The sequence below is a fragment of the Aeromonas sp. 604443 genome (assembly GCF_049170315.1).
In the GTDB taxonomy this organism is placed as follows: domain Bacteria; phylum Pseudomonadota; class Gammaproteobacteria; order Enterobacterales; family Aeromonadaceae; genus Aeromonas; species Aeromonas veronii_A.
Genome location: NZ_JAAKMI010000003.1, coordinates 287,576 through 345,246, shown reverse-complemented (window position 1 = coordinate 345,246; position 57,671 = coordinate 287,576). Strand labels below are relative to the sequence as shown.

Annotated in this window: 49 protein-coding genes (2 of these 49 running past the window's edge); 32 read left to right on the top strand and 17 right to left on the bottom strand. The window is 58.7% G+C overall.

Features of this window, described 5'->3' with window-relative positions:
- The 3 genes from G5380_RS07085 to G5380_RS07075 all read right to left on the bottom strand — a co-directional run.
- Positions 1-622 carry the 5' portion of a YebC/PmpR family DNA-binding transcriptional regulator gene (locus G5380_RS07085; protein WP_005337681.1) on the bottom strand. 119 nt of this gene lie to the left of the window's left edge, so only the first 622 of its 741 coding nucleotides appear in the window; the start codon lies at positions 620-622; its stop codon lies off the left edge, out of view.
- Between the two features lie 102 nt (positions 623-724).
- A complete protein-coding gene (gene aspS / locus G5380_RS07080) occupies positions 725-2,491 on the bottom strand; it encodes an aspartate--tRNA ligase (protein WP_005337684.1) in 1,767 nt (588 codons plus the stop codon).
- A gap of 32 nt (positions 2,492-2,523) precedes the next feature.
- Entirely contained in the window at positions 2,524-2,775 is a 252-nt protein-coding gene (locus G5380_RS07075) for an FmdB family zinc ribbon protein (RefSeq protein ID WP_005337686.1), read from the bottom strand.
- A gap of 162 nt (positions 2,776-2,937) precedes the next feature.
- Between G5380_RS07075 and G5380_RS07070 the strand changes: the two genes are divergently transcribed.
- From G5380_RS07070 to G5380_RS07045, 6 genes are all read left to right on the top strand, one after another.
- Positions 2,938-3,786: a DUF72 domain-containing protein gene (locus tag G5380_RS07070; RefSeq protein ID WP_421205259.1), complete on the top strand. Its 849-nt coding sequence runs from the start codon at positions 2,938-2,940 to the stop codon at positions 3,784-3,786.
- Between the two features lie 275 nt (positions 3,787-4,061).
- The gene (cmoA, locus tag G5380_RS07065; protein ID WP_005353159.1) at positions 4,062-4,808 is read left to right on the top strand and encodes a carboxy-S-adenosyl-L-methionine synthase CmoA; all 747 of its coding nucleotides are present in this window, start codon (positions 4,062-4,064) and stop codon (positions 4,806-4,808) included.
- Positions 4,805-5,782 carry a tRNA 5-methoxyuridine(34)/uridine 5-oxyacetic acid(34) synthase CmoB gene (gene cmoB / locus G5380_RS07060; RefSeq protein ID WP_421205262.1) on the top strand — a complete coding sequence of 326 codons (978 nt, stop codon included), beginning with the start codon at positions 4,805-4,807 and terminating at the stop codon, positions 5,780-5,782. Before cmoA ends, cmoB begins: the two co-directional genes overlap by 4 nt.
- Before the next feature lie 52 nt (positions 5,783-5,834).
- The gene (locus G5380_RS07055; RefSeq protein WP_040067873.1) at positions 5,835-6,623 is read left to right on the top strand and encodes an ATP-dependent zinc protease; all 789 of its coding nucleotides are present in this window, start codon (positions 5,835-5,837) and stop codon (positions 6,621-6,623) included.
- A 3-nt stretch (positions 6,624-6,626) separates the two neighbouring features.
- Positions 6,627-8,165, top strand: a complete 1,539-nt coding sequence (locus G5380_RS07050) for an inactive transglutaminase family protein (protein WP_227342369.1) — start codon at positions 6,627-6,629, stop codon at positions 8,163-8,165.
- Between the two features lie 3 nt (positions 8,166-8,168).
- Complete coding sequence (locus tag G5380_RS07045; RefSeq protein ID WP_216953262.1) at positions 8,169-9,134, top strand: alpha-L-glutamate ligase-like protein; 966 nt, start codon at positions 8,169-8,171, stop codon at positions 9,132-9,134.
- A gap of 181 nt (positions 9,135-9,315) precedes the next feature.
- Here the strand turns inward: G5380_RS07045 and G5380_RS07040 are convergent, their stop codons facing one another.
- Positions 9,316-9,918: a peroxiredoxin C gene (locus G5380_RS07040; RefSeq protein ID WP_216953261.1), complete on the bottom strand. Its 603-nt coding sequence runs from the start codon at positions 9,916-9,918 to the stop codon at positions 9,316-9,318.
- A gap of 146 nt (positions 9,919-10,064) precedes the next feature.
- On the opposite strand from G5380_RS07040, the gene G5380_RS07035 reads away from it, so the two are divergent.
- From G5380_RS07035 to G5380_RS07020, 4 genes are all read left to right on the top strand, one after another.
- The gene (locus tag G5380_RS07035) at positions 10,065-10,973 is read left to right on the top strand and encodes a hydrogen peroxide-inducible genes activator (RefSeq protein ID WP_421231048.1); all 909 of its coding nucleotides are present in this window, start codon (positions 10,065-10,067) and stop codon (positions 10,971-10,973) included.
- Between the two features lie 193 nt (positions 10,974-11,166).
- Positions 11,167-11,616 carry a C40 family peptidase gene (locus G5380_RS07030; RefSeq protein WP_216953259.1) on the top strand — a complete coding sequence of 150 codons (450 nt, stop codon included), beginning with the start codon at positions 11,167-11,169 and terminating at the stop codon, positions 11,614-11,616.
- Positions 11,617-11,895: 279 nt separating this feature from the next.
- Positions 11,896-12,072: a hypothetical protein gene (locus G5380_RS07025; protein ID WP_005347176.1), complete on the top strand. Its 177-nt coding sequence runs from the start codon at positions 11,896-11,898 to the stop codon at positions 12,070-12,072.
- A gap of 496 nt (positions 12,073-12,568) precedes the next feature.
- Positions 12,569-12,745 carry a hypothetical protein gene (locus G5380_RS07020; RefSeq protein ID WP_005337712.1) on the top strand — a complete coding sequence of 59 codons (177 nt, stop codon included), beginning with the start codon at positions 12,569-12,571 and terminating at the stop codon, positions 12,743-12,745.
- 72 nt (positions 12,746-12,817) lie between these two features.
- Here G5380_RS07020 and icd read toward each other — a convergent pair whose 3' ends face one another.
- Both icd and G5380_RS07010 read right to left on the bottom strand, forming a co-directional pair.
- Positions 12,818-14,071: an NADP-dependent isocitrate dehydrogenase gene (gene icd / locus G5380_RS07015; protein WP_421352574.1), complete on the bottom strand. Its 1,254-nt coding sequence runs from the start codon at positions 14,069-14,071 to the stop codon at positions 12,818-12,820.
- Between the two features lie 156 nt (positions 14,072-14,227).
- Positions 14,228-15,103, bottom strand: coding sequence for a helix-turn-helix transcriptional regulator (locus G5380_RS07010; protein WP_421208703.1), 876 nt, complete (start codon positions 15,101-15,103; stop codon positions 14,228-14,230).
- A gap of 116 nt (positions 15,104-15,219) precedes the next feature.
- Here G5380_RS07010 and manA point away from each other — a divergent pair, with 116 nt between their 5' ends.
- The 8 genes from manA (at position 15,220) to G5380_RS06970 (ending at position 32,249) form a co-directional block, all read left to right on the top strand.
- A complete protein-coding gene (gene manA / locus G5380_RS07005) occupies positions 15,220-16,410 on the top strand; it encodes a mannose-6-phosphate isomerase, class I (protein WP_201991827.1) in 1,191 nt (396 codons plus the stop codon).
- 639 nt (positions 16,411-17,049) lie between these two features.
- The gene (locus G5380_RS07000; protein ID WP_421352573.1) at positions 17,050-19,746 is read left to right on the top strand and encodes a GH92 family glycosyl hydrolase; all 2,697 of its coding nucleotides are present in this window, start codon (positions 17,050-17,052) and stop codon (positions 19,744-19,746) included.
- A 55-nt stretch (positions 19,747-19,801) separates the two neighbouring features.
- Positions 19,802-22,204, top strand: a complete 2,403-nt coding sequence (locus tag G5380_RS06995) for a GH92 family glycosyl hydrolase (RefSeq protein WP_216953255.1) — start codon at positions 19,802-19,804, stop codon at positions 22,202-22,204.
- A 62-nt stretch (positions 22,205-22,266) separates the two neighbouring features.
- On the top strand, positions 22,267-24,789 hold the full coding sequence (locus G5380_RS06990) for a GH92 family glycosyl hydrolase (protein ID WP_421352572.1): 2,523 nt from the start codon (positions 22,267-22,269) through the stop codon (positions 24,787-24,789).
- Positions 24,790-25,097: 308 nt separating this feature from the next.
- On the top strand, positions 25,098-27,536 hold the full coding sequence (locus tag G5380_RS06985; protein WP_337072789.1) for a GH92 family glycosyl hydrolase: 2,439 nt from the start codon (positions 25,098-25,100) through the stop codon (positions 27,534-27,536).
- A 442-nt stretch (positions 27,537-27,978) separates the two neighbouring features.
- Positions 27,979-29,871, top strand: a complete 1,893-nt coding sequence (locus tag G5380_RS06980) for a PTS fructose transporter subunit EIIC (RefSeq protein ID WP_421352571.1) — start codon at positions 27,979-27,981, stop codon at positions 29,869-29,871.
- Between the two features lie 233 nt (positions 29,872-30,104).
- Entirely contained in the window at positions 30,105-30,857 is a 753-nt protein-coding gene (locus G5380_RS06975) for a DNA/RNA non-specific endonuclease (RefSeq protein WP_005361643.1), read from the top strand.
- A gap of 288 nt (positions 30,858-31,145) precedes the next feature.
- On the top strand, positions 31,146-32,249 hold the full coding sequence (locus G5380_RS06970) for a YdcF family protein (RefSeq protein ID WP_111899504.1): 1,104 nt from the start codon (positions 31,146-31,148) through the stop codon (positions 32,247-32,249).
- An 82-nt stretch (positions 32,250-32,331) separates the two neighbouring features.
- Here G5380_RS06970 and G5380_RS06965 read toward each other — a convergent pair whose 3' ends face one another.
- The 7 genes from G5380_RS06965 to cyoA form a co-directional block, all read right to left on the bottom strand.
- Complete coding sequence (locus G5380_RS06965; RefSeq protein ID WP_005337730.1) at positions 32,332-32,706, bottom strand: DUF805 domain-containing protein; 375 nt, start codon at positions 32,704-32,706, stop codon at positions 32,332-32,334.
- 60 nt (positions 32,707-32,766) lie between these two features.
- On the bottom strand, positions 32,767-34,137 hold the full coding sequence (locus G5380_RS06960) for an MFS transporter (protein ID WP_266135111.1): 1,371 nt from the start codon (positions 34,135-34,137) through the stop codon (positions 32,767-32,769).
- Positions 34,138-34,297: 160 nt separating this feature from the next.
- Positions 34,298-35,194, bottom strand: a complete 897-nt coding sequence (cyoE, locus tag G5380_RS06955) for a heme o synthase (protein ID WP_421254918.1) — start codon at positions 35,192-35,194, stop codon at positions 34,298-34,300.
- Positions 35,195-35,205: 11 nt separating this feature from the next.
- On the bottom strand, positions 35,206-35,535 hold the full coding sequence (locus G5380_RS06950; RefSeq protein ID WP_216953247.1) for a cytochrome o ubiquinol oxidase subunit IV: 330 nt from the start codon (positions 35,533-35,535) through the stop codon (positions 35,206-35,208).
- Positions 35,536-36,150 (bottom strand): cytochrome o ubiquinol oxidase subunit III, encoded by a 615-nt coding sequence (locus G5380_RS06945; RefSeq protein ID WP_421254919.1) that lies wholly within the window; start codon positions 36,148-36,150, stop codon positions 35,536-35,538.
- 107 nt (positions 36,151-36,257) lie between these two features.
- Positions 36,258-38,234, bottom strand: coding sequence for a cytochrome o ubiquinol oxidase subunit I (cyoB, locus tag G5380_RS06940; RefSeq protein ID WP_421208693.1), 1,977 nt, complete (start codon positions 38,232-38,234; stop codon positions 36,258-36,260).
- A gap of 3 nt (positions 38,235-38,237) precedes the next feature.
- Positions 38,238-39,281 (bottom strand): cytochrome o ubiquinol oxidase subunit II, encoded by a 1,044-nt coding sequence (gene cyoA, locus G5380_RS06935; RefSeq protein WP_421352570.1) that lies wholly within the window; start codon positions 39,279-39,281, stop codon positions 38,238-38,240.
- Between the two features lie 578 nt (positions 39,282-39,859).
- On the opposite strand from cyoA, the gene G5380_RS06930 reads away from it, so the two are divergent.
- The gene (locus G5380_RS06930; protein ID WP_043821315.1) at positions 39,860-41,785 is read left to right on the top strand and encodes an NAD(P)-binding protein; all 1,926 of its coding nucleotides are present in this window, start codon (positions 39,860-39,862) and stop codon (positions 41,783-41,785) included.
- On the top strand, positions 41,782-42,987 hold the full coding sequence (locus tag G5380_RS06925) for a c-type cytochrome (protein WP_421352569.1): 1,206 nt from the start codon (positions 41,782-41,784) through the stop codon (positions 42,985-42,987). The genes G5380_RS06930 and G5380_RS06925 overlap by 4 nt, the downstream gene beginning before the upstream one ends.
- 87 nt (positions 42,988-43,074) lie before the next feature.
- On the opposite strand, the gene G5380_RS06920 is transcribed toward G5380_RS06925, so the two are convergent.
- From G5380_RS06920 to G5380_RS06910, 3 genes are all read right to left on the bottom strand, one after another.
- Positions 43,075-43,410 (bottom strand): DUF3634 family protein, encoded by a 336-nt coding sequence (locus G5380_RS06920; protein ID WP_005353195.1) that lies wholly within the window; start codon positions 43,408-43,410, stop codon positions 43,075-43,077.
- Positions 43,411-43,516: 106 nt separating this feature from the next.
- On the bottom strand, positions 43,517-44,485 hold the full coding sequence (locus G5380_RS06915) for a nucleoside hydrolase (RefSeq protein ID WP_150996563.1): 969 nt from the start codon (positions 44,483-44,485) through the stop codon (positions 43,517-43,519).
- A 223-nt stretch (positions 44,486-44,708) separates the two neighbouring features.
- Positions 44,709-45,002: a hypothetical protein gene (locus G5380_RS06910; protein WP_005353197.1), complete on the bottom strand. Its 294-nt coding sequence runs from the start codon at positions 45,000-45,002 to the stop codon at positions 44,709-44,711.
- 212 nt (positions 45,003-45,214) lie between these two features.
- Between G5380_RS06910 and G5380_RS06905 the strand changes: the two genes are divergently transcribed.
- From G5380_RS06905 to G5380_RS06890, 4 genes are read left to right on the top strand one after another with little or no spacing between them, the layout of a single operon-like run.
- Positions 45,215-46,660 carry a coniferyl aldehyde dehydrogenase gene (locus G5380_RS06905; RefSeq protein WP_421352568.1) on the top strand — a complete coding sequence of 482 codons (1,446 nt, stop codon included), beginning with the start codon at positions 45,215-45,217 and terminating at the stop codon, positions 46,658-46,660.
- A gap of 11 nt (positions 46,661-46,671) precedes the next feature.
- On the top strand, positions 46,672-47,292 hold the full coding sequence (locus G5380_RS06900) for a TetR/AcrR family transcriptional regulator (protein WP_069555480.1): 621 nt from the start codon (positions 46,672-46,674) through the stop codon (positions 47,290-47,292).
- Positions 47,273-47,791, top strand: coding sequence for a hypothetical protein (locus G5380_RS06895; RefSeq protein ID WP_421352567.1), 519 nt, complete (start codon positions 47,273-47,275; stop codon positions 47,789-47,791). The genes G5380_RS06900 and G5380_RS06895 overlap by 20 nt, the downstream gene beginning before the upstream one ends.
- Positions 47,792-47,809: 18 nt before the next feature.
- Positions 47,810-48,994 carry an iron-containing alcohol dehydrogenase gene (locus G5380_RS06890; protein ID WP_421208683.1) on the top strand — a complete coding sequence of 395 codons (1,185 nt, stop codon included), beginning with the start codon at positions 47,810-47,812 and terminating at the stop codon, positions 48,992-48,994.
- Positions 48,995-48,997: 3 nt separating this feature from the next.
- On the opposite strand, the gene G5380_RS06885 is transcribed toward G5380_RS06890, so the two are convergent.
- Entirely contained in the window at positions 48,998-49,303 is a 306-nt protein-coding gene (locus G5380_RS06885) for a hypothetical protein (RefSeq protein ID WP_124928964.1), read from the bottom strand.
- A gap of 194 nt (positions 49,304-49,497) precedes the next feature.
- Between G5380_RS06885 and G5380_RS06880 the strand changes: the two genes are divergently transcribed.
- The 8 genes from G5380_RS06880 to G5380_RS06845 all read left to right on the top strand — a co-directional run.
- Positions 49,498-49,758 carry a GNAT family N-acetyltransferase gene (locus G5380_RS06880; RefSeq protein WP_005337747.1) on the top strand — a complete coding sequence of 87 codons (261 nt, stop codon included), beginning with the start codon at positions 49,498-49,500 and terminating at the stop codon, positions 49,756-49,758.
- Entirely contained in the window at positions 49,745-50,335 is a 591-nt protein-coding gene (locus G5380_RS06875; RefSeq protein WP_421352566.1) for a nucleotidyltransferase family protein, read from the top strand. Before G5380_RS06880 ends, G5380_RS06875 begins: the two co-directional genes overlap by 14 nt.
- A gap of 71 nt (positions 50,336-50,406) precedes the next feature.
- Positions 50,407-52,230, top strand: a complete 1,824-nt coding sequence (locus G5380_RS06870; protein WP_204419266.1) for a SulP family inorganic anion transporter — start codon at positions 50,407-50,409, stop codon at positions 52,228-52,230.
- A 108-nt stretch (positions 52,231-52,338) separates the two neighbouring features.
- Positions 52,339-53,700 carry an MATE family efflux transporter gene (locus G5380_RS06865; protein ID WP_005361670.1) on the top strand — a complete coding sequence of 454 codons (1,362 nt, stop codon included), beginning with the start codon at positions 52,339-52,341 and terminating at the stop codon, positions 53,698-53,700.
- On the top strand, positions 53,697-54,308 hold the full coding sequence (locus tag G5380_RS06860) for a hypothetical protein (protein ID WP_421352565.1): 612 nt from the start codon (positions 53,697-53,699) through the stop codon (positions 54,306-54,308). Before G5380_RS06865 ends, G5380_RS06860 begins: the two co-directional genes overlap by 4 nt.
- A gap of 276 nt (positions 54,309-54,584) precedes the next feature.
- Complete coding sequence (locus tag G5380_RS06855) at positions 54,585-54,800, top strand: YdcH family protein (protein WP_005337763.1); 216 nt, start codon at positions 54,585-54,587, stop codon at positions 54,798-54,800.
- A 162-nt stretch (positions 54,801-54,962) separates the two neighbouring features.
- Positions 54,963-56,156, top strand: coding sequence for a sugar ABC transporter substrate-binding protein (locus G5380_RS06850; protein WP_371178037.1), 1,194 nt, complete (start codon positions 54,963-54,965; stop codon positions 56,154-56,156).
- Positions 56,153-57,671, top strand: the 5' portion of a protein-coding gene (locus tag G5380_RS06845; protein WP_421352564.1) for a diguanylate cyclase domain-containing protein. 620 nt of this gene lie beyond the right edge of the window; the window shows 1,519 of its 2,139 coding nt (coding positions 1-1,519); it begins with the start codon at positions 56,153-56,155; its stop codon lies off the right edge, out of view. Before G5380_RS06850 ends, G5380_RS06845 begins: the two co-directional genes overlap by 4 nt.

Genomic DNA, 57,671 nt, shown 5'->3' with positions numbered 1-57,671 from the left:
GCTCCGCTTCGGTGGAGGGGATCATGGTCACTTCGGCGCTCTGGGCCTTGAAGCCGGCAGCTTCCAGACCATCCAGCACGGTACCGAAGTCGTTCGGGGTGGTGTACACCTCGATGGTGCCATCCTCTTCGGTGACCACGTCATCGGCGCCCGCTTCCAGCGCGGCATCCATCAGGGCATCTTCGTCTACGCCCACGAAAGTCAGCAGACCTTTCTTGCTGAACAGATAGGCAACGGAGCCGTCGGTGCCCAGGTTGCCACCGCACTTGCTGAAGGCGTGACGCACTTCGGCTACGGTACGGTTACGGTTATCGGTCAGGCACTCTACCATCACGGCAGAGCCAGCCGGGCCGTAACCTTCGTATACGATGGTCTCGAGCTGTTCGCCATCGCCACCACCGGCGCCACGCTGAATGGCACGGTTGATGGTGTCGCGGGTCATGTTGTTGGTCAGGGCGGCAGTCACCGCAGCACGCAGACGCGGGTTGTTGGCCGGATCGGCATCACCCAGACGCGCGGAGGTAGTGATTTCGCGGATCAGTTTGGTGAAGATCTTGCCACGCTTGGCGTCCTGAGCGGCCTTGCGGTGTTTGATGTTGGCCCATTTACTGTGACCTGCCATAGAGACTCTCCGTTATTTTTTAAATGTCAGTAACACTGATCATGACTAACCCAAGGGAAACACAGAGGCCGCACGGCGGCGGCCTCCGGTGCCGGTATCGGCTTACTCGTCGCCCTTGACGGTGGTTGCAATCGCCAGCTCACCCAGTTGGGCGGCGTTGGCAAGGCTGGGGGCGTCTGTCATCAGACAGGCGGCCGCGGTCGTTTTCGGGAAGGCGATGACATCCCGAATGTTTTCGGTGCCGGTCAGCAGCATGCTGAGACGGTCCAGACCGAAGGCCAGACCGGCGTGCGGCGGGGTGCCGTACTTCAGCGCATCCAGCAGGAAGCCGAATTTCAGGCGCTGCTCGGCCGGGGTGATACCCAGGATATCGAACACGGTGGATTGCATCTCGCTGTTGTGGATACGGACAGAGCCGCCACCCACTTCGTAGCCGTTGATCACCATGTCGTAGGCGTTGGCGTAAGCACCAACAGGGTTGGCTTTCAGCTCGGCCGGGCTCATGTTGCTCGGCGCGGTGAACGGGTGGTGCATGGCGGCCAGACCACCTTCACCATCTTCCTCGAACATCGGGAAGTCGATGACCCACAGCGGTTTCCAGCTGTTCTCCAGCAGGCCCAGATCGCGACCCACTTTCAGACGCAGGGCACCCATGGCATCGCAGACCACTTTCTTGCTGTCAGCGCCAAAGAAGATGATGTCGCCGTCGGCTGCGCCGGTACGAGCCAGGATCTCGCGCACGATGGCGTCAGAGAGGAACTTGGCAACCGGAGACTGCACGCCTTCGATACCATTGGCGGCTTCGTTGACCTTCATCCAGGCCAGGCCCTTGGCACCGTAGATGCCGACAAACTTGGTGTATTCGTCGATCTGCTTGCGAGAGAGCTCGGCACCGCCCGGGACTTTCAGGGCAGCCACACGGCCTTTCGGATCGTTGGCGGGGCCCGCGAACACGGCGAACTCGACAGCAGTCAGCAGATCAGCCACATCAACCAGCTCCATTGGCAGACGCAGGTCCGGCTTGTCGGAGCCGTAGCGACGCATGGCTTCGTCAAAGGTCATGATCGGGAAGTCGCCCAGATCCACGTTCAGGATGTGCAGCCACAGTTTGCGGATCATCTCTTCCATCACTTCACGCACCTGCGGCGCGGTCATGAAGGAGGTCTCCACGTCGATCTGGGTGAATTCCGGCTGGCGGTCGGCACGCAGGTCTTCGTCACGGAAGCACTTGACGATCTGGTAGTAGCGATCGAAGCCGGACATCATCAGCAACTGCTTGAACAGCTGGGGTGATTGCGGCAGAGCGTAGAACTTGCCCTTGTGCACGCGGCTCGGCACCAGATAGTCACGGGCACCTTCCGGGGTGGCCTTGGTCAGCATCGGGGTCTCGATATCGAGGAAGCCGTGCTCGTCCATGAAGCGGCGTACGAAGGCGCTGGCCTTGGCACGGGTCTTCAGGTACTTGGCCATCTCGGGACGACGCAGATCCAGGTAGCGATACTTGAGGCTGATCTCTTCGCTGTTGACCTGATTGAAGTCCAGCGGCAGCGGCTCGGCACGGTTGATGATGTTGAGCTCGTGGGCGAACACTTCGATGGCGCCAGTGGCCATATCGCTGTTGCGCTGGGACTCGGGACGGGTGCGCACCACGCCGGTCACCTGGATGCAGAACTCGCCGCGCAGCTCGGAGGCCAGGGCGAACGCATCCGGCTTGTCCGGATCGAAGAACACCTGAACGATCCCTTCCCGGTCGCGCATATCGATAAAGATCAGACCGCCGAGATCACGACGACGATGAACCCAACCGCACAATGTAATGGTCTGCCCAGCATGGGCCTCATTGACCTGTCCGCAATAGATAGAGCGCATGGACTTCTTCCTTCGAAATTGTAGAGAGACGGTTAACCTTGGGCCGCCGGGCACGACTGGCAAGCACCGTCTGTCTCACAGCTGGCCAGATTCTTTTTCTTACCCGGTTTGAAATCAGTCTCGTACCATCCGGTTCCCTTGAGCCGGAAGCCTGCCGCCGATATCAGCTTGACCAGATTCGGCTTGCTACAGGCCGGACAGTCGGTCAGGGGGGCATCGGAAAGCTTTTGCAGTTTTGCCAATTCATGGCCACAGACGTCGCAACGATATTCGTAGATAGGCATGGGTCACAAGAAATTGAAAAACAAAAGGGCTGGCATTATAGAGGAAAACCCCCTTTTGGGTAAAATGGCCAGCAGCCTCCTTTCGCCAGTTTTTTGCACTCGATGGCAAAAAGCGGGCAAAAAATCGGCACGAATGCACCAAGAGCGAAGAGAATAGCCATCATGAGCCTCTATTTGGGCCTGCCACAGTGGTCCCACCCCAGCTGGCCCGGCCAGTTGCTGGGCCTTGGCGCCAAGCCTGCCGAACACCTCGCCCACTACGCCACCGTGTTCAATTCGGTGGAGGGCAATACCACCTTCTACGCCCTGCCGACCCCCGATACGGTACAGCGCTGGGCCGATGCGGTGCCCGATCACTTTCGTTTCAACTTCAAGTTTCCGCAAACCATCAGCCACCAGAGCGATCTGGTGAGCGCAGACAAACAGGTTGCCGACTTTATTCGCCTGCTCGCCCCGCTGCACGACAAGCTGGGGCTGCTCACCCTGCAGCTGCCCGCCCGTTTCGGGCCAGAGGGGCTGGCCAGACTGGCGGCCTTTATCGAGCGGCTGCCACGGGCGTTTTGCTACGCCCTCGAGGTGCGTCACCCCGACTTTTTCGCCAAGGGGGAGGCCGAGCGGGCCTTGAACCGGCTGCTGATGGAACAGGGAGTGAACCGGGTGATGCTCGACAGCCGGCCACTCTTCTCGGTGCCAGCAACCACGCCAGCCCTTGTCGATGCCCAAGGCAAGAAGCCACGCCTGCCGGTACATCTGCTGGCCACCGCCAACGCCCCCATGGTGCGCTTTATCGGCCTGCCGGATCCGGCGGCCAATCACCCCTTCCTGCCCAGCTGGCTCCCCCACTGGCGCCAGTGGCTTTCCGAGGGCAAGGATCTCTACCTCTATATACATACTGCCGACAACGCCCAGGCACCTGAGCTGGCCCGCCAGATCACCCGCTTGCTGGAGCAGGAGATGGCCCCCTGGCCAGGGGAAAACGATCGCGCACGGCAGGGAGTGCTGCGCTTTTAGCCAACCCATTCTGCGGCCATCGTTTCGCTGCAAAAAAAGTGCTTTTTTGTGGCGTGGCAAGCCCTGGCGTCAAGACAAACGGCCATCAATCCTCTACACTACCGCCCCAAGTAAGGGTCCGGAACATGGCCCGTACGAACAGGACAGGTCCAAAGGATTTCACGACCAGCCACCCCGTTCGTAAACAGGTGATAAATCTACTCTGATGGGTGTCACCCAACGACTCAATTGAACAATACAGCCGGGTGATGTCCCGACTGTCAGGTTGCGCCAGCATGCATACCAAAGATCAAATTTTTGCCGCCCCGATCGCCCGATTGGGAGACTTCTGTTTTGACGAACAGGTCGTCGACGTTTTTCCCGATATGATCCAGCGCTCGGTGCCGGGTTACAGCAACATCATCTCTGCCATCGGCATGATGGCCGCCCGCTACGCCCAACCCGAGAGCCGACTCTATGATCTCGGCTGCTCACTGGGCGCCGCGACCCAGGCGATGCGTCGCCATGTCAGCCAGCCCGGCTGCCGCATCACCGCGGTGGATCTCTCCCATCCGATGATTGAGCGTGCCCGCGCCCACCTCTCCGGTTTCAAATCCGAGGTGCCGGTGGAGCTGGTAGAGGCGGATATCTGCGACATCGAGATCGAGAACGCCTCCGTGGTGGTGCTCAATTTCACCCTGCAATTTGTCGAGCCAGAGAAACGGGCCGCCCTGATCCAGCGCATTCACGATGGGCTGCGCCCGGGCGGGATCCTGATCCTGAGCGAAAAGTTCCGCTTCGAAGATGAACCGGTCAACGAGCTGCTCATCGATCTGCACCTCGACTTCAAGCGTGCCAATGGCTACAGCGAGCTGGAGATCAGCCAGAAACGCACCGCCCTTGAGAACGTGATGCGCACCGACAGCCTGCCGGTGCATCAGGCTCGCCTACGGGACGCCGGTTTCGTCCATCAGGATCTCTGGTTCCAGTGCTTTAACTTCGGCTCCATGATTGCCATCAAATCCAGCGACGCCCAGCCATGATCGACTTTGCCAATTTCTATCAACTGATTGCCAAAAACCGGCTGAGCCACTGGCTGCATACCCTGCCCGCCCAGCTGCACGCCTGGCAACATGACAACCAGCATGGCGACCTGCCGCGCTGGAACCGCGCCCTCAACAAGCTACCGGTGGTCTCCCCCGGCAACATCGAGCTGAAAAGCCGGGTCGAGATTGGCTCGGCCGAGAGCCTTGGCGAAGGTGAACGCAAGAAGGTCGAGAGCCTGCTGCGCCACTTCATGCCCTGGCGCAAGGGGCCGTTCACGGTGCACGGTATCCATATCGACACCGAGTGGCGCTCGGACTGGAAGTGGGATCGGGTGCTGCCCCATATCAGCCCGCTCGAAGGGCGTTACGTGCTGGATGTGGGTTGCGGCAGCGGTTACCACCTCTGGCGCATGGTGGGTGAAGGGGCCAAGCTGGCGGTCGGCATCGACCCTAGCCCGCTGTTCCTCTGCCAGTTCGAGGCCATTCGCCACTTCGCGGGCAATGATCAGCGCGCCCACCTGTTGCCGCTCGGTATTCAGGAGCTGCCGGAGCTGCGTGCCTTTGACACCGTCTTCTCCATGGGGGTGCTCTATCACCGCAAATCCCCCATCGAGCACATCGAGCAGCTGCGCAATCAATTGAAAGATGATGGCGAGCTGGTGCTGGAGACGCTAGTGATTGATGGCGGGGTCAACGACGTGCTGATACCCACCGATCGTTACGGCAAGATGCGCAACGTCTGGTTTATTCCCTCAAGCCGCGCCCTCAAGCTGTGGGTCGAGCGCTGCGGCTTCACCGACGTGCGGATAGTAGACGAGAATATGACCAGCACCGACGAACAGCGTCGTACCGACTGGATGATTAATGAATCCCTGAGTGACTATCTGGATCCAGACAATCCGGCACTCACGGTAGAAGGACACCCGGCGCCGAAACGTGCCGTACTGATTGCCCGCAAGGCCAAAGACTAGCCGATGGCGATTCAGGAAGTTACACTGACCCAATTCCAGGAAGCACAGTTAAATGAATGACATGAAAAGCAAATTAAAAGGAATGACCCTGCTCTCCCTGCTTAGTCTCGGCGGGTGTGTCAATATGGAAAAAGCGCCTCAGGTCCCTGCTCTGACGCTGGCCGAGCTTCGTAGCGAGCTGAGCCAGAGCGAGCAGCGCCTGCAAACATCCATGGAACAGCAACAGAAGCAGTATGTGCAGCAACAGCACCTGCTGGTTCAGCTCAACACAGATGTCACCAATATGAAAGAGTCCGTCAAGCAAGTAGACCACAAGCTCGCCACCCTCCCCTCCGAGCCGCCCAAGCCGATGGCCATCCCCACCGAGAAGTGCCCGGCCCCCAATCAGGGCCACACCATCGATGGCAAGCTGATGGTCGGTGAAGCGGAGTGGATCTGGGTTGATGCCGCCAACGACGCCTTCCAGGCGCGGGTCGATACCGGTGCGACCACCTCCTCCATCAGTGCCCAGGAGATCACCATTTTCGAACGCAATGGCAAAAACTGGGTGCGCTTCTTCCTGAGTCATCAGGATGTGGATGACAAGATCCAGATCGAAGCGCCGCTGGTACGCCATGTGCGGGTGCGTCAGGCCTCTGCCGACGATCTCGACCGCCGTCCGGTGGTCCGTCTGGCGGTACGGATTGGCGACATGACCGAGAAAGCCGAATTTACCCTGAAGGACCGCAGCGACATGACCTTCCCGGTGCTGCTGGGTCGCGAATTTTTGAAAGACATCGCCGTGGTTGATGTGGCCCGCGAATATATCCAACCCAAACCCAAGCTCAAGGATGTGAAATAATCCATGGTTTCCCGTAAGCCGTTCTATTTGCTGGTAGCCCTGCTGTACATTGTCGGCCTGGGGATGACGATCTATCACCATATCGCGTTGGATGTGCCGCTGACGCCCGGTGAAAAGCGCCAGATCTGGTCCATCGAAGCCAAGCTGGAGTTTGAGGCGACCGGTGAGCCGGTGATCGCCTCCCTGGCCATTCCGGGCACCCAGCCCGGTTTCACCCTGATGAACGAGAACGCCGCCAGCCCCGGCTACGGCCTCTCCTTTGTCGAGAAAGATGGCGATGCCCGCGCCGAGTGGTCCATCCGCACCGCCTCCGGCCGTCAGGAGCTCTACTACCGCGTCGACATGATGGCAGATGCCCATGCCAAACCGGCCGCCAATCCGCAGCCGCCTGCCATCGAGAAGCAGATCGAGAGTGAGCCTTATGCCACCGCGATGAAGCAGATCCTCGAGCGGGCCCAGGAGCGCTCTGCCGACGGCTACACCCTGACTCGCGAGATCATCAAGGAGATCGAGAAGCAGGAGCAGAACGCCGAGCTGCTGAAAAAGCACAAGAGCCGTGCCAACCTGATCGCCGAGCTGCTCAACAATGCTGACGTCCCCACCCGCGTGGTGCATGCTCTGAATCTGGAAGATGGCCGCCGTCGTCAGGAGCTGGTGGATTACCTGCAGGTATTCAACAGCCCGACCGACTACAAGCTGTTCAACCCGCAAACCGGTGAACAGGGCCGTCCGGCCAACCTGCTGCTGTGGGAGTACAACTCCGGCGCCCTGCTGGATGTGACCGGTGGTCACAACTCCCGTGTCAGCTTCTCGATGATCGAGCAGGAGCAGCCGGTCAGCGTGGCGCTGGCCCAGAAGTTTGAAAAATCAGAGATGATGAACTTCTCTATCCACAGCCTGCCGCTGGAAGAGCAGACCCTGTTCAAGGGCTTGCTGCTGATCCCGATCGGCGTGCTGATGGTGGTGTTCTTGCGCGTGATTGTCGGCATCAAGACCTCCGGTACCTTTATGCCGGTGCTGATCGCCGTCGCCTTTATCCAGACCCAGCTGATCACCGGTCTCATCGGCTTCCTGCTGATCGTCGGCACCGGTCTCATCATCCGCTCCTATCTATCTCGGCTTAACCTGCTGCTGGTCGCCCGAATATCGGCAATCATCATCATGGTTATCTCGATGATCGGTATCTTCTCCGCGTTCGCCTTCAAGCTGGGGCTGACCGACGGTATGAAGATCACCTTCTTCCCGATGATCATCCTCTCCTGGACCATCGAGCGGATGTCCATCCTGTGGGAAGAAGAGGGCCCGAAAGAGGTGTTCCGTCAGGGCGGTGGCTCCCTGCTGGTGGCCATCATCGCCTATCTGGCCATGGACAACGAACTGATCCGTCACCTCACGTTCAACTTCCTCGGCCTGCAGCTGGTACTGATGGCGACCGTGTTGTTGATGGGTAACTACACCGGCTACAAGCTGAGTGAGCTGAAGCGCTTCAAGCCGCTGGTGGACGAGATCAAGTCTGGCGCCACCCCGGGTAAGGACAAGTAACAGATGTGGTTCTGGGAAAAGTACACTACTCCGTGGAGCCTGTCGCAGGCAGGCATCCTCGGTATGAACAAGCGCAACCACTCCTACATCAGCCGCTACAATCCGCGCAGCCTCTATCCGCTGGTGGATGACAAGCTGCAGACCAAGCAAATTGCGCTGGATGCAGGCGTGACGGTGCCTGAGCTGATCGGCACCATCCGTGCCCAGCACGATGTAGGTCGCATCACCGAGCTGGTAAAAGATTGGCCGGGCTTCTGCATCAAGCCGGCCCGTGGCTCTGGCGGCAAGGGGATCCTGGTGATCCTCCGTCAGGAAGATGGTCTCTTCTACAAACCCAACGGCAGCGCCTGCAACGGCCAGGATCTGGAGCGCCATGTCTCCAACATTCTGGCGGGGCTCTATTCGCTTGGTGGCAAGCCAGACGTAGCGCTGGTCGAAGGCCTTATCAACTTCGATGACGTATTCGACGGCTACTCGTTCGAAGGGGTGCCCGATGCCCGGGTGATCATCTTCAAAGGCTTCCCGGTGATGGCGATGATGCGCCTCTCCACCTCGGCCTCCGATGGCAAGGCGAACCTGCACCAGGGCGCCGTTGGGGTGGGTCTGTGCCTGCGTACCGGCCGCGCGCTGCGGGCGGTGCAGTTTGGCAATCCGCTGCGACACCACCCGGATACCGGCCTCGACCTCTATGAGCTCAAGGTACCCCACTGGGATACCCTGCTCACCCTGGCCGCCTCCTGTTACGAGATGTCTGGTCTGGGCTACATCGGTACCGACATGGTGCTGGACAAGTTCCGCGGCCCCATGCTGCTGGAGCTCAACGCCCGCCCGGGTCTGGCCATTCAAATCGCCAACGGTCGTGGCCTGGTGCCCAACCTCAAGACCATCGAGAAGCTGGGACAGGTCAAGATGAGCGTGGCGCAGCGGGTCAACTTTGCCAAAGAACACTTCGGTATCTTTGACGAGTAGTCCCGCCCCCCATGTCAAAAGCGCGCCAAAGGGCGCGCTTTTTTATGACTGCCGTTTATCGGCGCGCTGCCGGCAACGACAATCCTGCCGAGCAATGGGACAGAACCAGACAGCCAAACAACGGCCATAAAAAAACCGATGCCTGGGCATCGGTTTTTCACTATCCGGCACGCAGACCCGATTACAGGGAAGCGGCGTTCTCGGACAGATACTTGGCAACGCCATCCGGGGAGGCGGTCATGCCTTTCTTGCCTTTCTCCCACTGAGCCGGGCACACTTCGCCGTGCTCTTCGTGGAACTGCAGGGCATCCACCATGCGCAGCATCTCGTCGATGTTGCGACCCAGCGGCAGATCGTTGACTACCTGGTGACGAACAACACCGTTTTTGTCGATCAGGAAGGAGCCACGGAACGCCACACCGGCTTCCGGGTGCTCGACATCATAGGCTTTGCAGATCTCGTGCTTGATGTCGGCCACCAAGGGGTACTTGACTGGGCCGATGCCGCCGTCTTCGATCTTGGTGTTGCGCCAGGCGTTGTGAGAGAACTCGGAATCGATGGAAACACCGATCACTTCCACGCCACGCTTGTTGAACTCTTCCAGACGGTGATCGAAGGCAATCAGCTCGGACGGGCAGACGAAGGTGAAGTCGAGCGGATAGAAGAACAGGACGGCTGCCTTGCCTTTGATGTGGGATGAGAGGGTGAACGAATCAACGATCTCGCCATTACCCAGAACGGCTGCGGCGGTAAAATCGGGTGCGGGACGGCCTACCAATACCATATTCAATTCCTCTTTAAGTGAAGTGAACAATCCAGTCAGGATTGGGCTACCAAGAGCCTAGTCCGTCTAATTCAAGCGACAAACTATAGACCCGGTGGTAGATTAGTTAAATCAAATTAAATAGATAGCATTAATCGGATTTTCCTATGCAACGTTGGCCCAGCCTCAAACAGCTGCAATATCTGGTCGCTCTCGACGAGCACAAGAACTTCAACCGCGCCGCCAAGGCCTGTCATGTCAGCCAGTCGACCTTGAGTACCGGGATCCAGACGCTGGAAGAGATGATGAACCTGCAACTGGTGGAGCGGGACCACAAGAGCTTCATTATGACCCCGGTCGGCATGGAAATCGTCGAGCGCGCTCGCAATTTGCTCTCCGATGCGCGAGATATGATGGAACTAGGTCAACACCAGGGTGGTGTGATGCAGGGGACCGTGCGTCTGGGCTGTATTCCCACCATCGCCCCCTTCCTGCTCAGCAAACTGCTGAAAGTATGCAGCAAAACCTATCCTGACCTCGAATTGTTACTGCGGGAAGACACCACCAGCAATCTGCTCAAGCAGCTGGAACAAGGTCAGCTCGACTTGCTGATCCTCGCTCTCCCCATCGAGATCGGTGGTTTTCACTGCAAGACCGTCGGCCAGGATCCGTTCCACATGGTGATGCCCGCCAGCATGGCGGCCGGTCTACACACCCCGTTCGACTACAAGGAGCTGCCAAACCAGAGCATCTTCCTGCTGGAGCGGGAGCACTGCCTCACCGAGCACGCAGTGAGCGCTTGCCGTCTGCGGGACAAGAGCAAGATCAATCCCTTTGCCGCCACCAGCCTGCACACTCTGGTGCAGATGGTCGAGGCGGGACTTGGCACTACCTTCCTGCCTCAGATGGCCATCGACGCCGGCATTCTTGCCAATTCGGATCTGGTCGCCATTCCCCTGCCGGGGGAAAAATCCTATCGCGAGATCGGCATGGTTTGGCGTCCCAGTACCACCCGGGTGCAAACCTTCTATAAGCTGGCCGAATTGCTTACCCCACTGATCAATCCCGCCCACTGACCCCGAATGCCAGCCGCAGGCTGGCGTTTTTCGCTCACTTGCCGCATTTTCTCCTTTCGGGACTAGGTATCAAGCCAGATCCCTGTTTATGATGGAAAAGTTGTCACGCCACTGGCGGCCGTCACCATATTCTGTCCGGGGTGGCGGTTAACAGACGTCTCTATTGGTAGACCCCGTTGTGGAGAGCTCTCCGATGTACCGCAAGCTGATGCTATCCCTGCTGACCCTGCTGCTGGCCGCCTGCTCCAGCACGCCAGAGCCACCGCCGCCCCGCCAGCAGAGCAGTGCCTTTGACGGTTTCTACCAGCAGTGGCGTGGCGTCCCCTACCGGATGGGCGGCACCAACCGCGCCGGACTCGACTGCTCCGCCTTCACCCAGCTCGCCTACAATCAGGTGCTGGGAGTCAACTTGCCAAGAACCACCGAATCCCAGGCCAGTATCGGCAAACCGGTGGATCGCTACCGGCTGCAACACGGGGATCTGGTCTTCTTCAAAACCGGCTGGCAGCAGTACCATGTGGGGGTCTATACCGGTGCCGGCGAGTTTATCCACGCCTCCACGAGCAAGGGTGTAATCCGTTCGAGACTCGACAATGTCTACTGGAACAGCCGCTATTGGCAAGCCCGTCGGGTAACCCAGTAAAGGTTCAAACACCTGCCCGTTATACTGCTGGACTCCGTCAATCCCGGTCGCCAGGTCGAGATAATCCCCTGCACTGAAAACTCAATTGGCCCCAAAACCTGCCTTTCATACCATTTTGTGATAAGATGGTGGCCAATTTTTAGCACTTTCGCGCTTTTCTCATACGCTATCTGTCCTGATTGACAATAAGCGAAGCAGCGAAAGTGGCTGTGACAGCACTGCCGGACGGGTGGCTCACAGCAGCAGTATCAAGGGTTAAATAGATAAGGAGATCATCCAATGAAACAGTATCAAAACTGGCTGGGGCAATACCTGATGAGTCGCCGTGACGGCGACCACGCCATGGCATGCGAGATGGCGAGTTCCATCTGCGAGTTCTGGCAACAACAGGGAGATGAAACCGAACTGGACAAGTGGCAGCAGATTTACCAGAACCATCTGGAAAAGACCACCTGATCCCGACCGTCACCTTGCTGCCAGCCATCTGTTGGCAGCAAGGCTGCCCCCTATTGCTTCGCGCATAGCAAGTTCCCGCATAACGCCCTTTTGCATGCCCCCTCTACCATTTCTTGAGTCCATGACACTGCTCATCCAGAACCAAGTGTCGAGCTCGTCGATGCAACCGGACACAACAGGGTTCCCCACCCTGTTTCCCTGGGTTTCATCCAAACCAACCGCGTCCTCACGGCGGGTTTTCTGTTTTGAGAACAAGGGGATGGGCAGTTCTGTCGCAATCCATGGCGACAATTTCCCCAAGTTGGTCAGTTTGTGCTAAAATTGCGCTCATTTTTTGACATCTCGCGTCACGTTCGCCGCCAGATTGCCCATCGGGCTCTCTGCCCGGGTCGTGACTTTGCACCATCATGCCTGATGATGTTCCCCCCAAGATGAGCCGACAGGCTCCCGTCAAGGTGGGCACCTTCAAGGGCACATGAGATAAGGAGATCGGGTAATGAAACAATATCAAAGCTGGCTGGGAGATTATCTGATGAGCCGACGTGACGGAGATCACGCGATGGCTTCGGAACTTGCCAACACCATCTGCGCCTTCTGGAAGGCCCAGGGTGATGAAGCAGAAACCAGCAAATGGCAGCAACGCTATCAGCAACACGTAGAGCAGGCGCAATAAGCCCCTGCACTCTTTCGCGATAAAAAAACCGGCGCACATGGCGCCGGTTTTGCGTCTCTGGCAAGCAGCAGATTACATCTGGTCGATCATGTCCTGAGCAAACTGGGAACAGGAGCGCAGGGTGGCCCCTTCCATCAGACGCTCGAAGTCATAGGTGACGGTCTTGTTGCGGATCGCCGCTTCCATCCCCTTGATGATGAGATCGGCCGCTTCGACCCAGCCCATGTGGCGCAGCATCATCTCGGCGGAGAGGATCAGCGAGCCCGGGTTGACCTTGTCCTGACCGGCATATTTCGGTGCAGTACCGTGAGTTGCCTCGAACAGAGCCACGCCATCACCGATGTTGGCACCCGGCGCGATACCGATACCGCCCACCTGAGCAGCCAGCGCATCGGAGATGTAGTCACCGTTGAGGTTCATACAGGCGATGACGTCATACTCGGCCGGACGCAGCAGGATCTGCTGCAGGAAGGCGTCGGCGATGACATCCTTGATGACGATGGTCTTGCCGGTTTTCGGGTTCTTGAAGGAGCACCAGGGGCCGCCGTCAATCAGCTTGGCACCGTACTCGTTCTGGGCCAGGGCATAACCCCAATCCTTGAAGGCACCTTCGGTGAACTTCATGATGTTGCCCTTGTGCACCAGGGTCACTGAGTCGCGATCGTTGTCGATGGCATACTCGATGGCGGCACGCACTAGGCGCTCGGTACCGGCCTTGGACATCGGCTTGATGCCGATCCCGCAGGATTCGGGGAAGCGAATTTTCTTCACGCCCATCTCGTTTTGCAGGAAGGCGATTACCTTGTTCGCTTCGGCGCTGTCGGCCTTCCACTCGATGCCGGCGTAGATGTCTTCGGCGTTCTCGCGGAAGATCACCATGTCGGTCAGATCAGGACGCTTCACCGGGCTCGGGGTGCCCTCGTAGTAACGCACCGGGCGCAGGCAGATGTAGAGATCCAGCTCCTGACGCAGGGCCACGTTGAGGGAGCGGATACCGCCACCGACCGGAGTAGTCAGCGGGCCCTTGATGGCCACGCAGTATTCGCGAATGAAATCCAGGGTTTCGGCCGGCAGCCAGGCACCTTCGCCATAGACATGAGTCGATTTCTCGCCGGTGTAGATCTCCATCCAGGCGATCTTGCGCTCGCCCTTGTAGGCTTTCTCGACCGCAGCATTCACCACATTCAACATGGCAGGGGTTACGTCAACACCGATGCCATCCCCTTCAATAAACGGAATGATCGGATGGTTGGGAACCTGCAGCTTGCCGTTGGCATCGACTGTGATTTTCTGGCCCAGGGTCGGGATTACTACTTTGCTTTCCATCGGCATCTCCTAACTTCCGTTTGTTATCAACTTGTTTGTTGCGCGCGGCCATCTTAGCCCATTCATTTTCATAATAAAACGACAAGAAAGCATGTCAGACCAAAGAGGTAGCCACCCGCCAGTGCTCCGTCACAACGCCTTGCCGACCCCGCCCCGTTATCCCTCCAGCTCGCTGGCCGCCGCCTGCGGCTGACTCAGGGAACGGTACTGGGAAGGGGTCAAGCCGGTCTTCTGTTTGAACACCCGGCAGAAGTAGTTCACGTCGGTAAACCCGCAGCGATTGGCGACCTCTTCGAGACGGAAGCGATACTTTTTCAGCATGAACTTGGCCCGCTCCAGCCGCACCCAGCTGATGTAGTCCGCTAGCCGCATGTGCCCCTGCTGGCGGAACAGGCGTGAGAGATGGCTGGGGGAGAGATTGAAGCGGGCGGCGATGCAATCGCGACTGATGGGGCGGTGGAAATTTTCCTGAATGTAGATGCAGATGCCGTGAAAAAGATCGGAGCCACGAGGACGACCGCTCTCCGACTCCACCAGCAACTGCCGTGAGTAACTGAGCAGCGCCTGCAGCAGGTGATTGTCCATCGGTGCCCTTATCGGCTCCTGCGCAAGGGTGTTGAGGGAGAGCAGTATATGATCGAGCGCCCGTCCGGCACCGGCCTGAATACTGTGCTTCTGCACATCGAAGAAGCCGGTGTCTCCCTTGTGCTTGCTCACCAGACTGAACCCTATCTGACGCTTGCCGAACAACAGGCTGAGCACGGAACAGTCATTGTCCCAATCCGGCTTGTTCCAGCCGTTGGGGGGAATGTACATCGCCTCCCGCGGCCCCATCTGTACCGACTGCACATCCCCTTCCGGGGACCAGATCTGGTTGAGATAGTGACCACTGAATACCAGCTCGAGACGCGGAAAATTGACCTGATAACTGAAGCAGGGAGGCACCCCTTTGTCAGAGGCAAACAACACCTTCTCAAAGCCTCCTCCCTCACTTAGAAAGCCGTCCAACAGCTGGGTAAAGATGATACTCATGAATGATCCTGATCAAGATGCAGAGAGCAACCGATTGCGGTGCGCTGCCCCTGCCATGCTATAGTCCGCGCCAGACTGAAATTCCCCAAAAATCGTTCTGATACAAGGAGCCATCCATGAGCTACCCGCCGTTTTTTCTAATGTGCAACCCGATCCAGGATTATGTCTGGGGCAGTCGTGACTCCCTGACCACGCTGTTTGGCATCAAAAATCCCGAAGGCAAACCACAAGCTGAACTGTGGATGGGCGCTCACCCCAATGGCTGCTCCGAAGTGACCCTGGCAGGCGAGACCGTGAAGCTTTCCAGCCTGATTGACGCCAACCCCGTCGCCATGCTGGGCGAAGCTACCCAGGCTCGTTTCGGCTCACTCCCCTTCCTGTTCAAGGTGCTCTGCGCCGAGCAAGCCCTCTCCATTCAGGTACACCCGAGCAAGGCACAGGCCGAAGCCGGTTTTGCCAAAGAAGAAGCCGCAGGCATCGATATCAAAGCGAGCAACCGCAACTACAAGGATCCGAACCACAAGCCGGAGCTGGTCTTTGCCCTCACCCGCTATCAGGCGATGAACGGCTTTCGCGCCATCCCGGCCATCCTGGCCCTGTTCGATCGCATGGCGCTGCCCGCACTGGTCGACCTGACCGCGGCGCTTCGCCAGTCACAGGATGAAGCTGGCCTGCAGCACTTCTTCCACCAGTTGCTGATCCTCAGCGGTGATCGCAAGGACGAGGCGCTGGCTGGCCTGCTGGCCTATGCCGCCGCCCATCAGGATGAAGAGACTTTCGCCACCATCAGCAAGCTGGCCAACCAGTACCCGGGGGATGTGGGGCTCTTCTCGCCGTTGCTGCTCAACGTGGTAACACTTGAGCCGGGTCAGGCGATGTTCCTCGACGCCCAGACCCCCCACGCCTACATCCACGGCACTGGCCTCGAGATCATGGCCAACTCCGACAACGTGCTGCGTGCCGGTCTGACCCCCAAATACATGGATGTGCCGGAGCTGCTGGCCTGCACCCGCTGTGTCGCCAAACCGGACGACCAGATCCTGCTCACCCCTCGCATGGAAGGCACAGTACAGCACTTCGACGTGCCGGTACCGGATTTCACCTTCAGCGTATATGGCGCAGGCGAACATGCCCTCACCACCGGCAATGCCGAGATCCTGTTCGCCATCGATGGGCCCATCACCCTCATTGGCCAGGATGGCGAGCGTCTGACACTGACCATAGGGCAATCTGCATTTGTACCCGCCAGCACCAGCGATTATCGCGTGACGGCTGAAGGGCGTTTTGCCCGCGCCAGCAACCGCTGATCCTGGTGGGCCATCGGCTCATCACCCTCTGTTCAAAGGGCCCAGCAGGGCCCTTTTTTTCAGCTCATCTGACCATGTGGAGCCCGGTACGACTCACAAAATCGGTCATTTAACTCAACATCGAAGAATAACACGCTGACTTATAATGATTAATATCATTTAGCCTCCCTGGTCACGCCACCCTGCAGTTATGCGAGCCAGCTCACACCCTTCCCCACACGTCATAAAAATCCAGTTAATGCCATTTTTTTCCTCTGTCCCAGGATATTAATCAACGAAATAATAGAAACCGTTAATTTACAGGCAGCAGGAAAAACATTTAAGAGCATTTATATATTCCAGATGTAACACAGCTCAGCCACTTATTTCATAAGTGTAAGGGGCGATTTTTTAAATCAGGCTCTGGGTGCCTGTTATTTTTCTGCGCATTTATTTTTCCGCCTGTATGGCCAGATCGTTTTCACGATCCATTTTATCTGGCTGATATTCCCCCCGTCACCCTCTATATCCAGTGACAGTCGGGGTAATACATGCAGATGGCTCTCTCATCCGGCAGATATTCATTGGCTGGCCCGGCGTTCTGCATTATCTGTTTTTATACGTTCGATACCCTACTTTCATTAACCTGTGGCGACAAATATGAAACTGAAACGTTCCCTGCTCGCGTGTGCCGTACTGGCTGGCCTGGTTGGTATATCCGGTTGTCAAAATGACTCGGATACCGCTGTCGATAACAATAAAGAGACTAACGTCTCCCGTTACGTCAATCCATTCATCGGCACAGGTAATTTAGGCAACACCTATCCCGGCGCCACGACCCCGCATGGCATGGTGCAGCTGTCGCCCAATAATGGGGCCAATGGCTGGGAATATATCTCCGGCTATTACTACCACGACAACCGCCTCGCCGGGTTTTCCCACACTCACCTCTCGGGCGCCGGAGCTGGAGATCTCAACGATATTCTGGTGATGCCGATCAACTCACGCTCCAATTTCATGCTGAACGAGGGGTCGGCCTCACTGAATCTGGAGGCCTCCCGCTACAGCCACAAGGATGAAGAGGCAACGGCGGGCTACTACAAGGTCAATCTGAAGGATTACGGGATCAAGGCCGAGCTGACCGCCTCGGATCGGGTGGGGGTTCATCGCTACACCTTCCCGCAAGATAAAAAATCGGAAATCGTGGTCAACCTCGGCTTCAAGGTCAACTGGGACTACACCTCCGACTCCTATCTGAAATGGGACAAAACCCACAACCGGATCGAGGGCCATCGCTTCTCTGACGGCTGGGCCCCCAGCCAGAAAGAGTTCTTCGTGATGGAGTTCGACCAGCCCATCAAAAACATCCGCTTCGCCTACTTTGACAAAGACCAGAACCGCTATCTGGACCTGCCGGAAGGCACCACCGAGATCGGCAACGAGACCCGTGGCAAATATCAGTACGCGCGTGCCTATGTGGAATTTGATACCGCGGCGGCGGGCTTGGTCGTCGAGGCCAAGGTAGCCCTCTCCAACGTCGAGATCGGCCGGGATGGCAACGCTGGCGCCTCACTCAACATGACCGAAGTGGCCAATATGTCGTTTGACGATGTCCGGCAGGCTGCGACCCAAAAATGGGAAAAGGAGCTGGGCAAGATCCGGGTCAGTGGGGATGAGGAGTACAAACAGACCTTCTATACCGCGCTCTACCACACCTATCTGGGCCAGACCATTCACTCCGATCTGGACGGACGCTACCGCCAGGTGCATCAGGGGCGCAACGCCTATCCGGATGGCAACACACCGTGGGGCGAGCAGATCGATACCCTCAAGGAGTCGGTTCGCACCGCCGATGCCAACCGGGATGGCAAAGCGGACTTTACCCGTTACGACACCTTCTCCCTGTGGGACACCTACCGCGCAGTACAACCCCTCTCGTCACTGCTGGAGCCGGATCGCCTCGCCGATGTGGTGCTCTCCATGCTCTCCTACGCCGAGGAGGAGTGGATGGACGATCTGGGCAACCTGCGCAAGGGCAGATTGCCGGAGTGGACCTTCAAGGGTAACGAGACCGGCATGATGATGGGGATGCACTCCACGCCGGTGATCCACGACGTACTCTCCAAAGGCTCGCTGGACAGACGGATGATCGCGCTGGGCTTCAGCGATGCGGAACGTCAGGAGATCAAGGAGCGACTGGTGACCGCCATGATCACCGACGCCCGCGCAGCCACCAGCCAGGGGGTCGCCTGGATCAAGGAGTACGAGCAGCAAGGCTATGTACCTGCCCAGTTGCATGACACACCGCCGGGCAATGACTGGGAATCTCACTCCCCCTTCAAGGATGCCTGGACCTCATCCTACTCGCTGGAGTACTCCATGAATGACTGGGCGATCGCCCAATCGATCAAGGCAGTATTTGGCGAAAGTGACCCCCGCTATCAGGAGTTTGCCGATCGATCCAAGAACTGGCAGGCGCAGTTTGACTTTGGCGGCAAGCAGTACAAGGGGTGGTTCAAGGCCCGCGACTACGCTGGCAACTTCATTGATGCCGGTTGGGTAGACCCGAAAACCGGCCGGGCAGTGGGCAAGGATTGGCGCCCCGACATGTTCAACTGGTCATTCGCCGAGTCCAACGGCTGGCAATACGCCTTCAGCGTTCAACATGACATTCATGGCCTGGTCGATCTGATGACCCACTTCGACCAGACCCAGAATCCTCAGGCCAAACGGGGCGAACTGTTTGCCAAACGGCTGGACGAGTATTGGAGTACCTATCCGGATCGCAACGCTGGCGATAACCAGTTCCCGGTATTCAACACCGGCAACGTGGGACAGCATGTGCAGGGCAACGAGCCCGATATCCATGTGCCCTACCTCTACAACTACGTAGGACAGCCCTGGAAGGGACAGGCCGCCATCGTGGCAGCCACCAACGTCTGCTACAAGAACACCCCTGACGGCATCTGTGGCAACGATGACTTTGGCACCCTCTCTGCCTGGTTCGTGTTCCGGGCGCTGGGCTTCTTCCCGGTCAATGCCTCCTCCGGCATCTACGAGATTGGCACCCCCATGTTCGAAACCGCCTCGCTCGATGTGGGTGCGGGCAAACAGTTCACCGTCACGGCCCAGAATGTCAGCCGCGACAACATCTACATCCAGTCCGCTCGCCTCAATGGCAGCGAGTTCAATCGCAGCTACCTCACCCATGAGGAAATCCTCAGTGGCGGCAAGCTTGAATTCGTGATGGGCGATAGCCCCAACCAGAATTGGGGCAGCCAGCCGGAAGATCTGCCGCCCGCGCAAGGTATCGGCACCTTCCTGCACGAAGGCGACCTGCCTGCCGGTTCCCGTTAATCACCTGTTCGGGGGAGGACTTCCTCCCCCATCACCACTCAAAAATGGAATGACCATGTTCAAGTGCAATCTTCTTTCTCTTGCGGTGATTGCCGCACTGACCGGTGGCATCGCCGGTTGCAACAGTGAGAGCGAGTCTACCGCTATCGAGAAACCGGTAACTCCGGTTGTCGATCTGTCGGTACTGAAATACGTTGACCCCATGATAGGCACCGCCGCATCAGGCCACACTTTCCCCGGTGCCACCCGCCCGGCCGGCATGGTGCAGCTCTCGCCGGATACCTTTATTGGCTCCAACACCGATCACGAGAGCGGACTCAACCCCTGGCACTCAGCCTCCGGCTACTGGGACTCTTCCAATTACCTCACGGGCGAGATCGTCGCAACCGATGTTCCGCTCTACGGCTTCTCCCATACCCATCTCTCCGGCACCGGTGCCACCGATCTGGGCGACATTCTGGTACTGCCCTACGCCGAGATGGCCGACGCCCAGATAAACGCCTTTGACAAAACCAATGAGCACGCCAGCGCCGGTTATTACAAAACCAGACTGAACAAGGGGGAGATTGAGGTTGAACTGACCACCACCAAACGAGTCGGTTTGCACCGTTACACCTTCGCCAAAGGAGCGGATCGGAATGTGAAATTCGATCTGGGTCATACCCTGCTGAACAACAACGGCCAATCGCTGAAAAACAAAATCGAAGTGGTGGATGAGTACACCCTGCGTGGCCGCAAAACCTCCACTGGCTGGTTCCAGGGACAGAACCATCAGGGCCAGAACATCTTCTTCTACGCCAAATTCAACCAACCTGTGGCCAGGGCCATGCTGGGCGAGCAGGACAAGATGCCCACCCGGGAGATGCGCCCCAACAGCGTCTATCAAGGGGATGACCTGACCGCCTACCTCAATTTTGGCCAGGGTGACCAACCGCTCGAGATCCGGGTCGGTATCTCGGCGGTGAGCTGGCAAGGAGCACAGAAGAATCTGGAGGCGGAAGCCCCCACCTTTGATTTTGCCAAGGTGAAGTCAGACGCAGAATACGCGTGGGCCGAAAAGCTGGCAACACTCAAAACCGAAGGGGGGACGGAGACCGAGAAGACCAATTTCTACACCGCTCTCTACCACATGATGATCGCCCCTATCGAGCTCTACGATGTGGATGGCAAGTATCTTGATATGCAAGGCACCCTGCGCACCCTGCAACCTGGCGATACCCCCAACTACTCCATCTACTCGACCTGGGATACCTTCCGCGCCGTTCACCCCATGTGGACCATCATGGACCCGCCACAGGCGACTCTCTACGCCAAGGATCTGATCCGCAAATCCAACGTGGAGTTCGGCCTGCTGCCCAAATGGGAAGGCCACGGCTCGGAAACCGGCACCATGATTGGCTACCCCTCGGCGGCCATCCTTGCCGATGCGGTGACCAAGGGGCTGATCGATGCGCAAGAGGCACTGGAAGCCTCGGTCAAATCGGCCCACTACCGGCCTGCCGATTACCCGCAGATCCATGACGACATCCTGAGCTCGCTGATGGCCGGTCAGCTCAGCTATCACGAGAAAGAGCAGTGCGTCCGTTATCCCAACTGGAACTCGGTCTCCTACTCGCTGGAGTTCTCTTTCTACGACTGGACCATCGCCGAGATGGCGAAAGCCGCGGGCGACATGACTACCTATCAGGAGTTCAAGGCACGATCCTACAACTCGCTCAAACATTGGGATCCCCAGGCTGGCAATGCCGATGGCAAAGGCTTCTTCGTACCGACCGAGCTGAAAAACGGTGACCCGTGCGCCCTGAAATACGCGGCGGCCGATTTCGATCCCTACAAGTCGGATGCCTTCTACTACACCGAGGGCAACGCCTGGCAGTGGCAGTGGTCATTTATGCAGGATCTCGACAAGCTGACCGAGATCATGGGCGGCCAGCAGGGGCTGAACGACAAGCTCGACAACCTGTTCAATGCCGACCCCAACGGGGGCGAAGCACATCAGGACATGACCGGTTACATCGGGCAGTACATTCATGGCAACGAGCCCTCACACCACGTCATCTATCTCTACAATCGCACCGCCCAGCCCTGGAAAGCGCAGGAGTACCTCGACCGGGTCTATAAGGAGTTCTACAAAACCACCCCGGATGGCCTGATCGGCAATGAAGACGTCGGCCAGATGTCGGCCTGGTACATCATGAGTGCCATGGGCTTCTATCAAATCTCCCCGGGCGACCCGACCTACACCATCGGTCGTCCCATCTTTGACAAGGTCACTATCAACCTGCCCGACGGTCAGTTCAACGTGGTAGCGCAGAACAACAGCCCGGACAACCTCTATGTCAAAGAGGTCACCATCAATGGCAAGCCACTCAACCAGTACAACACCTTCGCCCACAGCGAGATCCGTCCCGGTGGTGAGCTGCGTTTTGTGATGACCAACCAGCAACCGACCCCGTAACTCTACAAGCGGCAAGCCACCCGGCTTGCCGCTTTTTCATCTCCGGAATTTGAGGAACAACAATGTTCAAACCCCACAAGCTGGCCATCATGGTGACAGCCCTGCTTGGCCTCTATGGCTGCAACACAAATGATGAGACTACTGACAATGGCCGTCCCGATAATGCCCTGCAGGTGCTGCAATATGTCGATCCGCTGATCGGCACCGATGGGCTGGGCAATGTCAATCCGGCCCCGGTCATGCCGGAAGGGATGATCCAGCCGGGCCCGGACAACTGGAATCCGGCCAACTGGAATGGCAAGGGATCCCTTTCCGACTATCACCACCATCTGGCCAAGCTTTCCGGCTTCAGCAGCACCCATATCTCGGGGGCAGGCAAGGGGGATCTCAATGATTTCGCCTTCTTGCCCTTCATCGGCAGCAATACCGACCCGGTCACCATCAACAAGACGAGCGAACAGTCGGAAGTAGGCTATTACAAAGCGGATCTGGTGGAGACCGGCATCAAGGCCGAACTCACTGCCACCCAGCGGGTCGCCTTCCACCGTTACAGCTATCCGGCGGGTGAAGATCGCAAAGTCCAGCTTGATCTGCAGCACGAGCTGCTGGAGCAGTACGGTAACCACTCCCGCAATATTTACTTCAAGCGGGTGAGCGACAACGCCATTGCCGGAGCCAGAACCAGCAACGAGTGGGGGCAGTGGCAGACGGTCTTTTTCTACGCCGAGTTTTCCGAGCCGTTTGTGGATCAGATCCTCTATGTCGATGGCAAATTGAGCAACGACACCGAGGTGGGGTTGGCCGATTACATCGGGTATGGCGAAACCAGACCCCGGGTACGGGATGTGGTGACCCAGCTCAACTTTGCCAAAGGGGAACGGCCCATCACCATGAAGATGGCCATCTCGGGCACCTGCATTGAGGGGGCCATGGCCAACCTGCGCGCCGATGAACATGACTACCGCTTCGATCAGGTGGTGCAGGAGAACAAGCAGGCATGGGCGAAAGTGCTCAATAAGTTCACCCTGGAGGGTGGCAGCGATGCCGACAAGACGATGTTTTATACCTCGCTCTATCGCACCTACATCGCCCCCTTCGTCTATCAGGATGTGGATGGTCAATATCGCGGAATGGATGGCAAGGTGCATCAGGCCAAGCCGGGCTTTACCAACTATTCGGTCTACTCCATGTGGGACACCTTCCGCGCCGCCCACCCATTGAAGACCATCATCGAAAAAGAGCGATCCATCGACTATGTGCACGATCTGCTCAACAAATATAAAACCGGCGGCATCATGCCCAAATGGGAGCTGCACTCCGACTATACCGGCGAGATGGTCGGCTACCCGGCGGTCTCCATCATCGCCGACGTCATCGTCAAATACCCGGATGCATTCACACAGGAAGAGATAAAGCTGGCGCTGCAGGCGGCCAATGTCTCCGCCAACTTTGACCTCGCGCTGACCAAAAGCTGGGTGCCCTATCAGGATCCCTGGAACGGCGACAAGCGCTTCACCGTGATGACCCGTCACGGCCAGTATGCCGAGCAGCACGGCTATGTCCCCGCCAACGTCAAACTCAAGCCGGAAGAGGGCGGCATGGCGCAGGACAAGTACGATGAACTGGTCAACGAGTCCGTCTCGTACGGTGTCGAGAATGCCTACTATGACTGGTGTATCGCCCAGCTGGCCCGACTGGCTGGCGACAAATCTGCCGAGAACCGCTATCTGGCCCGGGCGACTACCTGGCGCGCCTATTTTGACTACAACCCGGCGCAATATGGCAAATATGGCGCGACCGGCTTTATGCGCCCCAAAAATTACGATGGCAGCTGGGTCAACAATTACCCCTCCTGCGCCATCGATGAAAACGGCAATCCCGTTACACCACCACAAAACTGTGACACCAACGACAGCAGCCGTTATGACATCTTCTGGCCCTATCGGGCCGAGCACAGGGGGCAGGACTTTACCGAAGGCAACACCTGGCAGTGGAGCTGGTTTGTTCCCCACGATATCGAGGGGCTCAAAGAGGTGATGGGGGGCGAGGAGGGATTCCGGAAGAATCTGGATGCCCTCTTCACCGCCAACTCCAACGCCGATACCTCGCAAGGGGATATGACCGGCTATATCGGCCAGTTCGTGATGGGTAACGAGCCGGATCACCATGTCCCCTACCTCTATAACTGGACCAGAGAGCCGTGGAAAACCCAGGAGTATGTGGATCAGGCGGTACGCAGCTTCTTCCACCCGACCACCACAGGGCTGATTGGCAATGAGGATGTGGGGCAAATGTCCGCTTGGTACATCATGAGTGCGCTGGGCTTCTATCAGGTCACGCCGGGGCTCCCGGTCTACACCATAGGTCGGCCACTGTTTGACAAGGTGACCATGGATATCGATGGCGGAAAATTCACCGTGATCGCCGAAAACAATGGTCCCCAAAATATCTATGTGGAATCGGTCACCATCAATGGCAAACCGTTGGGGGAAAACCTGACGTTCAGCCACAGCGATATTCGGGCTGGTGGTGAACTGAAATTTATCATGACGGCGCAAAAACCGATCCGCTCAGATAATAAATAACCATCATGCATTATCAATATATGTTCAGGCCCAAAGCTTCCTTTGGGCCTCTTTTTTTTGTCGACTCACCAAGCACCTCAAAAAATATGAGATGTTGCATCAGATGATGCGCAGATCACAAACAGACTGCCTTGCCACAAAAATCTAGTGAATGACACTTTTTTACTCTGTCGATGAAACAGATGGCATGGGAATAATAGTGCTCGCCGGGATCAATGCCATCGAGCACCAATATTGCTCAGGGATCGCTCCGGTCTCATAAAAATAGATCATGACTGCTCACCCTCTACCCGATGGAGCCGCTCAATATGTTCAAGAAAAATATTCTGGCCATTGCCCTGACCAGCACAGTAGCCATGTTATCCGGCTGCGATTCAGATAACAGCAGCGACAATAACGACGATCAAAAGCCAACGCCAACCAATGTGTTGCAATATGTGAACCCATTCGTTGGCACTGGCTTTAACGGTCACACCTTTCCCGGCCCTGTGGTACCGGAGGGCATGGTGCAACTCTCGCCGGATACCGAGTTGATAGGCTGGCACTCCTCCTCCGGCTATCACTTTGACAAAGATACCCTGTTCGGATTTTCCCACACCCACCTCTCAGGCACCGGCATGGGGGGGCTGGGGGATATTCTGTTCCTGCCCTTTACCGAAGATAAATCCAAATACATCGAGCAAAGCGATGATTACCGCAAAGCCATCTCGGTCAAAATGGACAAAAAATCCGAGCAGGCCGAGCCTGGCTACTATGCGGTGCGCATCGCCGAGAATGGCATCAAGGCCGAGCTGACCGCCTCCGAGCGGGTGGGCTTTCACCGCTACACCTATCCGCAGGGGCAACCCCAACGGCTGAAGATCGATTTGAACTCGATCCTCAACAGCGACTGGGGATCGAGTTCGCTGCGCAACAAACTCACCGTCAGCGAAGATGGCTACACCATCACCGGCGAGCGAGATGCGACTCACTTCTCCGGCTGGGCGAAAAACCAGAAGATCTTCTTCCATGCGACCTTCGACAAGAAGATCAAAGGGGTCTACATCCTCGCTGGTGGTGTGCCGGTAGAGGGCTTGAGCGCCGAGCATAAGGCCAAATCCAAAGCGGATGTCACCGCTTACGTCGAATTTGAAGAGGGCGGCTCAGCCCAACTGAACGCCAAAGTTGCCCTATCGGCGGTCGATGCCACCGGCGCATGGAACAACTACCAGGCCGAAGGGGATGTTTCGTTTGACGAGGCCCGCGCCAACGCCCGCGAGAAGTGGGCCAACGCCCTCAATTTCACCATCGAGGGGGGCAGCAAGGAGCAAAACGAGATCTTCTACACCGCCCTCTACCACACCAAGATCGCCCCCATCGTCCATCAGGATGTGGATGGCAACTACCGCGGCATGGGCAAAGGGGCGCAGGCCAAGGGGGAAGGCAGCTACTCCATCCACTATGGCCAGGCAAGCGAAGATCAGCCCAACTTCTCGGTCTACTCACTGTGGGACACCCAGCGAGCGCTGCACCCGCTTAAAACCATCACCGAACCCACCCGCGCCGTGCAGTATGCCAAGAACCTGCTCCAGAAGTATCTGGAGAGCGGCCTGCTGCCCAAGTGGGAGCATCTGGGGGATGAGACAGGCACCATGGTGGGCTATCCGGCGGTGGTGGTGATTGCCGACGCCATCACCAAATACCCCGATGCCTTCACTGCGCAGGAGAAAAATCTGGCGCTCACGGCCGCCATCGACTCCTCCACCTATACCAACTACCCCATGCTGGCGACCGAGTGGGACAAGGCAGTGCTGGACAAGACCCTGACCAACCACATCGATTACATCGAAAAGAACGGCTTTGCCCCGGCAGTGCAGCGGATCGACGGTCAGCCCGTCTTCGCTGACTACACCCTCGAGTCGGTCTCCTACGGTCTGGAGAACGCCTTCTATGACTGGGCCATCGCCCGGATCGCCAAGGCGGCCGGCAACCCGGCGGCCGAAGCGCGCTATCTGGCCCGTTCTAACGGCTATCAGCGCTACTTCGACCACAATGCGGCCGAATACGCCCAGTACGGGGTGACCGGTTTCATGCGTCCGGTGATGATCGATGGCGCCTTCATGACGCCGTTTGATCCCTATGGCACCGAACATGAGACCGGCAACTATACCGAGGGCAACGCCTGGCAGTGGACCTGGTTTGTGCCCCATGACATCAAGGGTCTGAAAACCGCGATGGGCGGAGAAGAGGCCTTCAAGCAGAATCTGGACGCCACCTTTGCTGCCGAGAGTCAGGGGTCGGAGACCGCTGACATGACCGGGATGATGGGTCAGGTGGCCTTCGGCAATGAACCCTCCCACCATATTCCCTACCTCTACAACTGGACATCGGAGCCCTGGAAAACTCAGGAGACGGTCGACTACATCCTCGACACCATGTACTCGAACACCCCGGCAGGCATCATAGGCAACGAGGATGTGGGCTCCATGTCTGCCTGGTATGTGATGTCAGCACTTGGCTTCTATCAGGTGAATGCGGCAGATCCCGTCTACACCATTGGCCGCCCGCTATTTGCCAAAGCGACCATCCCGGTCAAGGGGGGAACCTTCACCATCATCGCCGATAACAACAGCGCCAAGAACCGCTATGTCCAGTCGGTCACCATCAATGGCAAACCGCTCAAGGATGGTCTCTTCTTCGAGCACAAGGAGTTTATACCGGGGGGCAACCTCCACTTCGTGATGGGCGATACCCCGCCACAAAAGTAACGATCGATAGCATTGAGGTGACATTCAGCACGCAATCCGAAAATGTCACTTTGTGATACCCGACGGCCCACGCCAGATGGATTGATAAAATCCAATCAGCGCTGGGCCATTTTATTTTCCAGTGGGAAGCCCAGGATCAGCCATTAACCCGTTTTTCTCAAATATGCCTTAAATCGGGCAATAAACCGCAAAAGATGGCTGTAAATCCCATTACAAGGGTTTCTCTGTCATACCTTGACCGCTGTCACATCCTGCCATTAATTAAACAAAAACCACTACTGAGTTAAAGATCAACACTTTGCGAGCTGGATCACACCAGCAAAACCATGCAACAAAAATCCAGTTATTGCTACATTCATCGCCTGTCCAACCCTACCCGTGAGGGCAATAATGAGCCCAATTCGCAACGCATGACTTAGCCCTTACAGGGAAGGAGAGTGAGATGTTACCCACCATGACCAACGGCAGACTCATCTGCCTGGAGTTGAAGGCCACCAGCAAGGAGGCCCTGTTCGACGAGATGGCACAGATGCTGGCGCGCGATGGCGCCGTGTCTGATCAACAGCAATTCATCAAGGATATCTGGGCCCGCGAGCAGCTGGACTGCACCGGCTTCGAGCAGGGTGTCGCCCTGCCCCACGCCAAGAGCAAGGCGGTCAGTCGTCCGGCCATTGCCATCGGTGTCAGCCGCCAAGGTATCGAGTACGGCGCCGAAGATGGCAAACCGACCCAGCTTATCTTCATGATCGCCTCCCCGGATGGCGGCGCCAACCACCACATCGAAGTGCTGGCCGAGCTCTCCACCCGTCTGCTGGAACCGGGCTTTATCGAGCAGATGAAAGCCGCCACCACCGTCGAGCAAGCGCTGACCCTGCTCAAGCAAGGCCCGAAAGTGCAAAAACCGGCCCCAGCCGCCAAACCGGCTGCCACTGCACCGGCTGAACCCGAAGAGCGCACCTTCAAGGATCGCCTCAATACCATGAAGCAGCACCTGCTGTTTGGTACTTCCCACATGATCCCCTTCATCGTGGCGGGCGGTGTGCTGCTCTCCCTGTCGGTGATGATGAGCGGCAAGGGCGCCGTACCGGAAGCGGGCTTCCTTAAAGACATGGCCACCATGGGTATCGCCGGTCTGACTCTGTTTACTGCCGTGCTGGGTGGCTATATCGCCTACTCGCTGGCTGACAAGCCGGGCCTGGCCCCGGGCATGATCGGCTCCTGGATTGCCGTTCAGCACTATCAAACCGGTTTCCTCGGCGCCATTCTGGTGGGCTTTATCGCAGGTTTCGTGGTCAATCAGCTCAAACGGATCAAGCTGCCTGACTCCATGACCTCCCTTGGTTCCATCTTCATCTATCCGCTGATCGGTACCTTCCTGGTGTGTGGCATCGTGATGTGGGGGATCGGTGCCCCGATCGCCGCCATGATGGAAGGGATGAACCACTGGCTCTCCAGCATGGCGGGCTCAGGTAAAGTGATGCTGGGTGCCATTCTGGGTGGTATGACCGCCTTCGATATGGGCGGCCCGGTCAACAAAGTTGCTACCCTGTTTGCCCAGACTCAGGTCAACACCCAGCCCTGGCTGATGGGCGGCGTCGGTATCGCCATCTGTGTACCGCCGCTGGGTATGGCGCTGGCGACCTTCATGTCTCCGAAGCGTTACAAGAAAGAAGAGCGTGAATCCGGTAAAGCGGCCGCCATCATGGGCATGATCGGTATCAGTGAAGGTGCTATCCCGTTCGCCGCTGCTGACCCCATGCGTGTTATCCCGGCCATCGTCGCAGGCGGTATCGTCGGCAACATCACCGGCTTTATGATGCACAGTATCAACCACGCCCCCTGGGGTGGCTGGATTGTCCTGCCGGTTGTTGAAGGCAAGATGGGCTACATCCTTGGTACCATCCTCGGCGCCCTGACCACCGCCATCATCGTCAACCTGCTGAAGAAGCCGGTGAGCGAAGAAGATGACGTGACCGCCACCCAAACCAACTTCGAAGTCATTGAAGCGGAAGGAGAAGCGGACGTACTGGCCATCACTGCCTGCCCGTCTGGCGTTGCCCACACCTTCCTGGCCGCCAAAAGCCTGCAGAAGGCCGCCGCCAAGCAGGGGATCAAGATCAAGGTCGAGACCCAGGGCGCCAACGGCATCATCAACCGCATCACCGCCAAGGATGTCGCCAACGCCCGCTGCGTCATCTTCGCCCACGACGTGGCCATCAAGAACCGCGAGCGCTTCACCAATATCGAGGTCATCGATGTGAAGACCAAGGAGGCGATTCACAATCCGGAAGCACTGCTGGCCCGCACGCTGGGCAACAAGGCAAACGCCGCCTGATAGCAGTCAGACAGCTCATCACAAGGGGCCCATCGCGTGCCCCTTTTCGTTGTCTGCCGAGCAACCGCACATCATCCCACCGACCAAGCCACTGATTTAAAACATATTAACCTGTTACATCACGGATCTTGGCGAGCCGTCACAGAACGGTGACGTGTAAAAAAACAGCAATTGAAGCGCTGGTCAGATCTCATGTCAAATGGCTCCGCCTACTAAACTGGAGCATCACAAAAATGATAAAAATCAATAAATTGGTTCTGGCTGTTACCCTCACCCTCACTGCCACCCCCTTGCTGGCCGCCCATTGGGAGTGCGGCGAGCACGTACGCTTTGGCCTCCCCTCCGAATCGGATCAGAAGCTCTGCCGTGAAGGGTATGCGGTCGGCTACAACTACGACTACAAGGTGGCGGACTGGGTCTCCTACCGGATGACCGCCCAGAGCGCACAGGGCACAGTGCCGCGCAAGGATGCCTTCGCCGAGGACAGGGAGATCCCGGTTGCCTACCGCGCCACCCTCTCCGACTACAAGGGCTCGGGCTACGACCGTGGCCATCAGGCCCCGGCGGGGGACATGAAATCGAACAAGAACACCATGAAAGAGAGCTTCCTGCTGAGCAACATGACACCGCAGATCGGGGTGCTCAACCAGAAGGCGTGGCGCGTGCTGGAGGACAAGGTGAACAAGTGGGCGGTCTCCCGCAAGGATGTGCAGGTGATCACCGGCCCCATCTTTACCGGCTCTGAAGAGTCCATCGGTCAGGGTGTGGCGATCCCGAGCGCCTACTACAAGATCGTGATGGACCCGGCCAGACTGCAGGCCATCGCCTTTATCATGCCGCAGCAAGAGGTGCCCATCAGCCAGATCGCCGACTACCGGGTCTCGGTACGCGAGGTGGAAGAGCAGACCCAACTCAACTTCTTCAGCGATATGCCCGAAGAGCAGCAAGAGACGCTGGAAGCCCGCATCTCCCCGATGTGGAACTGACTGCGAACACTCGCCAACAGATGGATTGAAACTCCATCTGTCTTGCATCGCAACAGAGGGAGGGGGAGTCACGCTCCCCCTGCCCTTTTCAGATGGCTGCTGAACCGTTGCGGCCACAGGTGTGGCATCACCCGACGACCCGCCCCGACTCACAGTTTGCCGCACCGTTAACTGGTATATTGCCCTCTCTTTGGCACTAACAGACTGAATTGACGCACATTTGCCTTATCCCATCGGCCCACACGCCGGCGCACTACGGCGCGATTCAGCCCGACAGAGGACCTTTTGATGAAACAGACCCTTCTTGCCCTCACCCTCGGCGGCCTGCTGGCGCTCTCCCCCCTCGCCCTGCAAGCGGCCGAGAGCTCGATGCAGATGGAGCACGACCTCAATACCCTGGTCAGCAAACGCCAGGCGGTGGACATGCTGCTCGGCGAAGCGCTGCAGATCTACAAGTCGCCTGCCAAGATCTCCCACGCCGGTTTTACCGCCAAGATGCCGAGCAATATGGAGCTGGTGACCGAGCGGCTGCTGGCCGCCTACCAGCTTGAACCCTACCGCACCGATCTGCTCATCTCGGCAGCCAACGCCCAGATCTACAACGGCAACCTGAGCCGCGCCATCACCTTGCTGGAGCAGGCGCAGGCCGTCGCCCCCGATGATCTCGATATCAACAGCTATCTCGCCATCTGGCAGCTGGTGAAGGGTAACAAGGAGGCTTCCCGCAGCTATCTGGCGAAAGTGGCTGATCGCAACAGTGGCCGCGCCGCCGATCTGGAGGAGATCATCGCCCGGGTACAGCGGATCACCGCCGCCCCGCTGCAGACCGAACTGACCGAGGATCAGGTGAAGGCCAGCAGGGAGGGCAAACGCGCCATCGTCACCCTGGGTTATGCCCTCAACCCCGACGGCAGCATGGACAAGATCCTGCTGGGCCGGCTGCAAACCACCCTTGAGCTGGCCAAAGCCGACCCGGAAGCGCTGATCATCCTGACCGGTGGCGTGCCCCAGAACCGCCAGACCGAGGGCAAGCTAATGGCCGACTGGCTGGCCAACCATGGCATCGACCGCAGCCGCCTGATTGAAGAGAACTACGCCACCAGCACGGTGGACAACGCCCTCTACAGCGCCTATGCCCTCGCCCGCCACCAGATTGACTATGCGGTGCTGGTGAGCTCAGCCAGCCATGTGCGCCGCGGCCAGACGGTGCTGGAAATCGCCTGCGACCAGATTGGCCCGGCCAACATCAAGGTGGCGAGCGTCAGCTACCCCGACAAGCCCCTCGAGGAGCTGGCCACCCCGAGCGAGAGCGAGCTGCTCGGCATCTACCGCGACGCCCTGCGCACCTACGGCATGTGGAGCTACCGATCTGCCCCGCTGATCGAGCGTTGATCGGCCATCAAAACGAAAAAGAGAGGGAGGCGTGATGCCTCCCTCTCTTTTTATTGACCGATGATTGGCCAAGCCGCGCCCGTTAGCTGACGATAAAACCCTGCGAGGGGGCCGCTTTGGGATCGTCACCGAAGCGGTTTGGCCCCTGCTGGCCGTTGCAAACCATAAAGTAGATAAGCACCAGAGTGCCGATAATTGGGATAAGCCCGAGCAGCAGCCACCAAGCGCTGCGGTCGGTGTCGTGCAGGCGACGGGCCGCCACCGCCAGCGATGGCAGCAGCACCGCCAGCGAATAGATGGAGCTGATCAGCTCATTGTCGCCGCCGATCAGCTTGTCCACCATGCCGAGCAACAGCATGACGATGACGTTGCACAGCACGAACATCCAGTATTCGGTGCGACGGGCCCGCCCGCTGAATACCGCATATTGCTTGAGGACCGAGATATACCAGTTCATTGCGCCTCCAGACTGTTTTCAAAAACAAGTAGTTGCAGATCCGAACCGAGCTTAGCGCGATCAGTGTCCGGCGTCGATCACCAGCAGCTCCAGATCCTGGCGACTGACCCGCTTGCTGTCCACCTTCACATAGAGCGAACGTTCCTTCCGTGCCAGCAGTACATCGTTCACCCCGTCGCAGGCTCGGAGTTTCTGCTCCAGTGCAGGGCTCGCCTCCACCCCTTCCGGTAACAGGATGCGCAGACTGCTCACATAGGGGGGCTCCTGCATGGTGAGGCTGACCCCGAGCCAGACAAGGGCCAGCGCAGAGCAGCCGCCAAACACCAGGGCGCCACCACCCAGACTGTAGAGCAGGCCCCCCAGGCTGCCACCGATAGCCACTCCGATAAACTGGCTGGTGGAGTAGATCCCCATGGCCGTACCCTTGTAACCCGGTGGCGACTCCTTGCTGATCAGGGATGGCAGCAACGCCTCCATCACGTTGAAGCCGATGAAGAAGAGCTGCAGGCCGGCGAGCAGGCCCCACAGCTGCAGGCCAGCCTGCCACAGCACCACTTCGGCGCTGAGCATCACCAGCACGCAGATCTGGAACACCAACTTCATCTTTCTGCGCGTCTCGGCATAGATGATGAAGGGTACAACGCTGACGAAGGCAATCAGCATGGTGACCAGATAAGCCTGCCACTGGCTGTCCCGAGGCAGACCCGCTTGCTCCAGCAGCGGCGGCAACGCCACGAAGCTCGACATCAACAGGGTATGCACGCACAAAATGCCGAGATTGAGTTTGAGCAGGCGCGGATTGGTCAGCACAGTGCGCATCCCGCCCCTGACCATGCCGGACTCGCGATTGAGCAGATGAGTTGTCGGTGTCGGCACCAGCCAGAGTGTGACGGCAATGCCCCCCAGCGCCAGCAGGGCGATGAGCCAGAACAGGCCGGAGAGTCCCAGCGCATGAGTGATGAGGGGGCCGGTCACCATGGCGATGGCGAAGGTGATGCCAAAGCTCACCCCGATGAAGGCCATCGCCTTGGTGCGGTTCTGCTCGCGGGTGAGATCCGACAAGAGCGCCATCACGGCGGCCGAGATGGCGCCGCTGCCCTGCAGGGCGCGGCCGGCGATGACGCCCCAGATGGAGTGGGTCAGCGCCGCGATCACGCTGCCGAGGGCAAACATCAGCAGGCCGCCGACGATGAGGGGCTTGCGGCCCACCTTGTCGGAGAGCAGACCGAACGGGATCTGGAACAGCGCCTGGGTCATGCCGTAGATGCCGATGGCCAGGCCGATGAGCGCCTCGGAGGCCCCCGCCAGCGACATGCCGTAGGTGGTCAGCACCGGCAGCACCATAAACATGCCGAGCATGCGCAACGAGAAGACGGAGCCGAGCGCCCAGGTGGCACGGCGCTCGCCCCTCGTCATGGTGAAATCATTCATGATGGCCTCGATAGGTCAGGGAAAAGGAAGACTCAAGGGGTGGCCGACACGCGCCATGCCACACCCGACAGAGGGGAAAAGTACCCGATGGGCGGCCCCATAATAACAGAGCCGGGGAGGTTCCCGGCTCTGGATCTCATGCAATCGGAAGCAACGCACACTATCGGAGCAACATGCTCACCAGCGCCACAGGCTCGGCCTCTGGCTGGAAGTCTACCGACATCATGACACTCAGACAGGTAATGGTGACGATGGAAAACATAAACAGCTTGCGCGCCCAGAGAACATCATCAACCAGCTGTTTGTAACCCGACAGCGCCATCCCCAGCCACCAGACACTCACCGCAGTGGCCACCACCAGATACTTGTAGCCGGCGTAACCGCCGAGGAACAGCATCAGGGTCGGCACCATAAAGGCCAGGATGTAGAGGGTAATGTGGTGCTTGGCCACCGAAATTCCCTTCACCACCGGCAACACCGGAATGTTGGCCGCCTGATAATCCTTGAAGCGGAAAATGGCGATCGCATAGGAGTGCGGCATCTGCCACAGGCTGAAGATCGCCAGCAGGATCAAGGCCCCCGAGTCGAACTGGCCGCTCACCGCACAGTAGCCGATGACCGGCGGCGCGGCGCCGGAGAGGCTGCCCACCAGGGTGCCGTAGACCGAGTGACGCTTCATGTAGAGGCTGTAGACCCCCACATAGACAATGAAGCCCAGCACCGCCAGCAGAGCAGCCAACGGATTGGCCGCCCAATAGAGCAGTGCAATGCCCGCCATGCCAAGCGCGGTGGCGTACCAGAGCGATACGCCGGGGGCGATCAGACCCTTCACCAGAGCACGGTTCTTGGTGCGCTCCATGATGCAGTCGATATCCCGGTCGATGTAGTTGTTGAACACGCAACCGGAGGCCACCACCAGCGAAACACCCACCATGGTCAGCATGAACAGGGGCAGGTCCAGGCTTCCTTTTGAAGCCAGCAGAAATCCCCCGATCACCGAGATGAGGTTGCCGAAGATGATGCCCGGCTTGGTCACTTGCAGGTATTGCTTCATCATTGCCAGCCTGCTCAGTGGACCATCATGTTGATGTTGAGGTTGTACATGATCCACAGGGAACCCACGACCACGATGGCAATGATGAGCACGGTAAAGACCAGTGCCACCAGGTTCCAGCGCTCCTCGGACGAGGTGTTCATGTGCAGGAAGTAGACCAGATGGACAAAGATCTGCACCACCGCCATGCCAACCACGGTGGCCAGCACGGTGGTGTGGGAGGCGGAGCCGTCTATCACCATCCAGAACGGTACGGCAGTCAGGATCAGTGACAGCACGAAGCCGATCAGGTAGCTCTTGGCGCTGCCGTGGCTGGCGCCGTGATTATCAACGGAATGACTCATTTACATTGCCCCCATCAGATAGACCACGGTAAAGACGCAGATCCACACCACGTCGAGGAAGTGCCAGAACAGGCTCAGGCACATCAGGCGGGAGCGGTTGCGATCGGTCAGCCCCTTCTTGGCCACCAGCACCATCATCACGATGATCCAGATAAGGCCGCTGGTGACGTGGATACCGTGGGTACCGACCAGGGTGAAGAAGGCGGAGAGGAAGGCGCTGCGATCCGGGCCGTAACCTTCTGCGATCAGGTGATGGAACTCGTAGATCTCCATCGCGATAAAACCGGCACCCAGCACAAAGGTCACCAGCAACCAGCCATTGACGGTAGACATCCGGTTCTTGTTCATCGCCAACATGGCAAAACCGAAGGTGATGGAGCTCAACAGCAGCAGCATGGTTTCGGCAAATACGAACGGCAGTTCGAAGATATCCTTGCCGCTCGGACCGCCGGCAGTGCCGTTGACCAGGACCGCATAGGTTGCAAACAGACATGCAAACAGAATGCAGTCACTCATCAGGTAGATCCAGAAACCAAACACCTTGTTGGCACCGGCATCATGGTGCTCATGGTCATGGGCACTCTCGTGAGTGTGATGTAGAACGTCGGTCGCCATAGCGTCACGCCCCCTTGTTAATGTTGGCAAAATGCTGACCTTCGGGTGCCCATACCCTCCGGGCACCGTAAACGTGGATGTGATATGAAACGCCAGTGGTCATAGCACTAAGCCCCCTTGTTGATGTTGGCAAAATGCTGATCTTCGATGCGCGTGATCTCGTCAACCTGGACGTAGTAGTCCACGTCATCGTTGAAGCTGTGGATGATCCAACTGCCAATCATGGCGGCAAAGGCAAGGATGGCCATCCACCAGATATGCCAGATCATGGCAAAGCCAAAGATGGCGCTGAAGCCCGCGATGATCACCCCTGCCCCGGTGTTCTTGGGCATGTGGATCGGCGCATACTGCTTGGGCTGCTGATAGGCTGAACCGTTTTGCTTGGCATCCCAGAAGGCATCCAGACCGGTGATCTTCGGCTCGATGGCGAAGTTGTAGAAGGGCGGCGGTGAAGAAGTCGCCCACTCCAGCGTCCGGCCACCCCAGGGGTCACCACTCACATCACGGTTCTGCTCGCGGTCACGGATGCTGACCACCAGCTGGATCACCTGGCACAAGACACCAAGGGCAATCAGGCCGGCACCACATGCTGCTACCACCAGCCAGGGGTGGAAGGCCGGATCCAGCTGTTGGCTGATGCGGCGGGTCATCCCCATGAAGCCCAGTACGTAAAGCGGCATGAAGGCAACAAAGAAGCCGATAATCCAGCACCAGAAAGCACGCTTGCCCCAGGTTTCGTTCAGGGTGAAGCCGAACGCCTTGGGGAACCAGTAGGTGATACCGGCAAAGCAGCCAAATACCACGGCACCAATGATGACGTTATGGAAGTGAGCGATGAGGAACAGGCTGTTGTGCAACACGAAGTTGGCCGCCGGCACCGAGAGCAGTACCCCTGTCATGCCACCTATGGTGAAGGTGATGATGAAACCGACGGTCCACAGCATGGGTGAGGTGAACTCGATGCGACCACGGTACATGGTGAACAACCAGTTGAAGATCTTCACCCCGGTCGGGATGGAGATGATCATGGTGGTAATGCCGAAGAAGGCATTCACGTTTGCGCCCGAGCCCATGGTGAAGAAGTGGTGCAACCAGACAATGAAGGAGAGCACGGTAATGGCAATGGTCGCCCATACCAGCGAGGTGTAGCCGAACAACCGCTTCTTGCTGAAGGTGGCCACTACTTCGGAGAAGATCCCGAATACCGGCAACACCAGGATATAAACCTCGGGGTGGCCCCAGGCCCAGATCAGGTTGATGTACATCATCATGTTGCCACCCATGTCATTGGTAAAGAAATGGGTACCCAAATAGCGGTCTGCGGTGAGCAGGGCGATGGTAACGGTCAGGATCGGGAAGGAGGCGATGATCAGCACGTTGGAGCACAAAGCCGTCCAGGTGAACACCGGCAGACGCATCATGGTCATGCCAGGAGCGCGCATCTTGATGATGGTGGCGAAGAAGTTGACGCCAGTCAGCAAGGTGCCCAGACCCGATATCTGCAGACTCCAGATCCAGTAATCAACCCCGACCCCCGGGCTGTACTCCAGCCCAGAGAGGGGCGGATAGGCCAGCCAGCCGGTCTGGGCGAATTCACCGACCCCGAGGGAGATGTTGATCAACACCACGGCAGCGGCGGTGAACCAGAAGCTGATGTTGTTGAGGAAGGGAAAAGCCACATCACGGGCACCGATCTGGAGCGGCACGACGATATTCATCAGACCGATCACCAGTGGCATCGCCACGAAGAAGATCATGATGACCCCGTGGGCGGTGAAGATCTGGTCGTAGTGGTGGGGCGGTAAAATGCCGTCACCACCAGCCGAAGCCATCACCTGCTGGGTACGCATCATCACAGCGTCGGCGAAGCCGCGCAGCATCATGACCATACCCAGGATCAGATACATGACCCCAAGACGCTTGTGGTCGACCGAGGTAAGCCACTCTTTCCACAGATATTGCCACTTGCCGAAATAGGTGATCAGGCCGGCAACGGCCAGCCCCCCCAAAATGATACCGGCTACCGTCACCATGATGATGGGTTCATGGAACGGAATGGCATCGAGTGTTAATTTTCCAAACATCGGTTATTCCTCGGATCCTGCTTGCACAGCCTTGTTATCCAACGGCGCGTTCATATGTCCGGCATGCTCCTTCTGCCCGTCATGCGCCATAGCGGCATGGTCCATCTGCATATGTGCCATGTCATCGTGATTCATGGCGGCGCCATGCTCTGAGGGGGCTTTATGGGTCATCCCCTTGTGCTCGCCATGCCCCATGTCACCCATAAACTTGTTGATCAGCTTGACGAAAAGGGCCGGATCGGCACTTGAGAAATACTCTACTGGGTGGTTTTCGCTCTTCTTGGCCAGCGCATTGAACTCATCCATGGTGGTCAGCATCTTGGGAGAGTCCTTGACTTTGGCAACCCAGGTATCAAAACCGGCCTGATCCTGCGTAGCAATCGCCTTGAACTTCATGCCCGAGAAACCGGCTCCGCTATAACTGCTGGAGATACCGTCATACGCGCCTGCTTCATTGGCAATGAGATGCAACTTGGTCTGCATACCTGCCATGGCATAAATTTGCCCACCCAGCTTGGGAATGAAGAAGGAGTTCATGACAGTGTCTGAAGTCACCCGGAAATTGACGGGGGTATTGACCGGGAATGCTAATTCATTGACCGAGGCAATCCCTAATTCTGGGTAGACAAACAGCCATTTCCAGTCGAGGGAAATAACATCAATCTGGATCGGCTTCACCGTGGACTCCAGCGGCTTGTAGGGATCCAGTTCGTGGGAAGTTTTCCAGGTAATGGTTGCCAGAATGACGATGATAATAACTGGTACGGTCCAGACAACCGCCTCAATTTTATTGGAGTGAGACCAATCCGGAGTATATTTGGCATTGGTATTTGATGCCCGGTATTTACGAGCAAAGACCACCGCCATAATAATCACAGGGATCACCACAATTAACATCAGCCCCAAGGCGGTTAATATCAGTGATTTCTGTTCCAGACCAATCTGCCCTTTAGGATTCATCAAGGCCATGTCGCAGCCGGTCAGCAAGCTGGCCGATGCGATCAACAGCAAAGCACCCAAGCCCCTCTTTAATTCAAAAGGTCTCATGCAGTGTCCTTATGGTCGCAAGGCTAAAGTTGTAAAAACGGGCAACATTGTGATCAGAACCGGAACATGTAAACAACATGGAAAATTAATCTTAAGATTGTGCCAAACTTGGCCTCAGCATGTGAAAAATGTTAATTTTGCATCCGTATCACTATTAATGGCGCCTTTTCCCATAATTAATCAATGACACTCTCTTCTCAATTTATAATTGGACAGGGAGCATTATCTCGCCAACTAACCTTACATAGCATATGGGTATATATGACGAAAAATTAATCCTCCAGCATGAATAATAAACACCTGTCGACTTTGATGATCTGCGACAATTTGAACTCATCATCATTTACGTAATTAAACGCGACGAACAGAACACAGCACGATATTTTTTAGCTGGATTGTTTTTTAACAATTCGAACCCAAACAGATATGTCACTCCATACTCGTTTGATCAATCTGTTTAATAAGTTATTATCAACCCATATAGACGCCATAAAAATATGGCGGTAGGTTGCGTCCTCTTGCTGCTGGCCAGCTACCCCACTCTGTACTTTTCCATTTTTCATACAGCAGGTATTGCCATGAGTATTACACGCAGAGATTTTCTCAACGGCGTTGCCATCACCATTGCGGCAGGCGTCGCCCCCATCAATCTGCTCAAGGCTGCCGAAGGCGGCAGCACGCTGGCGGATAAAACCCTGGCCTACCCGCCCGCCCTCACCGGCCTGCGCGGCAACCACCCGGGCTCTTTCGAACCGGCCCACAGCATCGCCCGTGACGGCAAGCAATATGATTTTGCCAATATTCCCCTTGAGGGGGAGTACGATCTGGTGATCGTCGGCGCCGGGATCAGCGGTCTGGCCGCCGCCTGCTTCTATCAGCAACTGCTCGGCGCGGATAAGAAGATCCTGCTACTCGACAACCACGATGACTTCGGCGGCCACGCCAAGCGCAACGAGTTCACCACCCCCGATGGCCTGCGTCTGGGTTACGGCGGCAGTGAATCCCTGCAATCACCGCGTTCGGTCTACAGCCCGGTAGCGCTCGGGCTGCTCAAGGCGCTGGAGGTCAACATCGACGAGCTGGCCGCCGGTTTCCAGCAGACCTTCTATCCGGATCTGGGGCTGAGCCGCGGCGTTTATTTCGACGAGAAGCACTTTGGCGTCAACAAGATAGTGAACGGGGATCCGGGCCACAACGTGGCGGACGATATCCCCCGCGATCGCCTGAACGGCCGGCCGCTGGCAGAATTTATCGGTGACTTCCCCCTCGATGATGCCGACAAGGCCGCCCTGTTGGCCCTGCACGAATCGAAGATCGACTACCTGAGCGGCATGACCCGCGAGCAGCAGGACGAGTGGGTGACCCGCAACAGCTACACCACCTTCCTGCGCGATAAAGTGGGCCTCAGCGAGCGGGCGATCACTTACTTCCAGCAGCGCACCAACGATTTCCAGGCGGTCGGCATCGACGCCACTGCCTGCGCCGATGCACGCCTGTGCGCCTTGCCGGGGTTCGACGGCCTCAATCTGACGCCGCTGGATGCCGAGGAGCAGGCGGAGCTGGACGATCCCTACATCTTCCACTTCCCCGATGGCAACGCCGGTCTCACCCGCCTGATGGTACGCAAGCTCATTCCGCAGGTGGCGCCGGGTCACACCATGCAGGATGTGGTGCTGGCCAAGTTTGACTACAGCAAACTCGACCTGCCTGAGCACAAGGTACAACTGCGCCTTGGCAGCACGGCGTTGCAGGCCAAAAACGTGCGCCTCGCCGACGGCAAGCTGGCGGTGGATGTCACCTATATCAAGGAGGGGAAACTGCACCGGGTGCGGGCCAAGCAGTCGATCATGGCTGGCTACAACATGATGATCCCCTACATGGTGCCCGAGATGCCGGAGCCCCAGAAGGAGGCGCTGCGCCAGAATGCCAAGGCGCCGCTGGTCTACACCAAGGTGGTGATCAAGAACTGGCAAGCCTTCGTCAAGCTGGGGGTGCACGAGGTCTACTCCCCCGCCGCCCCCTACAGCCGGGTCAAGCTCGACTATCCGGTCAGCATGGGTGGCTACGAGCATCCCAAGAGCCCGGATCAGCCGATGTGCCTGCACATGGTCTATGTGCCGACCCTGCCGGGCAGCGGTCTGTCGGCCCGCGAACAGTCCCGCAAGGGGCGCGCCATGATCCTCGGCATGCCGTTCGAGCAGCATGAGCAGATGATCCGCGAGCAGTTGCAGGGGATGCTCGGCAGCGCCGGTTTCAACCATGAGCAGGATATCCTCGCCATCACGGTCAACCGCTGGTCTCACGGCTACTCCTATGTCACCAACACCCTGTTTGATGACGAAGCACAGTGCGAAAAATGGATTGAACTGGGTCGCCAGCCGATCGGCAACATCACCATCGCCAACTCGGATGCAGGCTGGAGCCCCTACGCCCACGCCGCCATCGACGAAGCGTGGCGCGCCGTCAACGAGCTGGTTGCCATGAGCAAGGGAGGTGCCCAATGAACCGCGCCCTGTCACTGACCGCCAGCGCCCTGCTGCTGGCCCTGCCCGCCCTTGCCGCCAACGCAGCCCCCGCCATGTCTGCAGGCGAATACGTGGCCAAGCTCGGCGATTGCGCTGCCTGTCACACCAGCGAAACCAGCAAGCCGCTGGCGGGCGGCAAAGGGTTCCCGACCCCCATCGGTACCGTATTTGCCACCAACATCACCCCCGACAAGGCACACGGTATCGGCAACTACAGCCTGCCGGAGTTCATCAAGGTGATGCGCGAAGGGGTGGCCCGCGATGGGCATCGCCTCTATCCGGCCATGCCCTACACCGCCTACGCCAAGATGAGCGATAAGGATCTCGAAGATCTCTATCACTACCTGATGAAGGAGGTGCAGCCGCTGGCCATCGCCAACAAGGAGAGCGACATCCCCTGGCCGCTCAACATGCGCTGGCCGCTGATGGGCTGGAACTGGGTCTATCACGATGACAGCCGCTTCACCCCGGTCGCAGGCAAGAGCGAAGAGTGGAACCGCGGCGCCTATCTGGTGCAGGGTGCCGGTCACTGCGGCAGCTGCCACACCCCACGCGGATTGGGGATGCAGGAGAAAGCGCTGACCGAGGCGGATCCCGTCTACCTGAGCGGGGCGGCGCTGGATGGCTGGTATGCCCCCGACATTCGCGGCAGCCGTTACAGCAAGCAGGAGCTGATCGATCTGCTGAAAACCGGCCGCAGCCAGCATGAAGCGGTCGCGGGCCCCATGGGGGAAGTGATCACTCACAGCAGCCAGTATTTCAGCGACGCCGATCTGGCCAGCATCGCCACCTATCTCACCGATCTGAAAGATGAACCGGTGGCGGAGAAAGGGGCCCGCGCCTACGCCAGTGCCAGCGGCAAGGCGGACTACGCCATGTACTGCTCCACCTGTCACGGGGTCAACGGCCAGGGCAATGACCACGTCATCCCCTCGCTGGTGAACAACCGCACCGTGCTGGCGAGCGATCCGTCGAGCCTGATCAACGTGTTGCTGCACGGTGCCGAAACACCGGTCACCCACGGCCATCTGGGTTACCACATGCCGGGCTATGGCTGGACCATGGATGATGAGCGGCTCGCCGAGCTGGTCAACACCCTGCGCGCCTCCTGGGGCAATGAAGGCACCGCCGTCAAGGCGGCGGCGGTCAAGACCCAGCGCGAGCTGAACGGCAAGGAGTAAGGGCTGTCAGCTCTCTCTTGGCCAAGTGCCATAAAAACGGGCCTCCACTGGAGGCCCGTTTGCTATTGATGAACCAGGTTCCGGTGCTTATCCCTTTCGGGATTTGGGCCCCGGCAGTGGCGCCGTTGGCTGGCGGTAATCGCCATAGGGGAAGATATTACGAAAACGCTGGGCCACCGGCTCGGGGATGGAGCGGGAGAAGATCAGCTTGACGCCATCGCCATCACGCTGCCCCACAATGCGACCGCGCACCGTGTCGTGGCGCAGGATCTGCTTGGCATGCTCAATAAAGGCGGGTGACACCTTGCCCTGCTTGACCACCACCTTGCCGGGGGCAAGGCGGATTTCGAACAGGGCACCACGCCCCAGCTTCATCAACCACCAGATCAGCGCAATCGCCACTATCAAGGAAATCCAGGCCATCTTCATCCCTCCCAAGCTCTTGATATAAGGCAGTATAAGCGGCCGTGCGCTCCGATTGTTTGGCACCGATCACAGCCCCCGCGTCAGCGCAATAGCGCCTCTTTGCTCAGCAGTCCTTGCCCCAGCCCACCAGCGTCTCGCGATAGAGCGCCAGCAAGGCTTCATCGCGCACCGCCACCCCGACCTGCTGCGGGCGATAGGCTGCCCAGTCATCGTGGGAGTGGCGTTTGCCATCGAACTTTTGCAGGGTGTGGCCGATGGCCGGGCCGCTGGTGATCACCCGCACCGGCCCCTCCCGCAGGGTAAAGAGGGTCGGATCAATCACATAGGCGATGGCGGACGGGTCGTGAACGTGGCAACCGGAGAGCCCCAGCTTCTCCGAGTAGAAGCGCAGGTAGAAGCGGCTGACATCCCACAGGAAGCGGCCCGGCTCCCCCGCCTTGTCCCTGAGCTCATCCAGATAGACGCTGCTGAAGAAGCTCTGCTGGGTCACATCCAGCCCGATGATCACCACAGGCCAGTCGGCGGTAAAGACCCGGTCGGCGGCATCGGGATCATCGTGAATATTGGCCTCGGCATAGGGGGTGACGTTGCCGCGATGGCCGTTGACGCCAAAGGCGCCGCCCATCACTACCACCTGTTTCACCAGCGAGACAATCTCGGGCGCCTGTTGTAGCGCCAGCGCCAGATTGGTGAGCGGGCCGATAGTGACGAGGGTGATCTCCCCCGGCGCGGCTTTCACCGCCTCGACAATATATTGCCAGGCGGGGCGGGGATCCGGAGCGATAGTCACCTCCCCCGCCTCCATGTCGCCAAAGCCGCTCGGGCCGTGGACTATGGTGGTAGGGCCGACCGGCTCGCGCAGCAGCGGGGCGGCAGCGCCTTTGGCCACATCTGCTTTCATGCCGTACTTCTGCTTGAGCCAGAGGGCGTTGCGGGTGCCATTGTCGATGGTGGCGTTACCAAAAACAGTGGTGATGGCAAGCAGCTCAATGGCGGGGTGGGCCTCGGCAAACAGGATGGCCATGGCATCGTCGATACCCGGATCGGTATCCAGAATGATTTTATGGGTCATGAGAAATTCCTACGGTGACAAACCCTGCGACAAAAGGGAGAGTCTACCCGGCTGACGGTCTCGTATCCCGGCATGGGATCACAGAGCGGGCCTTTGCTCCCGGCAGCGGGGGCGCTGCTGGCGACAATCTGCACAAAGAACGGCGCGGCCCTGTTGCCAGCGCCGCGCTCTTTATCATTGTTCATTATCTGCTATCTGGCACCGATCTGCCTGACTACGCCCCTCAGTGCTTGCGATGCCAGCGCGGTGAGGTCGCCTTCTCCCCCCAGGGGGTGACGCAGGGGAGCAGCGCCCCTTCAATCACCATCTCGCTGCCTGCCAGCGCTTCGGCGATCTTCTGGTGCAGCACCCGCAGTACCTTGCCCTCGTGCTCGGCCAGAGAGTGGCCCGCGGCAAAGAATTCCGGCTGATATTGCAGTGCCAGCTTCTGGGCGAATTCGTAGGTGTTGAAGCAATCCGGCATCCGCTCAACCACATCTTCAAGCCGGGCCAACAAGCTGTTCAGTTCCCTGGTCATAGTGCTCTCTCCGTGTAGGTTAATAGCCAAAAACTACCCCTTATTAGATAATTCACCAACGAACAAACCACAAAAGTGTGGGGAGACACACAGTTCTCTCTTGCGTCTGGCTTGTGGTGAACGGCAGACAGCTTGCCAGCTTTACATTCCGGTAACAAACAGCTAGATTTAGACCGACTAATCAGTCGGTCATTTTTCATGCGGAGAACAACATGGGTGCGGCGCAGCTTCAACACACTCCTGAGGATATCCTCGCCATCAAGATGTCCCTGCCGGATCAGCTGGCGCGGCTCAAGCGGGCGAGTCTGGCTCACCCCATGCCAACCCTGGCCGAGCGCCGGGCGCAGCTGACCAAACTCAAGCAGGCGTTGCTCGCCCACAAGGGGCAGCTGTGCAAGGCGCTGGCAGCAGATTATGGCCAGCGCAGCCACTACGACAGCCTGATCGCCGATGTGCTGCCCTGCATCATGCAGATCAACTACACCCAGAAGCGGCTCAAGCGCTGGATGCAGCCCCACCGCCGTCACACCGGCCTGCTGCTGGCCCCCGCCAAAGTAGAGGTGCACTTCCAGCCACTCGGGGTGGCCGGCATTATCGTGCCGTGGAACTTTCCGGTGATGCTGAGCCTTGGCCCCCTCATCACCGCCATCGCGGCGGGCAACCGGGCGATGCTGAAACTCTCCGAGTTCACTCCCCATACCAATGCCGTGCTGCGCACCATGCTCACCAGCGTATTTGACGAAAACGAGATCGCCATCATCGAAGGAGATGCCCAGATGGCGGCGGCGTTCAGCTCACTGCCGTTCGATCACCTGCTCTTTACCGGCTCCACCATGGTGGGCAAGCTGGTGATGGCCGCCGCCGCGCCCCAGCTTACCCCCCTCACCCTTGAGCTGGGTGGCAAGAGCCCCTGTCTCATCGCCCCCGACATGCCGGTCGCCACCGCGGTCGAGCGGATGATCTTCGGCAAGAGCCTCAACGCCGGGCAGATCTGCGTCGCCCCCGACTATGTGCTGCTGCCCCGTAGCGAGGTGGATAACTTTATCGCCGCCTATCGCCGCCACTTCAGCAAGCTCTACCCGCAGGGGCTCAATAGTGCTGACTACGGCGCCATCATCAACGACCGCCAGTATCAACGTCTCGTCAGCTGGCTGGATGAAGCCGAGCAGGCGGGTGCCCAACTCCACCCCTGTGGCAGCCCGGCCCGCGATGACCAGCGTCGCCTGCTGGTGCCCCACCTGCTGACCGGGGTGCCGAGTCAGTGTCAGGTGATGCAGCAGGAGATCTTTGGCCCGCTGCTGCCGCTCATTCCCTACGACACCCTGGAGGAGGCGCTCGCTTATGTGGCTGAGCGGCCCCGCCCGCTGGCCCTCTATCTGATGAGCTTCGACCCCGAGCTGCAGGCGCGAGTGACCCGGGAGACCCACTCCGGCGGCATGGCGATCAACGAAAGCCTGTTTCAGGTGGCGGCCGACGATGTGCCGTTCGGCGGCATCGGCGCCTCCGGTATGGGCCACTACCACGGCCACGAGGGGTTCCTCACCTTCTCCAAGGCGAAAACCGTGCTGACCCGCGGCAAGTTCACCACCGGCTCCCTGATCCATCCCCCCTACCACAGCTGGATCCAGAAGCTGATGATGGCCTTCTTCCTGCGCTGATGGAGATGACCATGAACCAGGCTATCCCGCAGCCACAAACCATGACCGACAAGCGCCGCCAGATCCTGGATGCCGCCCTCGCCCTCTGCGCCGAAGATGGCCTGCAGGGGGCCGCCACCGCCCGTATCGCCAAGGCGGCCGGGGTGGCCAACGGCACTCTGTTCCACCACTTTCCGAGCAAGGAGGCGCTGATCCTCGCCCTCTATCAGGATGTGAAAACCCGGATGGGGAGCGCCATCCATGAAGCAGATCCCACCCTGCCGCTGTACGACCAGACCCGCCACTACTGGCAGCTGGCGATGGAGTGGATGCAGGCTAACCCCAATGAGCTCAAATTCGTGCTGGGCTTCTTTCACTCCCCGCTGCTGGCCAGACCGGCCCGCAGCCAGATCCTGAACGATGCCCTGCGCTTTCTGCCTGCCCTGCTGGCAAAGGGGCAGGCCAGCGGCGAGCTGATGCAGGCTCCCGCACCACTGTTGCTGGAGGTGTGTCAGGGCCAGTTCCTCGCCTGCGCATCACTGTTTGTCGATCAACCGGAGCTGGGAGAGGACGACTACTGGCAAGCCAGTGCCTTTGCCCTCTTCTGGTCAGCCATCTCAGGAGCCAACCCCTATGACAACTCCGACCGTTGAATCTCTGGCCGCACTTGGCCGCCGCCTCTGGATCACCACACTGCTCTGGGTGGTGGGTCGTACCCTCTGCCGCGCCGCCCGCACCGACGAGGCAGTACGCCGTGAATTGGCGCCGTTGCCGGACGGGTTGGCTATTCGCCTCGAAGTGGGCGGCATCGGCTACGCCATGAACATGCACAAGCAGGGGGGCCGCTGGTATCCCAGCGCGCCAGTCGCCCCCCATGCCACCATCCATCCGCTGCGGGTGCGCTTCAAGCACCCCAATATCGCCTTTCGCGCCCTGAGCTTTCGGCTCGGGGTCAATCAGGCATTTGGCGAAAACCGGCTGCTGGTGGAGGGGGATCTGACCGTTGCCATGCATCTGGTGCGGGGACTTGAGCAGTTGCAGTCCCTGATCCTGCCCGCCTTTATCGCGCGGCCGCTGCTGCGCCACTATCCCGCCCCGACCAACAAGCTTGGCCGGGCCTGCAACATCTATCTGGGTCTGGTGACCGGCTAACGCGCAAGGAGCCTTGAAATGAGCCGCTATTACGATTTTTTCTGCCCGGTCAAACTGCTGGCCGGTGAACAGGCGCTGGAGCAGCTGGCCAGCGAGCTGGCCAGCCTGGGTGCCCATCGCCCGCTGCTGCTGACCGACAAGGGGGTCAATGCCACCGGCCTTGCCACCCTGCTGGCTAATGTGCTGGCCGAGGGGGAGCTGCCGGTTGCCGCCATCTGGGACGAGATCCCGGCCGACTCTTCCACTGCCGTGGTGGAGCGGATCGCCAAACGCTACCGCGAGCTCGACTGCGACAGTCTGGTGGCGCTGGGGGGCGGCTCGGTCATCGACACCGCCAAGGCGGTCAACATTCTCACTTCCATGGGGGGGGATCATCTGCTCGACTACTCGGGCGCCGGTTGCCTGACCCGTCCCCTCAAGCCGCTGGCGGTGGTGCCCACCACGGCGGGCACAGGCTCAGAAGTGACGCTGGTGGCGGTGATCAAGGATGAGGCGAGCGGGCGCAAGGTGCCCTTCACCTCCCCCTTCCTGCTGCCCCAGCTGGCGGTGTTAGACCCGCGCCTGACCCAGGGACTGCCCCTCAATATCACCGCCGCTACCGCCATGGACGCCATGACCCACGCTATCGAGGCCTTTATCGGTACCGCCAAGAACCCGGTAAGCGATGCGCTGGCCCTGATGGCAGTGGAGAAGATCGCCAGCGCCCTGCCGCAAATCATCCACGACCCGCAAAACAAACAGCTGCGGCTGCAACTGGCGGAAGGATCCACGCTGGCTGGCATGGCATTCTCCAACTCCATGGTGGGGCTGGTGCACGCCCTCGGCCACAGTCTGGGAGCACGCTGCCATCTGCCCCATGGGCTGTGCATGAACCTCTTTTTGCCCACCGTGCTCGACTACAACCGCCCCGAGGTGGATAACGAGCTGGCCCGGCTGCTGCTGCCGCTGGTAGGAGCCGAGCGCTTTGCTGCCACCCCGGCCCATCAGCGGGCGGAGGCGACCATCACAGCCATTCGCACCCTGCGCGACACCTTGTGGCAAGCGGTCAAGCTGCCGCGCACCATGAGCGAGGCTGGGGTAAGCGATCGCTCGCTACTGACCGAGATCCGCGATCTGGCGGTCAACGACGGTGCCCTGCTGTTCAATCGCAAGGACGCCGACCGTGAGCAGTTACTCACTCTGCTGGAGCGGGCCTGGGCCTAGTGGCTAATCGGCCGCAACCTCACAAATAAACTGGAATGGCGCATCAGGATGGTGCGCCAACAATGAAAAGAGTTGATCAAAATCCTCTTGGTTCTTTTTGCTCGCGTGGTTGTGGCTATACCAAATAGCCCCCGTATCCCCCATCCACAATGAGATTCTCTTGGCCAACAACAGCCGAATTTTTCTATTTTTACCTGCCGTTTCAAACTGAACCTTGAGTTCAGGGTTGGATGCATCAGAAATCGCAATCTGCCGCTGATCTGGGCTGTTCTGACTTTGAGCCAACACCTTCCGGGTAACTTTCAACATTACCGTGTCCATTTTTACCTCTTCCGAACTTGCTGATTATTGCCACATCGATTCGTGCCAAGATAAAAGCCAGAGAGCAAGAGCTGGCTCAATAATCCTGATAACAATCGATACATCATCCACTATCTGTTCTATACCTTGGCTAACAGTTATGTTGTGCCGAGAGACCCAACTTTATGCCAGAGGTGCCCACCATGAGCGACATCATCCATCAGGCCAACCAGCAGCAGTTCATCTGTATGGTGGAGGGTAAAGAGTCGAGACTGCGCTACCGGCGGCTCGATGCCAAGACCATCGACGCCTACAGCACCTTCGTGCCCCCCGAGCTGCGGGTGCAGGGGATTGCCGATCAGCTGGCGCGTGCCTTCTTCAACTGGACTCAGGCGGAGGGGCTCACTATAGTGCCGAGCTGCCGCTACATTGATGTCTGGTTACGCCGCAATGCCAACAACTGAACCTCTGAACACCGTCCTCGAACAGCAATTCCAAGCCAAAACAGAAGCCCTGCTGCGGGCCGATCCGCAGCGGATGGCCTGCCTGCAAGCCGCGGCCGAGCTCAATCTGCCCGACTGGGCGCTGGGGGCCGGTTTTATCCGCAACCTCATCTGGGATCACCTTCACCACAAGGCAGAGCCCACCCCGCTCAACGATATCGACCTTATCTATCTCGACAAAACCTATCAGCAAGGACTGGCCGAAGCGGAGCACGAAGCTTGGCTCGCCAAACGCCTGCCCGGCCAGCAGTGGGAGGTGCGCAATCAGGCCCGCATGCACACGCGGCAGCTGGTGGCGCCGTTTGCCAGCAGCCTTGAGGCGCTCAGCCACTGGGTCGAAGTGCCCACCTGCATCGGCGTGCGCCTGAATCAGGATGGCGAGTTCGAGTGGCTCGCCCCCTACGGCTTTGCCATCAACTGGTCGCTGCAAGTGAGTGCCAACCCCAGATGTCGCCAGGACAAACAGATTTTTACCCAGCGCATCAAGGAGAAACGCTGGCAGGCTATCTGGCCTGACCTTCAGGTAAACTGGCCATAACCTGATTGCAATCTTTCGATAACCTTGGGCACACTAGGGGAAAAGCTGGTTGTAACTCAATGGGTTAAATAATGCGCGACTTCTTCTCTCTCGAACGCTGGCTACCGGGCCTCGCCGCCCTGCTGCATTACCAGCGCGCCTGGTTGATGCCAGATCTTCGCGCCGGACTCTCGGTGGCGGCAGTGGCGCTGCCCGTCGCCATCGCCTATGCCGAGCTTGCCGGGGTGGGTGCCATCGTCGGCCTCTACTCCTGCATCCTGCCCATGCTGGTCTATGCCCTATTCGGCACCTCCCGTCAGCTGATCGTCGGCCCCGATGCCGCCACCTGCGCGGTCATCGCCGCCGTGGTGACACCGCTGGCCGCTGGCGACCCGACCCGTCACTGGCAACTGGTGATGACCATGACCGCCATGACCGGCTTCTGGTGCCTGATTGCCAGCCGCTTCAAGCTGGGAGTGCTGGCGGACTTTCTCTCCCGCCCCATCCTGATGGGACTGCTCAATGGTGTGGCCATCACCATCATGGTGGGCCAGCTCTCCAAGATCTTCGGCTTCACTTTCAGCGAACGTTACCTCATCGAGCGGATCGCCAGCGGGGCCACCTATATCACCCAGACCCATCTGCCGACCCTGGCCATGAGTCTGGTAGCCCTGCTCACCCTGCTGCTGGCCAAGCGCTACAAACCGGCATGGCCCTCCTCCATGGTGGCCATGGTGGTGACCGCTGCGCTGGTGTGGGGTTTTAATCTCGGCCAATTTGATATCGCCACCCTGGGGACGGTGGGCTCCGGCCTGCCCGCGTTCCAGATGCCGGAATTTCCTCCCGGTCTGATGCGGGAGCTGGTACTGCCTGCGCTTAACCTGGCCATGGTGAGCTTCGTCTCCATGATGCTGACCGCTCGCAGCTTTGCAGCCAAAAACGGTTACGAAATCGACGCGGACAAAGAGTTTCGGGCCCTCGGTATGGCGAACCTCGCCTCCGCCGTCTCCCAGGGTTTTGCCATCAGCGGCGCGGATTCACGCACCGCGGTCAACGACGCCAACGGCGGCAAGAGCCAGCTGGTCTCTATCATCGCCGCGGCGGTGATCGCCCTCATCACCTTCTATCTGACGGCGCCGCTCAAATATATTCCCACCGCCGCCCTCGGGGTGGTGCTGGTGATGGCCTCCCTGTCACTCACCGATTTTCGCGGTCTTTGGGCCCTGCGCCACTCCGATCGCTCCGCCTTCTGGCTGGCGCTGGTCACCTTTATCAGCGTGCTCACCATGGGGGTGATCCCCGGGATTACGCTCGCGGTTTTGCTCGGCTTGTTCCAGTTCCTGCGCAATGTGATGCGCCCCACCGACCAGCTGCTCGGCATGGATGACGAGGGGGTAGTACGTACCCTGGGGGACAACGAACAGGCCAAGGCGATCCCGGGTATTCTGGTCTATCGCTTCAACTCGCCGCTGACCTACTTCAACGCCCCCTATTTCAAGCGCCGGGTAATGGCCCTGCTGGTACAGGATCCCCGAGCCCCCAAGTGTCTGGTGATCGATGCGGTCGCCTGCTTCACCCATCAGGACATCAGCGTGATGAGCATGGTGGGGGAGCTGCACAAGGAGCTGAAACGGCGCGGCATCCATATGGTGATGGCGGGTCGCCACGGCCAGATGACCCACTGGCTAAAGCAGGCAGGCGTGCGGGTGGGCGATGAAGGGATCATCCTCTGCCCCGACATGTATCAGGCGCTGCGCCTGACCCGCTGCTATCGCGAGCCGGTGTTCAAGGATGATGCGGTGGTGGAGAGCACCACAGATGCCATCCGCTCGAATTGGCCGCAGGATGATGCCCTGCCCGACTCGGCGCGCCTCACCCTGCCAAGCGAACAGGAGGCGGGCGCCACGCCAGCCTGATCCCCTGGCCGATGCAATCCTGCACAAGGATTGCACCGGCCTTGGCCTTGGTGTTAAATGCGCCCCCAGAGGGCACTCCCCCGAGCCCTCCCAGCTGTTGGACATGCCATGCAATCTCAATCCCATGCAGGCCCGGGCACGCTATTTGCGCTGACCTGGCCGCTCTTTATCGATCTCGCCCTGCACTTTCTGACCGGTGCCCTCAACACCTTCATGGTGGGTCACGTCTCCTATCAGGGAGTGGCCGCGCTGGCGGTCGGCAATCAGGTGTTCGATCTCGCCATCACATTGTTCAGCTTCGTCAGCATCGGTACCAGCGTGGTGATCACCCAGTATCTGGGGGCGGGCGATCGAGAGAAGAGTCGGGTGGTGATCCACACCGCCATCGGCTTCAACCTGCTGATCGGTCTGGTAGCCGCCATCGGCGTGATGGCAGGAGCAAGCACCATGCTGGCGCTGATGAACCTGCCTGCCAATCTGATGAGCGACGGGACGCTTTACTTGCAGATCATCGGTCTCTGCCTGTTACCGGAAGCAGCAGCCCTCTGTCTGGCAGCCACCCTGCGCGCTCACGGTCACACCCGTCAGGCGATGTATGTGACCCTCATCGTCAACCTCATCACCTTCGTCGGCAACCTGCTGCTGCTCTACGGCTGGTTCGGCCTGCCCCAGCTTGGCGTCGCCGGTGTCGCCATCAGCACGGTCGCGGGCCGACTGGTCGGCGTGGTGCTGCTGGTGTGGCTGGTAGCCCGCAAGACCGGCATTCGACTGGTGGTGCGCGATATCGTCCACCCCAGCCGGGAGATGCTCGGCAAGGTGCTCCATATCGGACTGCCGGCGGCGGGGGAGAACCTCTCCTGGATGCTGCAGTTTATGGTGGTGACAGCCTTTGTCGGACTGCTGGGGGACAAGGCGCTGGCGACCCAATCCTACTTCTTCCAAATCTGCCTGTTTATCCTGCTGTTTGGCCTCTCCATCGGCCTTGGCAACGAGATCATCATCGGCCATCTGGCGGGAGCAAGACAGTTCGATCGCGCCTATCAGCAGCTGCTCAAGAGCCTCAAGCTGGGGTTGGCAGTTACCTGCGTCATCGCCGTGGCGGCGGCCCTCAATGGCCGTACCATCATCAGCCTCTTTACCGATGATGCCGACATCATCACCCAGGTGGCGCAGCTGTTTCTTATCAGCCTTATCCTCGAGCCCGGGCGCACCTTCAATCTGGTGGTGATCAACGCCCTGCGGGCCACCGGGGATGCCCGTTTCCCCCTCTACATGGCGTTGCTCTCCATGTGGGGAATTGCCGTGCCACTCTCCTATTTCCTCGGTATCATGCAGGGCTATGGACTGGTCGGTATCTGGCTGGCGCTGGCCTGCGACGAGTGGGTGCGCGGTCTGGCCATGTTCTGGCGCTGGCGCAGTCGTCGCTGGCAAAACAAAATTCTTGTTGAAACAAAAGCGGAATCACAATGAAGAAGATAGGACTCTTGCTGGCTGCCATCCTGCTCAGCCCCCTGGCCATAGCGCAAACTGCCCCTGCCGCTCCCAAGGCTCAAGCCACCCAGACCTGGTATGTGGCCCCCATCGCCATCGATGAAACCAGCGACGCCCAGAAGGCGCTGACCAAGGACTTCATGGCCCAGATGATCAAGACCATCAAGATCAACGAGTACCAGACCGGCAAGGCGGTAGGCAACACCAAAAAGCCCAAGTGGCTGATCCGCACCAAGCTGATCCCCGCTAGCAACGAGCCGCTGGTCGGCAAGAAGCACCCGCAGGGTCTCACCTACGGCAAGGGCAATCCAACCCAGGAGATCGTCGGCGAGCTGTTGATGAACGGCACCCTGGTGGCCCACATCGGCCAGGGCTGGCGCGAGCCTATCGTCCCGGGCACGCCGGTGGCTGAAAAGCTCTCCATCGCCAACTATCGCTACGCCATCGGGGATCAGGCCAAGTCGGCGGATCTGGAGGAGCTGGCAGCCCAAATTGGCTTTGAGGCGGGCAAGGTGATCCACCGCGACGGCAAGCCGCTGCCCGAGAAGAAAAAGAAAAAAGAACTGGCGGACGAAGAGAAAGAGTAACGTTGCCAGCATCCTTAAAAAGGGGCCACTCGGCCCCTTTTTTGATCCTGCACCCTCACGCCAACCCTGCCCCTGTTGTGACTTGTCGCACAGTTTGGCTCACCATTCAGATTGATAAATCACTTATCTTGTTTTGATTCAACAAGTTATAAATATTCCGCCGAATACTCCAAATCATTGCCCCCAAATCCGATCAGGATCACATTTATCCCCGGCACTAAGGGGTAGCTTTGGTCTTACAGGCACAATCAAACGAAACCAAGGAGGCTCCATTACATGTTCCCAGAGTACAGAGAACTCATCTCGAAACTGAAGAGCAGTGATGTCCATTTCCAGAAGAAGTTTGACTTGCACAACGACCTGGATGCGGAGATTAGAAAGTTGGAAAAGCATCACGCCAGCGACTATAGCGCCGAGGTGAGAGATCTGAAAAAACAGAAACTCAAACTGAAAGAGGAGATATACGACATCCTCAAACAACATCCACAATAGATGCCTCGAAGAATATGCGGATAAGCAATTTATCCCCCAGCCCGGCCCACGCGCCGGGCTTTTTGTTGTTTCAGTCAATTAGTTGACACCCGAGCCTACCGATCTTGCCGGTAGTTTGTTACATTTTTCCCTTGGAATTCAGGGAATAACGGTGATGATAACATGAGCAGAAAACGATCTTTTTATCATCTCTTGCTGCTTTGCCTGTTCGCATTGAGCCACCCCCTGCAGGCTCAGGAGCCTGAACTGGAGCTGTGGCACTCCCAGCAAGCCGGTTACGTGATCGACGACGTGATCGCCCGCTTCAATCAGGAGGGGAACCACAGAGTGCGGGTCACCCAGATTGAGCCGGGCAAGATCAAGGCGGATCTCCTGCTGGCAGCTCAGGCCAGGGGGCTGCCCGATCTGATGCTGATCCCCTCCGATTTTATCGGCCTCTATCGCCAGATGACCCTCGCTCCCCTCCCGGCCGAGTGGTTTTCCCCCGCGCTGATGGCCAGCGCCTTGCGTTATGTCACCCTGGATCGGCAACGCTGGGGCATGCCCATGATGCAGGGCAACCATCTGATGCTGTTTTACAACAAGGCGCTGGTCTCGACTCCGGTGACCCAATGGCAGCAACTGACAGCTATCACCTCGGCCCTCAAGGCCAAGGGGGTCTACCCCGTCAGCTGGCCCTATCACGACATGTACTACTTCGCCGCCTTTTTACACACCTTTGGCGGCTCGCCGGTGACCGAAGGGCGCATCACCCTCGACAACCCGGCCATGGTGCAGGCACTGGAGGCCTACCGCACCGTCGTCAGCGAACAGTGGGTCGATCCCGAGTGCGACTATGACACCGCCCTCGCCCGCTTCAATGAGGGCAAGAGCGCCTACCTCATCAATGGGGACTGGGCCTTCAACGATCTGGTGAAGAACATGGGGGATAAGCTGGGCGTTGCCCTGCTGCCCCGCTGGCAAAGCCATCCCATGCACTCCATGAGCGGCGCCTACGTGATGGGAGCCTCCCGCTGGGCGATGGATGATGAGGATCGGCAACCCGTCATCAAGGCACTGATAGCCTTTATCCAGCGTCAGGATATTCAGCAGTTCATCTATCATCAGGGGGCGCTGCTGCCGGTCAATCAGCAGGCTTTTACCGCCATCAGCCGCCGTCCCACGCCTCAGGAAAAAGTGCTGCTGGAGCAGTTTACCCTCAGTACCCCCATGCCCTCCGACAGCGCCATGTCCATCGCCTGGCAAGCGATGGAGAAAGGGTTCGAGCGCTTTAAAGAGGGGATCAGTGCCGCCGACACCGCCCGCTATATGCAGCAGTTGGCCGATCAGCAGTACCGGCAGGTCAAAGCACCATGAAACATCGCACCTTTCGGCTTGGACCGACCCTCATCATCATCCTGTTCACCGTCGCCCTGCTGCCGGCGCTGCTGGCCAGCACTGTGCTGCTGATCCGCCAGCACCAGATCATCGCCCAGAGCGAGCAGTCACAGCTGGAGCGGGCCCTCACCAGCATGACCCGCGAGGCCCGCTTTCGCAGCGAGCTGATCGGCACCCAGATCAATCAGCTCAGCCAGGATCGAGTACTCCATCAGGCCCTCGACAACTTCCTCTTCTCCAGCCATGCCCGGCTGGCGCTTGCCACCTTTATCAAATCCAACAGCCTGCTGACCTCGGCCTACCTCATCGATGACAAGGGGTTGGTGGTGGAGTACATCAATGGCCAGGCCTCCCACCTCGAGTCGAGCGACCTGATGCCGCAGCTGATGGCCTGGGGCAAGACCCGCGAGGCGAAACAGGGCAAGCATCTGCTGCTGCCCGTCGATGATCCCGTGCTGGTCGACGACATGGAGCAAAACCGCAGCGGCGGGCTGGCGCTGGTAGCCCCCATCTATCGCAACCACCAGCGAGCAGGGGTGATGCAGACCCCTTCCGGCTTCGTGATGGCCATTCTCCCCTGGCGGCAGATGGCCCAGTTGCTGGAACCCTATCTCAAGGGGAGCGAATATCTGGTGATCTCCCAGGGCGAGAACCGTCTCTACGAAGGGGCTCACCAGAGCGCCAACGCGATGGATGACAGGGAGCCAAGCAAGATGGCGCAGCCCCTGGCCATTGGCTGGCCCCAGCTGGAGCAGGAGATCACCCCCACCATCACCCTCTACAGCTACAGCAATGACAGGGTCAGCGAGCTCAATAAATCCCAGCAGTTGCTGACCGTCAGCATCGCCGTCATGTTGCTGCTGGTGGCCATCGGCTGCGTCTGGCTCACCCGCTGGCTCACCCGACCGCTGCGCTCGCTGGCCGCGTTGGTGCGCAGCTATGGCAAGGGCAATTACCAGCAACGGCAGGCGCCGCTGCGCTTTGTGGAGTACGACGAGGTGCGCCAGCTGCTGCAGGAGATGGCCAGCACCATCTCGGATCAGGTGCGGGCGCTCTATCAGCAAAATGAACAGCTGCAGCAGGCCAATAGCGAGAAAGAGGCCTTCAACCAGCGGCTGCTCGGCTTCAACGACGAACTGGAGCAAGAGGTTGCCTCGCAAACGACCGCCCTGCGCTCGGCCCTGAGCCGGGAGGAGCGCAGCCGCCATATCCTGCAATCCTGGCTGCAGTTCGGTCTGCACCAGCAGCTGGATATCGATATTGCCGAGCTGGCCAGCTCCGCCCTGCTGCAACTCTCGCAGCTCTATCCTGGCCACCGCTGGGGACTGGTGATCCGCCGCGATGGCCAGCCTCACTACTCCCTGACCCAGGGGGTCGATGCCCCCTTGCGGGATGCCCTGCAGGAGAAACTGGCTCAACTGATGGATGAGGAGGTCAAACACTCCGAATGCCAGTGGGATAACGCACTCTGGAAGGTCATGACCCTGCCCGGTA

What these genes read in the sequence shown, in the direction of transcription:
- aspS (WP_005337684.1), bottom strand. Translation starts at nt 2,491, where the DNA reads ATGCGCTCTATCTATTGCGGACAGGTCAATGAGGCCCATGCTGGGCAG.
- G5380_RS07075 (WP_005337686.1), bottom strand. Translation starts at nt 2,775, where the DNA reads ATGCCTATCTACGAATATCGTTGCGACGTCTGTGGCCATGAATTGGCA.
- G5380_RS07070 (WP_421205259.1), top strand. Translation starts at nt 2,938, where the DNA reads ATGAGCCTCTATTTGGGCCTGCCACAGTGGTCCCACCCCAGCTGGCCC.
- cmoA (WP_005353159.1), top strand. Translation starts at nt 4,062, where the DNA reads ATGCATACCAAAGATCAAATTTTTGCCGCCCCGATCGCCCGATTGGGA.
- cmoB (WP_421205262.1), top strand. Translation starts at nt 4,805, where the DNA reads ATGATCGACTTTGCCAATTTCTATCAACTGATTGCCAAAAACCGGCTG.
- G5380_RS07055 (WP_040067873.1), top strand. Translation starts at nt 5,835, where the DNA reads ATGAATGACATGAAAAGCAAATTAAAAGGAATGACCCTGCTCTCCCTG.
- G5380_RS07050 (WP_227342369.1), top strand. Translation starts at nt 6,627, where the DNA reads ATGGTTTCCCGTAAGCCGTTCTATTTGCTGGTAGCCCTGCTGTACATT.
- G5380_RS07045 (WP_216953262.1), top strand. Translation starts at nt 8,169, where the DNA reads ATGTGGTTCTGGGAAAAGTACACTACTCCGTGGAGCCTGTCGCAGGCA.
- G5380_RS07040 (WP_216953261.1), bottom strand. Translation starts at nt 9,918, where the DNA reads ATGGTATTGGTAGGCCGTCCCGCACCCGATTTTACCGCCGCAGCCGTT.
- G5380_RS07035 (WP_421231048.1), top strand. Translation starts at nt 10,065, where the DNA reads ATGCAACGTTGGCCCAGCCTCAAACAGCTGCAATATCTGGTCGCTCTC.
- G5380_RS07030 (WP_216953259.1), top strand. Translation starts at nt 11,167, where the DNA reads ATGTACCGCAAGCTGATGCTATCCCTGCTGACCCTGCTGCTGGCCGCC.
- G5380_RS07025 (WP_005347176.1), top strand. Translation starts at nt 11,896, where the DNA reads ATGAAACAGTATCAAAACTGGCTGGGGCAATACCTGATGAGTCGCCGT.
- G5380_RS07020 (WP_005337712.1), top strand. Translation starts at nt 12,569, where the DNA reads ATGAAACAATATCAAAGCTGGCTGGGAGATTATCTGATGAGCCGACGT.
- icd (WP_421352574.1), bottom strand. Translation starts at nt 14,071, where the DNA reads ATGGAAAGCAAAGTAGTAATCCCGACCCTGGGCCAGAAAATCACAGTC.
- G5380_RS07010 (WP_421208703.1), bottom strand. Translation starts at nt 15,103, where the DNA reads ATGAGTATCATCTTTACCCAGCTGTTGGACGGCTTTCTAAGTGAGGGA.
- manA (WP_201991827.1), top strand. Translation starts at nt 15,220, where the DNA reads ATGAGCTACCCGCCGTTTTTTCTAATGTGCAACCCGATCCAGGATTAT.
- G5380_RS07000 (WP_421352573.1), top strand. Translation starts at nt 17,050, where the DNA reads ATGAAACTGAAACGTTCCCTGCTCGCGTGTGCCGTACTGGCTGGCCTG.
- G5380_RS06995 (WP_216953255.1), top strand. Translation starts at nt 19,802, where the DNA reads ATGTTCAAGTGCAATCTTCTTTCTCTTGCGGTGATTGCCGCACTGACC.
- G5380_RS06990 (WP_421352572.1), top strand. Translation starts at nt 22,267, where the DNA reads ATGTTCAAACCCCACAAGCTGGCCATCATGGTGACAGCCCTGCTTGGC.
- G5380_RS06985 (WP_337072789.1), top strand. Translation starts at nt 25,098, where the DNA reads ATGTTCAAGAAAAATATTCTGGCCATTGCCCTGACCAGCACAGTAGCC.
- G5380_RS06980 (WP_421352571.1), top strand. Translation starts at nt 27,979, where the DNA reads ATGTTACCCACCATGACCAACGGCAGACTCATCTGCCTGGAGTTGAAG.
- G5380_RS06975 (WP_005361643.1), top strand. Translation starts at nt 30,105, where the DNA reads ATGATAAAAATCAATAAATTGGTTCTGGCTGTTACCCTCACCCTCACT.
- G5380_RS06970 (WP_111899504.1), top strand. Translation starts at nt 31,146, where the DNA reads ATGAAACAGACCCTTCTTGCCCTCACCCTCGGCGGCCTGCTGGCGCTC.
- G5380_RS06965 (WP_005337730.1), bottom strand. Translation starts at nt 32,706, where the DNA reads ATGAACTGGTATATCTCGGTCCTCAAGCAATATGCGGTATTCAGCGGG.
- G5380_RS06960 (WP_266135111.1), bottom strand. Translation starts at nt 34,137, where the DNA reads ATGAATGATTTCACCATGACGAGGGGCGAGCGCCGTGCCACCTGGGCG.
- cyoE (WP_421254918.1), bottom strand. Translation starts at nt 35,194, where the DNA reads ATGATGAAGCAATACCTGCAAGTGACCAAGCCGGGCATCATCTTCGGC.
- G5380_RS06950 (WP_216953247.1), bottom strand. Translation starts at nt 35,535, where the DNA reads ATGAGTCATTCCGTTGATAATCACGGCGCCAGCCACGGCAGCGCCAAG.
- G5380_RS06945 (WP_421254919.1), bottom strand. Translation starts at nt 36,150, where the DNA reads ATGGCGACCGACGTTCTACATCACACTCACGAGAGTGCCCATGACCAT.
- cyoB (WP_421208693.1), bottom strand. Translation starts at nt 38,234, where the DNA reads ATGTTTGGAAAATTAACACTCGATGCCATTCCGTTCCATGAACCCATC.
- cyoA (WP_421352570.1), bottom strand. Translation starts at nt 39,281, where the DNA reads ATGAGACCTTTTGAATTAAAGAGGGGCTTGGGTGCTTTGCTGTTGATC.
- G5380_RS06930 (WP_043821315.1), top strand. Translation starts at nt 39,860, where the DNA reads ATGAGTATTACACGCAGAGATTTTCTCAACGGCGTTGCCATCACCATT.
- G5380_RS06925 (WP_421352569.1), top strand. Translation starts at nt 41,782, where the DNA reads ATGAACCGCGCCCTGTCACTGACCGCCAGCGCCCTGCTGCTGGCCCTG.
- G5380_RS06920 (WP_005353195.1), bottom strand. Translation starts at nt 43,410, where the DNA reads ATGGCCTGGATTTCCTTGATAGTGGCGATTGCGCTGATCTGGTGGTTG.
- G5380_RS06915 (WP_150996563.1), bottom strand. Translation starts at nt 44,485, where the DNA reads ATGACCCATAAAATCATTCTGGATACCGATCCGGGTATCGACGATGCC.
- G5380_RS06910 (WP_005353197.1), bottom strand. Translation starts at nt 45,002, where the DNA reads ATGACCAGGGAACTGAACAGCTTGTTGGCCCGGCTTGAAGATGTGGTT.
- G5380_RS06905 (WP_421352568.1), top strand. Translation starts at nt 45,215, where the DNA reads ATGGGTGCGGCGCAGCTTCAACACACTCCTGAGGATATCCTCGCCATC.
- G5380_RS06900 (WP_069555480.1), top strand. Translation starts at nt 46,672, where the DNA reads ATGAACCAGGCTATCCCGCAGCCACAAACCATGACCGACAAGCGCCGC.
- G5380_RS06895 (WP_421352567.1), top strand. Translation starts at nt 47,273, where the DNA reads ATGACAACTCCGACCGTTGAATCTCTGGCCGCACTTGGCCGCCGCCTC.
- G5380_RS06890 (WP_421208683.1), top strand. Translation starts at nt 47,810, where the DNA reads ATGAGCCGCTATTACGATTTTTTCTGCCCGGTCAAACTGCTGGCCGGT.
- G5380_RS06885 (WP_124928964.1), bottom strand. Translation starts at nt 49,303, where the DNA reads ATGTTGAAAGTTACCCGGAAGGTGTTGGCTCAAAGTCAGAACAGCCCA.
- G5380_RS06880 (WP_005337747.1), top strand. Translation starts at nt 49,498, where the DNA reads ATGAGCGACATCATCCATCAGGCCAACCAGCAGCAGTTCATCTGTATG.
- G5380_RS06875 (WP_421352566.1), top strand. Translation starts at nt 49,745, where the DNA reads ATGCCAACAACTGAACCTCTGAACACCGTCCTCGAACAGCAATTCCAA.
- G5380_RS06870 (WP_204419266.1), top strand. Translation starts at nt 50,407, where the DNA reads ATGCGCGACTTCTTCTCTCTCGAACGCTGGCTACCGGGCCTCGCCGCC.
- G5380_RS06865 (WP_005361670.1), top strand. Translation starts at nt 52,339, where the DNA reads ATGCAATCTCAATCCCATGCAGGCCCGGGCACGCTATTTGCGCTGACC.
- G5380_RS06860 (WP_421352565.1), top strand. Translation starts at nt 53,697, where the DNA reads ATGAAGAAGATAGGACTCTTGCTGGCTGCCATCCTGCTCAGCCCCCTG.
- G5380_RS06855 (WP_005337763.1), top strand. Translation starts at nt 54,585, where the DNA reads ATGTTCCCAGAGTACAGAGAACTCATCTCGAAACTGAAGAGCAGTGAT.
- G5380_RS06850 (WP_371178037.1), top strand. Translation starts at nt 54,963, where the DNA reads ATGAGCAGAAAACGATCTTTTTATCATCTCTTGCTGCTTTGCCTGTTC.